The organism is Ruegeria sp. CDSB086 (assembly GCF_059611065.1).
Window position 1 is genome coordinate 1 of the sequence record NZ_JBXWOV010000005.1, and the last position, 57,443, is coordinate 57,443.

Annotated in this window: 51 protein-coding genes and 1 pseudogene (1 of these 52 running past the window's edge); 27 read left to right on the forward strand and 25 right to left on the reverse strand. The window is 55.9% G+C overall.

The genetic code is table 11. From position 1 onward, the window contains the following. Window positions 1–339, reverse strand: a 339-nt coding sequence (locus tag AC2FIO_RS11250; protein WP_496697662.1) for a sugar transferase, incomplete at its 3' end; no start/stop codon positions are given. 943 nt (window positions 340–1,282) lie between these two features. Here AC2FIO_RS11250 and AC2FIO_RS11255 point away from each other — a divergent pair. Continuing rightward, the gene (locus AC2FIO_RS11255; RefSeq protein ID WP_282169420.1) at window positions 1,283–2,449 is read left to right on the forward strand and encodes a nucleotide sugar dehydrogenase; all 1,167 of its coding nucleotides are present in this window, start codon (window positions 1,283–1,285) and stop codon (window positions 2,447–2,449) included. A gap of 234 nt (window positions 2,450–2,683) precedes the next feature. Here AC2FIO_RS11255 and AC2FIO_RS11260 read toward each other — a convergent pair whose 3' ends face one another. From AC2FIO_RS11260 to ugpB, 8 genes are all read right to left on the reverse strand, one after another. Continuing rightward, on the reverse strand, window positions 2,684–3,385 hold the full coding sequence (locus AC2FIO_RS11260) for an RNA polymerase sigma factor (RefSeq protein WP_496697664.1): 702 nt from the start codon (window positions 3,383–3,385) through the stop codon (window positions 2,684–2,686). Continuing rightward, on the reverse strand, window positions 3,382–3,912 hold the full coding sequence (locus AC2FIO_RS11265; protein ID WP_282169422.1) for a cupredoxin domain-containing protein: 531 nt from the start codon (window positions 3,910–3,912) through the stop codon (window positions 3,382–3,384). The genes AC2FIO_RS11260 and AC2FIO_RS11265 overlap by 4 nt, the downstream gene beginning before the upstream one ends. After that, complete coding sequence (locus AC2FIO_RS11270) at window positions 3,909–4,328, reverse strand: hypothetical protein (protein WP_282169423.1); 420 nt, start codon at window positions 4,326–4,328, stop codon at window positions 3,909–3,911. The genes AC2FIO_RS11265 and AC2FIO_RS11270 overlap by 4 nt, the downstream gene beginning before the upstream one ends. A gap of 190 nt (window positions 4,329–4,518) precedes the next feature. Then, window positions 4,519–5,463: a glycerophosphodiester phosphodiesterase family protein gene (locus tag AC2FIO_RS11275; protein WP_496697667.1), complete on the reverse strand. Its 945-nt coding sequence runs from the start codon at window positions 5,461–5,463 to the stop codon at window positions 4,519–4,521. Next, window positions 5,463–6,518: a sn-glycerol-3-phosphate ABC transporter ATP-binding protein UgpC gene (gene ugpC, locus AC2FIO_RS11280; protein WP_496697669.1), complete on the reverse strand. Its 1,056-nt coding sequence runs from the start codon at window positions 6,516–6,518 to the stop codon at window positions 5,463–5,465. The genes AC2FIO_RS11275 and ugpC overlap by 1 nt, the downstream gene beginning before the upstream one ends. Window positions 6,519–6,521: 3 nt before the next feature. Next, the gene (gene ugpE, locus AC2FIO_RS11285) at window positions 6,522–7,358 is read right to left on the reverse strand and encodes a sn-glycerol-3-phosphate ABC transporter permease UgpE (protein ID WP_282169689.1); all 837 of its coding nucleotides are present in this window, start codon (window positions 7,356–7,358) and stop codon (window positions 6,522–6,524) included. Window positions 7,359–7,378: 20 nt separating this feature from the next. Beyond that, entirely contained in the window at window positions 7,379–8,260 is an 882-nt protein-coding gene (gene ugpA, locus AC2FIO_RS11290; RefSeq protein WP_058274560.1) for a sn-glycerol-3-phosphate ABC transporter permease UgpA, read from the reverse strand. Window positions 8,261–8,321: 61 nt separating this feature from the next. Next, window positions 8,322–9,632 (reverse strand): sn-glycerol-3-phosphate ABC transporter substrate-binding protein UgpB, encoded by a 1,311-nt coding sequence (gene ugpB, locus AC2FIO_RS11295; RefSeq protein WP_058277255.1) that lies wholly within the window; start codon window positions 9,630–9,632, stop codon window positions 8,322–8,324. A gap of 173 nt (window positions 9,633–9,805) precedes the next feature. Here ugpB and AC2FIO_RS11300 point away from each other — a divergent pair, with 173 nt between their 5' ends. The 9 genes from AC2FIO_RS11300 (at window position 9,806) to iolB (ending at window position 19,782) form a co-directional block, all read left to right on the forward strand. Further along, a complete protein-coding gene (locus tag AC2FIO_RS11300; RefSeq protein ID WP_472725097.1) occupies window positions 9,806–10,708 on the forward strand; it encodes a LysR substrate-binding domain-containing protein in 903 nt (300 codons plus the stop codon). Between the two features lie 76 nt (window positions 10,709–10,784). Further along, on the forward strand, window positions 10,785–11,783 hold the full coding sequence (gene iolG / locus AC2FIO_RS11305; RefSeq protein WP_496697672.1) for an inositol 2-dehydrogenase: 999 nt from the start codon (window positions 10,785–10,787) through the stop codon (window positions 11,781–11,783). A gap of 136 nt (window positions 11,784–11,919) precedes the next feature. Further along, a complete protein-coding gene (locus AC2FIO_RS11310) occupies window positions 11,920–12,861 on the forward strand; it encodes a sugar ABC transporter substrate-binding protein (RefSeq protein WP_058274571.1) in 942 nt (313 codons plus the stop codon). Window positions 12,862–12,942: 81 nt separating this feature from the next. Beyond that, entirely contained in the window at window positions 12,943–14,067 is a 1,125-nt protein-coding gene (locus tag AC2FIO_RS11315; protein ID WP_058274556.1) for an ABC transporter permease, read from the forward strand. A 1-nt stretch (window position 14,068) separates the two neighbouring features. Then, window positions 14,069–14,887, forward strand: a complete 819-nt coding sequence (locus tag AC2FIO_RS11320; RefSeq protein ID WP_058274555.1) for an ATP-binding cassette domain-containing protein — start codon at window positions 14,069–14,071, stop codon at window positions 14,885–14,887. Between the two features lie 81 nt (window positions 14,888–14,968). Beyond that, window positions 14,969–16,801 carry a 3D-(3,5/4)-trihydroxycyclohexane-1,2-dione acylhydrolase (decyclizing) gene (gene iolD / locus AC2FIO_RS11325; RefSeq protein ID WP_496697675.1) on the forward strand — a complete coding sequence of 611 codons (1,833 nt, stop codon included), beginning with the start codon at window positions 14,969–14,971 and terminating at the stop codon, window positions 16,799–16,801. Next, entirely contained in the window at window positions 16,798–17,697 is a 900-nt protein-coding gene (gene iolE, locus AC2FIO_RS11330; protein ID WP_496697677.1) for a myo-inosose-2 dehydratase, read from the forward strand. The genes iolD and iolE overlap by 4 nt, the downstream gene beginning before the upstream one ends. Window positions 17,698–17,745: 48 nt before the next feature. Continuing rightward, on the forward strand, window positions 17,746–18,927 hold the full coding sequence (locus tag AC2FIO_RS11335) for a phytanoyl-CoA dioxygenase family protein (protein WP_496697678.1): 1,182 nt from the start codon (window positions 17,746–17,748) through the stop codon (window positions 18,925–18,927). 48 nt (window positions 18,928–18,975) lie between these two features. Next, window positions 18,976–19,782: a 5-deoxy-glucuronate isomerase gene (iolB, locus tag AC2FIO_RS11340; protein ID WP_472725092.1), complete on the forward strand. Its 807-nt coding sequence runs from the start codon at window positions 18,976–18,978 to the stop codon at window positions 19,780–19,782. Window positions 19,783–19,791: 9 nt separating this feature from the next. Here the strand turns inward: iolB and AC2FIO_RS11345 are convergent, their stop codons facing one another. The 3 genes from AC2FIO_RS11345 to iolC are packed head-to-tail and all read right to left on the reverse strand — an operon-like array spanning window position 19,792 to window position 22,454. Beyond that, window positions 19,792–20,631: a class II fructose-bisphosphate aldolase gene (locus AC2FIO_RS11345; protein WP_496697680.1), complete on the reverse strand. Its 840-nt coding sequence runs from the start codon at window positions 20,629–20,631 to the stop codon at window positions 19,792–19,794. Then, window positions 20,628–21,464, reverse strand: coding sequence for a 5-deoxy-glucuronate isomerase (locus AC2FIO_RS11350; protein WP_282119501.1), 837 nt, complete (start codon window positions 21,462–21,464; stop codon window positions 20,628–20,630). Before AC2FIO_RS11350 ends, AC2FIO_RS11345 begins: the two co-directional genes overlap by 4 nt. A 9-nt stretch (window positions 21,465–21,473) precedes the next feature. Next, window positions 21,474–22,454, reverse strand: a complete 981-nt coding sequence (iolC, locus tag AC2FIO_RS11355) for a 5-dehydro-2-deoxygluconokinase (RefSeq protein ID WP_282152137.1) — start codon at window positions 22,452–22,454, stop codon at window positions 21,474–21,476. Between the two features lie 115 nt (window positions 22,455–22,569). Here iolC and AC2FIO_RS11360 point away from each other — a divergent pair, with 115 nt between their 5' ends. Beyond that, on the forward strand, window positions 22,570–23,673 hold the full coding sequence (locus AC2FIO_RS11360; RefSeq protein WP_496697683.1) for a Gfo/Idh/MocA family protein: 1,104 nt from the start codon (window positions 22,570–22,572) through the stop codon (window positions 23,671–23,673). A gap of 39 nt (window positions 23,674–23,712) precedes the next feature. Continuing rightward, window positions 23,713–24,846, forward strand: a complete 1,134-nt coding sequence (locus AC2FIO_RS11365; RefSeq protein ID WP_496697685.1) for a Gfo/Idh/MocA family protein — start codon at window positions 23,713–23,715, stop codon at window positions 24,844–24,846. Here the strand turns inward: AC2FIO_RS11365 and AC2FIO_RS11370 are convergent, their stop codons facing one another. The 3 genes from AC2FIO_RS11370 to AC2FIO_RS11380 form a co-directional block, all read right to left on the reverse strand. Beyond that, window positions 24,847–25,845: a LacI family DNA-binding transcriptional regulator gene (locus AC2FIO_RS11370; RefSeq protein WP_282169436.1), complete on the reverse strand. Its 999-nt coding sequence runs from the start codon at window positions 25,843–25,845 to the stop codon at window positions 24,847–24,849. 268 nt (window positions 25,846–26,113) lie between these two features. Continuing rightward, entirely contained in the window at window positions 26,114–26,953 is an 840-nt protein-coding gene (locus AC2FIO_RS11375; protein WP_496697687.1) for a hypothetical protein, read from the reverse strand. Between the two features lie 74 nt (window positions 26,954–27,027). Beyond that, a complete protein-coding gene (locus AC2FIO_RS11380; RefSeq protein WP_282169438.1) occupies window positions 27,028–27,942 on the reverse strand; it encodes a LysR family transcriptional regulator in 915 nt (304 codons plus the stop codon). 100 nt (window positions 27,943–28,042) lie between these two features. On the opposite strand from AC2FIO_RS11380, the gene AC2FIO_RS11385 reads away from it, so the two are divergent. From AC2FIO_RS11385 to AC2FIO_RS11400, 4 genes are all read left to right on the forward strand, one after another. Next, window positions 28,043–29,002 (forward strand): tripartite tricarboxylate transporter substrate binding protein, encoded by a 960-nt coding sequence (locus AC2FIO_RS11385; protein WP_496697690.1) that lies wholly within the window; start codon window positions 28,043–28,045, stop codon window positions 29,000–29,002. A gap of 69 nt (window positions 29,003–29,071) precedes the next feature. Further along, window positions 29,072–29,539, forward strand: a complete 468-nt coding sequence (locus AC2FIO_RS11390) for a tripartite tricarboxylate transporter TctB family protein (protein ID WP_496697692.1) — start codon at window positions 29,072–29,074, stop codon at window positions 29,537–29,539. Between the two features lie 6 nt (window positions 29,540–29,545). After that, window positions 29,546–31,060, forward strand: a complete 1,515-nt coding sequence (locus tag AC2FIO_RS11395) for a tripartite tricarboxylate transporter permease (protein WP_282119493.1) — start codon at window positions 29,546–29,548, stop codon at window positions 31,058–31,060. Then, window positions 31,053–32,159: a lyase family protein gene (locus tag AC2FIO_RS11400; protein WP_282169441.1), complete on the forward strand. Its 1,107-nt coding sequence runs from the start codon at window positions 31,053–31,055 to the stop codon at window positions 32,157–32,159. The genes AC2FIO_RS11395 and AC2FIO_RS11400 overlap by 8 nt, the downstream gene beginning before the upstream one ends. Before the next feature lie 63 nt (window positions 32,160–32,222). Here AC2FIO_RS11400 and AC2FIO_RS11405 read toward each other — a convergent pair. From AC2FIO_RS11405 to AC2FIO_RS11415, 3 genes and pseudogenes are all read right to left on the reverse strand, one after another. Then, window positions 32,223–32,999: pseudogene (locus tag AC2FIO_RS11405) on the reverse strand (enoyl-CoA hydratase-related protein). Between the two features lie 2 nt (window positions 33,000–33,001). Continuing rightward, the gene (locus tag AC2FIO_RS11410; RefSeq protein ID WP_496697694.1) at window positions 33,002–34,315 is read right to left on the reverse strand and encodes a ferric reductase-like transmembrane domain-containing protein; all 1,314 of its coding nucleotides are present in this window, start codon (window positions 34,313–34,315) and stop codon (window positions 33,002–33,004) included. Beyond that, window positions 34,315–35,751, reverse strand: coding sequence for an amino acid adenylation domain-containing protein (locus tag AC2FIO_RS11415; protein ID WP_496697696.1), 1,437 nt, complete (start codon window positions 35,749–35,751; stop codon window positions 34,315–34,317). Before AC2FIO_RS11415 ends, AC2FIO_RS11410 begins: the two co-directional genes overlap by 1 nt. Window positions 35,752–36,092: 341 nt before the next feature. On the opposite strand from AC2FIO_RS11415, the gene AC2FIO_RS11420 reads away from it, so the two are divergent. The 5 genes from AC2FIO_RS11420 to fcl all read left to right on the forward strand — a co-directional run bounded on the left by AC2FIO_RS11420 (window position 36,093) and on the right by fcl (window position 41,177). Beyond that, on the forward strand, window positions 36,093–36,923 hold the full coding sequence (locus AC2FIO_RS11420; protein WP_496697698.1) for a DUF6502 family protein: 831 nt from the start codon (window positions 36,093–36,095) through the stop codon (window positions 36,921–36,923). A 2-nt stretch (window positions 36,924–36,925) separates the two neighbouring features. Further along, window positions 36,926–37,795 carry a DUF5666 domain-containing protein gene (locus AC2FIO_RS11425; protein ID WP_496697699.1) on the forward strand — a complete coding sequence of 290 codons (870 nt, stop codon included), beginning with the start codon at window positions 36,926–36,928 and terminating at the stop codon, window positions 37,793–37,795. Window positions 37,796–38,051: 256 nt separating this feature from the next. Then, window positions 38,052–38,936 (forward strand): phytanoyl-CoA dioxygenase family protein, encoded by an 885-nt coding sequence (locus AC2FIO_RS11430; protein WP_496697701.1) that lies wholly within the window; start codon window positions 38,052–38,054, stop codon window positions 38,934–38,936. 128 nt (window positions 38,937–39,064) lie between these two features. After that, window positions 39,065–40,189 (forward strand): GDP-mannose 4,6-dehydratase, encoded by a 1,125-nt coding sequence (gene gmd, locus AC2FIO_RS11435; RefSeq protein WP_113790783.1) that lies wholly within the window; start codon window positions 39,065–39,067, stop codon window positions 40,187–40,189. A 10-nt stretch (window positions 40,190–40,199) separates the two neighbouring features. Then, on the forward strand, window positions 40,200–41,177 hold the full coding sequence (gene fcl / locus AC2FIO_RS11440) for a GDP-L-fucose synthase (RefSeq protein WP_496697704.1): 978 nt from the start codon (window positions 40,200–40,202) through the stop codon (window positions 41,175–41,177). Between the two features lie 33 nt (window positions 41,178–41,210). Here fcl and AC2FIO_RS11445 read toward each other — a convergent pair whose 3' ends face one another. From AC2FIO_RS11445 to AC2FIO_RS11475, 7 genes are all read right to left on the reverse strand, one after another. Further along, window positions 41,211–42,287, reverse strand: coding sequence for a DUF2793 domain-containing protein (locus tag AC2FIO_RS11445; RefSeq protein ID WP_496697706.1), 1,077 nt, complete (start codon window positions 42,285–42,287; stop codon window positions 41,211–41,213). Window positions 42,288–42,534: 247 nt separating this feature from the next. After that, the gene (gene galU / locus AC2FIO_RS11450; RefSeq protein WP_282169450.1) at window positions 42,535–43,428 is read right to left on the reverse strand and encodes a UTP--glucose-1-phosphate uridylyltransferase GalU; all 894 of its coding nucleotides are present in this window, start codon (window positions 43,426–43,428) and stop codon (window positions 42,535–42,537) included. A 311-nt stretch (window positions 43,429–43,739) separates the two neighbouring features. After that, window positions 43,740–45,545 carry an ABC transporter ATP-binding protein gene (locus tag AC2FIO_RS11455; protein ID WP_282169451.1) on the reverse strand — a complete coding sequence of 602 codons (1,806 nt, stop codon included), beginning with the start codon at window positions 45,543–45,545 and terminating at the stop codon, window positions 43,740–43,742. Window position 45,546: 1 nt separating this feature from the next. After that, window positions 45,547–46,476, reverse strand: coding sequence for an ABC transporter permease subunit (locus tag AC2FIO_RS11460; RefSeq protein WP_058274595.1), 930 nt, complete (start codon window positions 46,474–46,476; stop codon window positions 45,547–45,549). A gap of 10 nt (window positions 46,477–46,486) precedes the next feature. Continuing rightward, window positions 46,487–47,410, reverse strand: a complete 924-nt coding sequence (gene oppB, locus AC2FIO_RS11465) for an oligopeptide ABC transporter permease OppB (RefSeq protein ID WP_058274596.1) — start codon at window positions 47,408–47,410, stop codon at window positions 46,487–46,489. A 65-nt stretch (window positions 47,411–47,475) separates the two neighbouring features. Next, window positions 47,476–49,104, reverse strand: a complete 1,629-nt coding sequence (locus AC2FIO_RS11470; RefSeq protein ID WP_496697709.1) for a peptide ABC transporter substrate-binding protein — start codon at window positions 49,102–49,104, stop codon at window positions 47,476–47,478. 404 nt (window positions 49,105–49,508) lie between these two features. Continuing rightward, a complete protein-coding gene (locus AC2FIO_RS11475; protein ID WP_496697710.1) occupies window positions 49,509–50,744 on the reverse strand; it encodes a lytic murein transglycosylase in 1,236 nt (411 codons plus the stop codon). Between the two features lie 187 nt (window positions 50,745–50,931). On the opposite strand from AC2FIO_RS11475, the gene AC2FIO_RS11480 reads away from it, so the two are divergent. The 6 genes in view from AC2FIO_RS11480 to AC2FIO_RS11505 are tightly spaced (at most 33 nt apart) and all read left to right on the forward strand, a layout consistent with a single transcriptional unit that may run on beyond the window. Further along, the gene (locus AC2FIO_RS11480; RefSeq protein WP_496697711.1) at window positions 50,932–51,894 is read left to right on the forward strand and encodes a cytochrome ubiquinol oxidase subunit II; all 963 of its coding nucleotides are present in this window, start codon (window positions 50,932–50,934) and stop codon (window positions 51,892–51,894) included. Beyond that, window positions 51,891–53,981, forward strand: a complete 2,091-nt coding sequence (locus AC2FIO_RS11485; protein WP_496697713.1) for a cbb3-type cytochrome c oxidase subunit I — start codon at window positions 51,891–51,893, stop codon at window positions 53,979–53,981. Before AC2FIO_RS11480 ends, AC2FIO_RS11485 begins: the two co-directional genes overlap by 4 nt. Then, the gene (locus AC2FIO_RS11490) at window positions 53,978–54,610 is read left to right on the forward strand and encodes a cytochrome c oxidase subunit 3 (protein WP_282119480.1); all 633 of its coding nucleotides are present in this window, start codon (window positions 53,978–53,980) and stop codon (window positions 54,608–54,610) included. The genes AC2FIO_RS11485 and AC2FIO_RS11490 overlap by 4 nt, the downstream gene beginning before the upstream one ends. Beyond that, window positions 54,603–54,929, forward strand: a complete 327-nt coding sequence (locus AC2FIO_RS11495; RefSeq protein ID WP_058277205.1) for a cytochrome o ubiquinol oxidase subunit IV — start codon at window positions 54,603–54,605, stop codon at window positions 54,927–54,929. Before AC2FIO_RS11490 ends, AC2FIO_RS11495 begins: the two co-directional genes overlap by 8 nt. Window positions 54,930–54,962: 33 nt before the next feature. Next, window positions 54,963–55,943 (forward strand): HlyD family secretion protein, encoded by a 981-nt coding sequence (locus AC2FIO_RS11500; RefSeq protein WP_496697716.1) that lies wholly within the window; start codon window positions 54,963–54,965, stop codon window positions 55,941–55,943. Beyond that, window positions 55,940–57,443, forward strand: partial view of a DHA2 family efflux MFS transporter permease subunit gene (locus AC2FIO_RS11505; protein ID WP_496697718.1) — the 5' portion only. The gene runs 20 nt beyond the window's last position; 1,504 of the gene's 1,524 nt are visible here — the first part of the coding sequence; its start codon is at window positions 55,940–55,942; its stop codon lies off the right edge, out of view. The genes AC2FIO_RS11500 and AC2FIO_RS11505 overlap by 4 nt, the downstream gene beginning before the upstream one ends.

Genomic DNA, 57,443 nt, shown 5'->3' on the forward strand with positions numbered 1-57,443 from the left:
AACGTCGTGACGTTCCTGGTATCCAGGCACCTGCAACAAGTACATACGCGCATGCTCAATGTAATCCGGACGAGGTCCGACCAGGCTCATATTACCTTTGAAAACATTGATGATTTGTGGTAACTCATCCAGACGGCTGCGACGCAGGAACCGGCCCAGCGGCGTGATCCTGTCTTCCTCAAGCGGGCAATCCGCGCTGCGCTCGATCTTCCGAGCCGGGCGCATCGAGCGAAACTTGTACGCCGTGAAAGGTTTGCAGTTTTGGCCCATGCGCTCTTGCGCAAAAAAAGCGGTCCCTTGTTCCAGAACGGGTTCAATATCAACAAAAGTACACCGCATAACGACATCAAAGGTAGCAGGAAAAGCGCACTGATCAAAAGATCAAACGCCCGCTTAACAATCTGAAACACAAAACTACGAAAAGGGCTGGAAAAACGACGCTTACCAATCGAACCAGAGCTATCATCCTCAGAAAAACTGGAATCAAACATCTCTACAATAGAACCTGATCATAATCTTTTATTACACACGCAAAGAGGGATGAGTTTTCGTTAATCGCTTAGTAAGCTCTTCGTGAGGTTGTCAATAGTTGTCAATCGGATTCGGCCCATATGTCGATGCATTTCACCTGCTATGTTGCATAAAAGGGTAGGTACGAATTCCCCACCTGAACCCATCCTGATAGCTGGAAGTGGTGAGTTATTATTCCACCGCAAAACGCATGACCGTAAATTGACCGTCGTACAGCTCAGCAAAAAAGGGGAGGATCCTCGCCGATCTGTTTTGATTGGATAATGGTTTGCGTCGATCGTATCCGCGTTAGGTCATCCAGCCGCGTAAGAATGCCACGCAGCTTAAGCCAACGACGGCCGGAACCGCGTCTAAATAAGATGCTCGGTGTGAGGTACATCAGTCAGAACTTCATGGCCAAGAGCTTTGACCGGTAAGCCTCGGAAATCCGGCCCAGAGGCGCTACCTTCGACAGATACCTCTCGGATAAAGCCCCCAATTTGTACAAGAAAGGTATGTGACAACATCAGTCGGCACTAAAATCTGACAAAGGCCATACCCGGAGGCTTTTTAGTATCGAAATTAGGTCCCGGGTTGTCTCGGTCAAAAGGCATCTATAAGCAGACTTCACTGTTAGTTCTTACTGTTCGAGATTGTGCGCGATGCTCATTGCTCCTGTTATCCTCTGTGGTTTTTTCGACAATCGCCCCCAAGACCCAGTCGACAAAAGATCAGCGTATTTTTACCTTCCTGTCTTCTTCGGATGAATGCCATGAAAATTGTAGTTGCTGGCCTCGGTTATGTGGGGCTGTCCAATGCGGTGCTTTTGGCGCAGCATAATGAGGTTACGGCGGTCGATATCTCTGAGGCGCGCGTGCAGATGGTAAACGACGGCCAGTGCCCGATTGTAGATCCCGACCTAGAAGAGCTTCTTGCCACCCGCGAGCTGGGCCTCAGCGCCACCACAAATGGCAGCACAGCTTATGAAGATGCGGATTACGTTATCGTCGCGACGCCCACGAACTATGATCCGAAGACCAATTCCTTTGATACGTCCAGTGTCGAAGCCGTTGTGGCCGAAGTTCTGCAGGTGAATCTCACCGCCACGATCGTTATCAAATCCACTATTCCCGTAGGTTTTGTGCGCGACTTGCGTGCCCGAATGGAGACCGAACAGGTGATCTTTTCGCCCGAGTTCCTTCGTGAGGGGCGCGCGCTTTACGACAATCTGTACCCGTCCCGTATCATCGTTGGCGAACGTTCTGAGCGGGCGCGTGTATTTGCGGATTTGCTCCTTGAAGGGGCAAGGAAGAATGATGTCGAAATCCTGTTTACCAATCTGGATGAGGCTGAGGCGATCAAGCTTTTTGCCAATACTTACCTCGCGATGCGCGTAGCGTTCTTTAATGAACTTGATAGTTATGCAATGGCGGGTGGTATGGATACTCGTCAGATCATCCAAGGCATCAGCCTCGATCCGCGCATTGGTGCGCATTACAACAACCCTTCCTTTGGCTATGGCGGTTATTGCTTGCCCAAAGACACCAAGCAGCTGCTGGCCAACTACAACCACGTCCCGCAAAACCTGATCCGCGCCATCGTGGACGCAAACCGCACCCGCAAGGATTTCTTGTCCGACCAGATTCTGATGAAAGGTCCCAAAGTGGTCGGCATCTATCGTCTTGTGATGAAGGCGGGGTCGGACAATTACCGACAGTCTTCGATCCAGGGGATCATGAAGCGGTTGAAAGCCAAGGGTATCAAGGTCATCGTCTATGAACCGGTTCTAGAGGACGATGACTTTTTCAGAAGTCCGGTAGTCTCTGACCTTGAAGCCTTTAAGGCCGAAGCGGACCTGATCGTGACCAACCGGCTGACAGATGAGATCGCAGATGTGTCTGCTAAGGTTTTCACCCGCGATCTTTTTGGGGCTGACTGAACGCCCGAGATCAAGTGTTTCACGATAGCTGACGAACAGGGCCGGTAGTGTGACATCGAAAACCACCGCAATTGGTGTGAGCTTGTCATGAAAGTGCAGGATATCACTGGCTAACAGCCGATGGATCACTTGACCGTCTGCTTTGGATCTTGTGTGGTCGTTCATCGTGCCCAGATTGATGATAGATCAGATCTTCCGCTTTGGTTGGTTCCGTGATCCCCAGTTAGTTGATACTCAGAGTTGGCCGTTAGCCCGCAGGTGCACGATCACGCGGCTTGTCATATTTGCGCATCGCTTGCCTCCGAATGGAAAGATCGCTTCGAATCCACCACGAACCTGTCGTTCAAGCGCTGAGCGCAGTCGGCGACGGGCGCGGAATAGGCGCGTTTTTACTGTGATCGGATTGATCTGAAGCTCACGGGCGATGGCCATAACGCTCATATCTTCGGATTCCCGCAGCAAAAACGGAAGGCGCATATCGGGTGGCAGTTCCGAAACCGCGGTTTCCAATAATCCGCGGAGTTGTGCCCGACCTATGGCGGCATCGGGAAGTTCCGAATTTTGACCGGGAAATGTCAGGACCCGAGACAGGTGGGTCTCCTCAACGGTGTCGTACTCTTCCTCTGGCCGAAAACGTCTGCGTTGCATGCGCGCGTTATTGATGACGATCCGGGTTATCCAAGTCGAAAAGCTTGCCCGTTCCTGAAAACTGTCCAGTTTGCTGAAAGCGGACATATAGGCCTCTTGCAGCGCGTCTTCGGCCTCGGCATCTGTATCAACAATGCCTCGGGCAACGCGGAACAGACGCGGGTTCAGACGCCGGACAAGTTCACGGACCGCCGTTTCGTTTCCGCTCCGGGCGCCGGCCACAAGCTCTGCTTCGGATTTAGCTGTTCCGTATCGGGCTTCCTTCGCGTGACTTGTCCCGACCGTCATGATCCGTCCTTTCGCTTGATGTTACCTTTCGCGATTATTTCCTGTGCCAATGGCAAGGCCTCCAAAACCTGATCGGATACATCGCTTTGATCTTCCGAGGCTCCTTCCCAACCCGCATCGGCGGGGGTCCCCACCACAATGCGGCCGACCATCGCCGCCATTTCGTGGGGCAGGCAATAGTAATCGTACACCCCGGGAGCTGTCAGAGTGACCTCGAAAAATGCATCGGGCAGCAGAAAGTCGCTGTCCCAGGGGTCCGCCGCCGCAGGAATGCGACGCATTCGGTCATAAACCTTGGGGTGATAGGCGGTCACCGTATGGCTGTTTCCCGGGTCTCGGTTGGTGAAACGGATGGTGGAGCCCGGTGCCACTGACAGGCCCAAGGGATCAAACCAGACCCTCTCGCCACGCGCGCTGCCGCGCATTTCAACATTGATAACTGTTTGTGCACCTGATGATCGTGTGACTGCGCAGGTAGCGATCGCGCCACCTGCGAGCCACAGCGCATGGCGTCGCGTGCAGATCATTCGGCCAGCCGTTCTTTTGCCCCCTCATCATGGAACAGCACGACATGTGCGTGGGGCTTTTCCACCCCGGGGTGACCGGCGTTGAAGTAAACATCTGTCGAACTGACAGTGTGCGACCCCAGACCCAGCCCGTCGAATGAAACTCCGTTCTGCAGATCGTCAAGCGGGGTCATATAGACCGTTGCCGACAACTGCCCATCGCGATCATAAGCCAGGAACGGACCAGCGGGCAGGGTGGCCGGGTCTACAAACAGCTTGCCAAGGCCCGGGATAAATTCCGGCAAAGGAAGCACGTCGCTCACTTGCACATAAGGATCACCGGCGGGCGCATTCATAAGAGCCTTTTCGTCATGCGCAGCGGCAAGCGTTGTGGTGGCGAACAACAGTCCGATTGCAGACACAGAGATTTTAGTCATGGGCTTGTCCTTTTCATAGTTCACATCCGGTGCGTCACAATTGGCACCTGTGTTATTGGATGCGCAGCGCGCGAAAAGGTTCCCAAGTTTCTTCGATGGTTTTTGATGGCCAACCGTATTGTGGGCAGCTGCGCGGGGTTTCCGAGTGATCAGGAATGTGTTTGCGACGTTCATGCCTAGACTAGCTTTGCTAGTGGATGGCACTCCACCTTATGCCCAAATCCGACAGATGCCTTTGAACCCGTCCGGGATAGTCAGACACGATTGCGTCCACGCCCAGATCAATCATCTTGTCGATGTCTTCGTGTTCATTGACAGTCCACACTGCGACGCACAGGCCCAGCTTCTTGGCAAGAACCACGTTTTCAACAGTCACATCCGCAAAATACGGACACCAAAGAGCACCGCCCGCTTCTTTGACCAACTTTGGAATTTCATCGCGACGGCCGCGAAAGTCCGGACAAACTGCTTTTGATGAATCCTCGCCCACATCGTCCGCGTTATCGGGAAGCTGCGTCAGGTACGAAGACGGCATATCGGGGGCCTGTCGCTGACATTCTTCCAAGAGATTCCAGTCAAAGCTGTGCAGAACCGCACGCGACGACAAACCCTTGGCGCGAACGTCTTGAAGAACCCGGCCGACGAAGCTCTGTCTGTAAACCGCATCATGTGCCAAATCAGGATCTGACTTTAGTTCGAGCATCAGACAGGCATCGCGGTATTTTGGGTCATCGACCAGTTCCAGCAGGTTCATCAGCGTTGGAACACGAACACCGTCCATTTGGGCCTGGTCTGGGAAACGACGACCATAGGCCGAATGCCCATCCAACCGTCCGATGTCGAATTGCTGCATCTGTTCGACGGTCAACGAGGAAACCTTTAGTTCTTCTCCCACCAAAAATCGACCATCGGCGTCTCGAAATGTCGGTGCGTGCAGTCGGTGGTTATGGGTTATGACCGGAACGCTATCTGCGGTCAGAACGACATCAAATTCCAGGAGCGGGACGCCGATGGACAGCGAAAAGTCAAAGCCAATCATGCTGTTTTCGGGTAAAACGCCGCGTGCGCCCCGATGCCCCACAACCCGGATCAGGTTTTCACCGCCACGAAAGGCTTCAACCTGTGGAAACGTCATCAGCTTTGCAGCCTTTCACCGGTTGAATGGTCAAACAGGTGCATATTCTCTGAGGTGATCGAAAACCGCATGTTCGGATGCTGGCCTTCGATTGGGTGGACACCTGGAAGGCTTATCGTAATCGCGCTGCCAGAGCCTTTGAGCTGACCGTGCAATAGTGTGTTTGCCCCCAACGGTTCCGCAATCTGAATCGTAGCTTCCAGCGGACCGTTTTCATCCAACAACAGATGTTCTGGTCGTATCCCCAACTTTACTGCGATATCAGGCCCCTGAGATGCGCCAACCTCGATTTCTCCGATCTTGACCGTCCCGTTTTCACGGCGGGCATCAAACACGTTCATCGCAGGGCTGCCAATAAACTGCGCCGCGAACAGAGTTCTGGGTGTTTCGTAAACTTCCAGTGGCGTTCCAATCTGCTCGGCGATACCGCCATTCATCACGATCATCCTGTCCGCCATCGTCATGGCCTCGACCTGGTCGTGCGTAACGTACAGGGAGGTGACTCCAAGCTTTTCCTGGAGCTCACGGATTTCCAGGCGCATCTGAACACGCAGTTTGGCATCGAGGTTCGAGAGCGGCTCATCAAACAGGAAGACTGCTGGTTCGCGGACAATGGCACGGCCCATGGCCACCCTTTGGCGTTGACCGCCAGACAGTTGTCTGGGCTTACGATCCAGCAAAGGTTCCAACTGCAATAGCTTGGCCGCGTCTGTCACCTTTTGATCGATCTGATCTTTGGGAAGTCCGGCAATCTTCAGGCCGTAACCCATGTTCTGACGCACGGACATGTGCGGGTAGAGCGCATAGTTCTGGAACACCATCGCGATGTCCCGATCCATAGGCTCTTTGTCGTTGGCCCGTTCCTCACCTATCCGGATGTCCCCGGACGTAACCGTTTCCAGCCCCGCCACCATTCGCAGCAGCGTGGATTTACCGCAGCCCGAGGGGCCGACGATCACGATGAACTCTCCGTCTGCGATATTGACATCAATACCGTGGATCACATCCGTCGGGCCAAAACTCTTTTTGACGTTCTCTAGGGTTACTGTTGCCATTTCTTATTTCTCGCTATCGACAAGGCCGCGGACAAAGAGCTTTTGCATCGACACCACCACGATGACCGGCGGGATCATTGCCAGAATTGAGGTCGCCATGATCGTCGGCCAATGCGCAAAATCATCACCCGACGGGAACATCTGCTTGATGCCCATCACGATGGTGTTCATTTCAGGGTCTGTCGTGATCAGCAGCGGCCACAGGTATTGGTTCCAGCCGTAGATGAACAAGATCACAAACAGCGCCGCGATATTGGTCCGGCTCATGGGCACCACGATGTCGATGAAGAACCGCATCGGTCGCGCGCCATCCACGCGGGCAGCTTCGGCCAGTTCATCAGGGATCGTCAGGAAGAACTGACGGAACAGGAAGGTCGCCGTTGCCGAAGCGATCAGGGGAAAGATCAGACCGTAATAACTGTTGAGCATGCCAAACCCGGCAACTACCTCGAAGGTTGGAACAATCCGCACCTCGACCGGCAGCATCAGGGTCAGGAAGATCAGCCAGAAAAACGTCGTACGGCCTGGAAACTTGAAGTAGACAATCGCAAACGCTGACAGCAGCGAGATGATGATTTTGCCCACCGCGATGCCAATTGCCATCACCAGGCTGTTGAACAGCATCGTCGCAACGGGCACGTTTACACCCGAGAACAGCGCCGCTTTGTAGTTCACCCAGAACTGATCACCCGGCACTACGGGCATAGGTGGCGAAACGATGTCTGCCTGGGTCACGGTCGAGGCTACAAAGGCCAGCCAGATCGGGAAAAAGACGATCAAAACGCCTAGGATCATGAATGCATGGGTAAACCATATGCCTACGCCGCGTTTTTCGACCATTCCGTGTTGTTGGGCTGCCATCAGTAATGCACCCTCTTTTCCACGTATTTGAACTGAATGACGGTCAGTAGGCCGACAACAATCAGCAAGATAACAGATTGCGCCGAAGATGACCCAAGATCTTGCCCGACAAACCCATCTGAGAAGACCTTGTAGACCAGGATTGTTGTCGCCTGTTGCGGGCCGCCGCCGGTGATCGTGTGGATCACCCCGAAGGTTTCAAAGAAGGCATAAACAACGTTTACCACCAGCAGGAAGAATGCAGTCGGGGACAGCAGCGGCAGCACAATCGTGAAGAACCGGCGCCAGAAATGCGCGCCGTCAATCGCCGCCGCTTCGATGACCGAGCGGGGAACGGATTGCAGCGCTGCAAAGAAGAACAGGAAGTTATAACTGATGCGGCCCCAGGCCGAGGCGACAACAACCAACCCCATAGCTTCGGTGTCGTTCAGGACATGGTTCCAGTCATAGCCAAGCTGGCTGAGGTACCACGCCACAACGCCAACGCGTGTATTGAACATGAACAGCCACAGCACACCTGCCACGGCGGGGGCCACGGCATAAGGCCAGATCAGCAATGTGCGATAAACACCCGAACCTTTAATGAGTCTGTCCGCGATAACTGCCAGAAATAGTGCTGGTATCATTGAGCAGAGCGTCACAAGCGTCGAAAACACGGCGGTTGTGACGAAAGATGCGCGATAATACTTGTCGCTCAGAAGGAACTCAAAGTTGCCGAGCCCCACAAACTGCGACGACAGACCGAACGGGTCGGGAATGAACAGGGACTGCCAAACCGCCTGGCCGGCGGGATAAAAGAAGAAGACGGCGGAAATGATGACCTGTGGGGCGATCAGCGCCAATGGCAATAGCCAGCCGCGAAAGGTGACGCGTTTTTCCATCCTGAATTTCCACCGAAGAAAGATAATGCGGGCCCGAAAAGGGCCCGCATGAAGTTATGACTTATTGATTGGCGGATTCGAAGCGGCGCAGCAGTGCGTCACCACGTTCCTTCGCGCTATCCATCGCTTCCTGAGCAGTTTTCTCACCGGCCCAGACGGCCTCAAGCTCTTCGTCGATGATACCGCGGATCTGGTCGAATGATCCTAGACGCAGACCTTTGGAATTTGCGGTCGGCTCTTTCGCGGTCATCTGGATCACAGCGATGTCGGTGCCGGGGTTTTCGTCATAAAAACCTGCCGCACGTGTCGCATCACCCGCTTCGGCCGTGATTGGAAGGTAGCCGGTGTTCTGGTGCCAGGCCGACTGCACGTCGGACGATGACAGGAAGCTCAGGAACTCTCCGACGCCCTTGTACTCCTCAGGGTCATGACCTTCCATTACCCAAAGGGATGCGCCACCGATTATGGTGTTCTGCGGCTCACTTGTGACGGCTTCCCAGTAGGGCAGCGGACGGACGTCGAAATCGAATTCGGCCTCTGCCTTGATGCCCGCGTAACCTGCCGAACTTTCAGTGAACAATGCGCATTCACCTGACCGGAAGTTCGCGCCACCTTCGTTTCTGCGGCCGGTATAGATGAACTTGCCATCCTTGGCCCAGTCACCCATCGCGGTCAGGTGTGCCACCTGCGCCGGACCGTTCAGCATCAGCTCTGTATCCAGACCGGCAAAACCGTTATCCTGCGATGCAAACGGAACGTCGTGATAGGCCGACATGTTTTCAAGATGGATCCAGCTCTGCCATGCGGTGACCAGCGGGCAGTCTTCGCCCCCGGCCTTGAGCTGTTCAAGTACGTCTCCAACCTTTTCCCAGGTGGACAGATCCGTGTCTGGATCAACGCCGGCCGCTTCGAACGCGTCTCGGTTGACCCAAAGAACTGGCGTGGATGAGTTGAAGGGCAGCGAAAGCATGTCCCCGTCAGTGGTTGTATAGTATCCTTTGACGGCACCAATATACGCGTCGGGATCAAAAGACGCGCCACTTTCAGCCATCACTTCGTAGACCGGCCTGATCGCACCTTCGGCTGACATCATCGTTGCCGTGCCGACCTCGAATACCATCAGGATTTGCGGCTGCTCACCGGCGCGGAAGGCAGCAATGCCTGCGTTCAGGGTTTCCGAGTAGTTGCCCTTGTGGCTTTCAACCACGACATACTCGTCCTGACTGGCGTTGAATTCTTCCACTTGGGCTTTGACAAGCTCACCAAGGCGGCCGGTAAAGGCGTGCCAGAACTGAACCTCGGTTTGTGCCATTGCCGCCACTGGGGACAATGCAGTTGTTACGGCGAGAGCGCCGAGAAAATTCTTTTTCATGATTCCTCCCATGCATCAGGTTCGATGCTTCGTTGAATACCGACCGCAACGGGTAAACGGCACACATGACGATTTCACGACGTTAACGTTACAGAAATATAATTCAAGCCCAATTTACTGGATAAAAAAATAACATAGTGTTATGAGGCGAGGGCGGCAGATTGGGATCGGTAATGAGTCAAATTCTTAGGGTCCGGCAGTTAGAAGCTCTTATGGCTGTAACAACCAACGGCTCTGTCACGGCGGCAGCGACCGACCTGGGGGTGAGCCAGCCAGCCGTCAGCAGGTTGCTTTCGGATCTTGAAAAGTCACTTGGGTTTCAGCTTTTCGATCGCCGCGAAGGCCGGTTGGTACCGACGCAGGAGGTTCGGTATCTTTTGCCCAGCGTCGAGCGTGTTCTGGAACTTATGAGGCAAATCTCTGACGTCAGCCAGGACATCACACAGCGCAAAGCAGGGCACATCCGTGTTGCATGCCTGCCCGGGTTCGCCACCAGCCATTTGCCTGATGTTGTCGCCAGATTCTTGAAGGATCGACCCGGCGTCACCCTGACGATCGAACCTGACAGACCTGAGCGCATTCTTGAATGGATGATCGGCGAGCAGTATGATTTCGGGATCACCGACAGCTTTAACGGTCACCCCGCTGTCGAAAGCTGGGATATCGAGGTCCGGACGGTTTGTGTGTTCCCCACCGGAAGTGAATTGGAAAACCTCTCTGAGGTTACACCGACGGACCTTGTAAACAGCAAAATTATCCACACACGACGCGACAGCGACTTTTTCGGGCGGCTCTCAAAAGCGTTTCAAAGTGCCAATGTGGAGTTAAATTCCCATATAGAAGTCAGGCAGTTCACTGCGGCATGTGAATTGGCCGTGAAGGGCGTTGGCGTCTCCGTCGTGAGCGAACTTGACGCCGTCCAATACGCAGCGCACGGATTAAGCTATCGACCGTTCAAGCCATTCTTGCCGCATACTCTCTCGCTTGTTCGCCCGATTTTGAAACAACCTTCACTGGTGACGCTGGAATTCATCGAGCAGTTCCGAGACAGCCTAGAGCCTTTCAAAGCAGAATAGGGCCGTCGAAATTAATTCTTGCAACCGGTTGCAAAAATATTGATTGTGTCACCTGAGAATTGATTCGGGGGACCGTATGTTGAAGATCGGATTGCTGGGGGCCGGACGTATTGGTCGCGTGCATGCGGAAGCGATTTCGGCACACCCCAAAACCGAATTGACAGCTATTTCAGATGCGGTGAATGATGCCGCTGTTGGATTGGCTGCTGAGTACGGGGCCAGGGTGCAAAGCTCTGACGAGATTATCGGTGATTCTACGATTGATGCGGTTCTGATCGCAACGCCGACAGATACGCATTCCGACTTGATCGAAGCGGCAACGCAGGCCGGCAAAGCGGTCCTGTGCGAAAAACCCGTCGATCTGGACCTTGAGCGAGCAAAAATTTGTCAAAAAGCCGCGGGCGCGACTGGTCAACCGGTCATGCTTGGCTTCAACCGTCGCTTCGACCCAAATTTCCAGGCGCTCAAAGCCGCCTATGATGCGGGCGAGGTCGGTAAAGCTGAACTCTTGTCCATTACGTCGTTTGATCCGGCGCCGCCTCCGGTAAGTTATGTCAAGGTATCGGGCGGGTTGTTCCGGGACATGATGATTCATGATTTTGATATGGCCAACTACCTGACGGGGCAAATTCCTGTCACCATTTCAGCCGTGGGAACCTCGGTCGTCGATCCGGAAATAGGGCAGGCCGGTGACGTGGATACGGCTGTGGTAACAATGGCTTACGCGGATGGTAGCCTCGCTGTTATCAAGAACTCGCGGCGGGCAGCATACGGATATGATCAACGGGTCGAACTGCTAGGCTCAAGAGGCCTTTTGCAGGCGCATAATGTCCTTGAGAATTCAATTGTTAAATCAACGGCCGACGGTGTGACCGGAGCGAAGCCAACATACTTCTTTCTTGAGCGCTACATGGCCGCTTACCGCGCCGAATGGGATGCGTTTACGCGTGCCATTCAGTCCGGCTCGGACGTGCCGGTAACACTTGAGGATGGTGTCGCGGCGTTGGCAATGGCCGAAGCCGCAACGCGCTCGGCGAAGTCCGGAAGGCCCGTGGCGATGGAGGAAGTTTTTTGAAACCGGTTGCAAAATGATCGGATTTCCGGAAACTGAAGGAAGCCCGGTCACCGATCGGAGCAGACGAGATTCGGTTTAGCCGAATGGCCGGGCAGACCCGGCACCAAGATTGAATTTTCTATTGGGAGGAATGGAAATGAAAAAAATCGTTAAAGGTGTGCTGATGGCCAGCGCAGTCGCATTTGCCGGCGCCACAGGCGTTGCGGCAGAAGGCGAGAAGTATATTCTGGTCAGCCATGCTCCGGACAGTGACAGCTGGTGGAACACCATCAAAAACGGTATTGCCCTGGCGGGCGATCAGATGGGTGTTGAGGTCGAATATCGCAACCCGCCTACCGGTGACCTTGCCGACATGGCGCGGATCATCGATCAAGCCGCAGCTTCGGGACCCAATGGTATCATCACTACGCTGGCCGACCCGGACATTTTGGAAGGTCCGATCAAAGCCGCCGTGGATTCCGGTATCGACGTCATCATCATGAACACTGGCACGCCGGAAAAGGCGCGCGAAGTTGGTGCGCTGATGTATGTCGGCCAGCCGGAATATGACGCTGGATTGGCCGCTGGCCAGCGCGCCAAAGACGATGGCATCGGCTCGTTCCTGTGCGTGAACCACTATATCGTGCAGCCATCCAGCCAAGAACGCTGCCAGGGCTTTGCAGACGGTCTGGGCATTGAACTGGGTGAGCAGATGATCGACGCGGGTCAAGACCCGGCCGAGATCAAGAACCGAGTTCTGGCCTACTTGTCGGCAAACCCCGAAACGGAAGCCGTTTTGACACTTGGCCCGACATCGGCTGACCCAACCATTCTGGCGCTGGAAGAAAATGGCATGGCCGGTGACATTTACTTCGGCACCTTCGATCTGGGTGGTGAAATCGTCAAAGGCATCAAAAGTGGTGTGATCCAGTGGGGCATCGACCAGCAGCCCTTCCTGCAGGCCTACCTGCCAGTCGTCGTGATGACGAACTACCACCGCTACGGCGTTCTGCCGGGCAACAACATCAACTCAGGCCCCGGTTTCGTGACCGCTGACGGGTTGGAAAAGATCGAAGAGTTCGCGGGCGAATACCGCTGATCTTCAAGACGGTGCGGACGCATGACGTGTGTCCGCACCACCTGATGCAAGCATTCAGACGAACGCGCCAAGGAGGCAACAATGGCTGAGTCAGCGCAATCCGCAGTCGGTGGTGACGAGCGGGTAAAAGAGATATCACCTCTACGCCAGGCCCTGATACGCCCCGAATTGGGCGGAATGGTTGGCACAGTCGCGGTATTCACGTTTTTCCTGCTGTTCGCTTTTGACAGCGGCATGTTCACCAGCCAGGGCGTGATGAACTGGTCCGTGGTTTCCGCGCAGTTCATGATTATCGCAGTTGGTGCCTGTTTGCTTATGATCGCGGGGGAGTTTGACCTTTCCGTCGGCTCCATGATCGGGTTCGCAGGCATGATGATCGCGATTTTCTCGGTTACTCTTAGCTGGCCGGTCTGGATTGCCATCATGGTGACCTTTGTACTTTGCGTCTCAATTGGGGCGCTGAACGGCTTTATCGTCGTGCGCACCGGATTGCCCAGCTTTATCGTGACACTGGCCTTCCTGTTTATTCTGCGTGGTTTTACCATTTTTCTGCCGCAAACAATCGAGCGGAAAACAATCATTGGCGGCATTCGGGATGTAGCCGAGGGCGATTGGCTGGCATCGGTGTTTGGCGGCAAGATAGGGCAGGGCTTTTTCGTCTGGTTGGGTGATAATGACCTAATCGGAACTTTTGAACGCGGCACGCGCGAGGGTCAGCCGGTGGTTGACGGTATCCCCATGCTGATTATTTGGGCCATCGCGCTTATCATCTTCGGCCATGTGCTTCTGACCAAAACAAAGTTTGGCAACTGGATCTTCGCCTCGGGGGGTGACGCTGAGGCTGCGCGAAACTCGGGTGTTCCGGTGAACAGAGTCAAAGTTCTGATGTTCATGTTCACCGCCTTCTGCGCGACGGTTTTTGCGACCTGTCAGGTTATGGAATTCGGTTCCGCCGGTGCAGATCGCGGGTTGCTGAAGGAATTCGAGGCAATCATCGCCGTGGTGATCGGCGGTGCGCTGCTGACCGGCGGTTATGGCTCGGTCCTTGGGGCGGCGCTTGGGGCATTGATCTTTGGCGTGGTGCAGCAGGGGCTGTTTTTTGCCGGGGTCGAAAGCTCTTTGTTCCGGGTGTTCCTGGGCGTGATCCTTTTGGGTGCCGTGATCCTGAACACTTACATCCGTCGCATCATCACAGGAGAACGCTGAGATGACCGAAGATACCAATTTCCATCACGGTGATGTGCAGGGTCAGGATCCGATTATCCGGATGATCGACATTGAAAAGCACTTTGGCTCTGTGATTGCTCTAGCCGGGGTCAGCTTTGATCTGAAGCCGGGTGAGTGTCACTGCCTTCTGGGTGACAATGGTGCAGGTAAATCGACCTTCATCAAGACGATGTCCGGGGTCCATAAGCCGACAGCTGGCGAGATCATCTTTGAAGACAAACCCATGCATTTTGAGGACCCGCGTGATGCCATCGAAGCCGGGATCGCAACAGTACACCAGCATCTGGCTATGATCCCGCTGATGAGCGTCAGCCGCAACTTCTTCATGGGCAATGAACCCACGCGCAAAGTCGCCGGGATCAGCTTTTTCGACAAGAAGTTGGCCGACGAAATCACCATGGAAGAAATGCGCAAAATGGGTATCAACTTGCGTGGTCCCGATCAGGCTGTGGGTACGTTGTCAGGTGGTGAGCGTCAGACGGTTGCGATTGCACGGGCCGTGCATTTTGGCGCTAAAATCTTGATTTTGGACGAACCGACATCGGCTCTTGGCGTGCGCCAGACTTCGAACGTTTTGGCGACCATCGACAAAGTGCGCAGTCAGGGTGTGGGTGTGGTGTTTATCAGCCACAATGTTCGGCACGCGCTGGCGGTCGGCGATCGGTTTACAGTGTTGAACCGGGGTAAAACTCTGGGCACTGCCAAACGGGGTGAGATTTCGCCCGAAGAACTACAGGACCTGATGGCAGGTGGGCAGGAACTGGCCCAGCTGGAAGGGTCTTTGGGCGGAACGGTCTGACGCGGTCCCGCGCAGACCCAGCTTTCGAAAAACTGGTATTCAACGGACTGGCCGGGTGGCCTTGAGTTGAAAGGGATCAATATGGGCAAAACTATCAGACTGACCGCAGCGCAAGCTCTGGTCCGCTACTTGGGCGCGCAGATGAACGAGGCCGGAGAGCCGTTTATCGCAGGTGTCTGGGCTATTTTCGGCCACGGCAACGTGGCTGGCCTGGGTGAGGCGCTGCATGCTGTAAAAGACAGCCTGCCGACCTATCGCGGCCACAACGAACAGACGATGGCGCATTGTGCTATCGCGTATGCGAAGCAGATGCGGCGCACGCGCGCGATGGCGGTGACGTCGTCCATCGGACCGGGCGCGACCAACATGGTGACAGCCGCCGCCTTGGCACATGTGAACCGGTTGCCGGTTCTGATCATCCCCGGGGACATCTTCGCAACGCGTGGTCCCGACCCTGTATTGCAGCAGATCGAGAGCTTTGGGGACGGAACGGTCAGCGCGAACGACTGTTTCAAACCTGTCAGCCGTTACTTCGACCGCATCTCAAGGCCGGAGCATCTGCTAACCGCACTGCCAAGGGCTTTCCGCACGATGACGGACCCGGCCGACTGCGGACCGGCAACACTGGCCTTCTGTCAGGATGTTCAGGCCGAGGCCTACGACTATCCTGCAAGCTTCTTTGAGCCCCGCGTCTGGTATCAGCGTCGCATTCGCCCCGACGAAGGCGAACTGGCCCGCGCCGTCGCTGCCATCAAAGCGGCAAAGCGCCCGGTCATCGTGGCCGGGGGCGGAGTTCACTATTCGGGCGCGACGGACGCGTTGCAGAGTTTCGTGGAAACGCACAATATCCCGATCACCGAGACACAGGCAGGCAAATCCGCCCTGGCATGGGATCATCCACTGAACCTTGGACCCGTGGGCGTGACCGGTGGCGAACCGGCAAACTCGGTCTGCGCTGAGGCTGATCTGGTATTGGCAGTTGGCTCTCGCCTGCAGGATTTCACGACCGGCTCATGGGGTTTGTTTTCGAACCCACAGCGCGAAATGATTTGCCTGAATACCGCTGCCTATGATGCTGAAAAGCACGGCGCGATGCCCCTGCAGTCAGATGCGCGCGTTGGGCTTGATGAGCTGGGTTCGGCTTTGCAAGGATACCGTGCCGATCCTGTGGCAGATACGCTTAAGGCGGATTGGTACGGCAAGGTCGACAAACTGACCGATGCCCCTGGCGACGGCAATGCGCTGCCGACCGATATGCAGGTGGTTGGTGCGGTTCAGCGAGCCTCGAACAACGATACTGTCGTCATGTGCGCGGCGGGCACCATGCCCGGAGAACTGCACAAGCTGTGGAAGGCCCCGCGTCCGGGTGCCTATCACATGGAATATGGCTTCAGTTGCATGGGGTATGAGATTGCTGGTGCGATGGGCATCAAGATGGCGCAACCGGATCGCGATGTGATCTGCTTTACCGGCGATGGCACCTATATGATGGCGAACTCGGAAATGGCTTCGGCTGCGATGATGGGCATCTCGTTCACCGTGGTCATTACCGATAATCGCGGCTTTGGCTGTATCAACCGTCTGCAGATGGGCACAGGTGGAGCCGAGTTTAACAATCTGCTGGATCATGCTGTGCACGAGAACCCCTCGGCCATCGATTTCGCGGCCCACGCCGCGGCAATGGGCGCGACCTCGGTCAAGGTCAGCTCGATTGCGGAACTGGAAAACGCGCTTGCCAAGCGTGGCGATATCAAAGGTCCTTATGTGGTGGTCATCGACACCGATCCGTACCCCTCGACCGAATACGGCGGGACGTGGTGGGAAGTGGCGGTTCCGGAAGTCAGCATCCGCCCCGAAGTGAACGAAAAACGCGCGGCCTATGAGCTGGCGATCAAGGAAAGAAACACGAAATGAGCGTGAAAATCGGGATTTCTCCGATCGCCTGGCAGAATGATGACCTGCCGGACCTGACCGCGGCGTATACGATGGAACAGGCGCTGAAAGAGGCGCGTGAAATCGGATACACCGGTGCGGAGCGTGGTCAGCGGATGCCCAGCGATACCGAAGGGTTGCGTGCTTATCTGGAAGGCAATGATATCGCGCTCTGCGGCGGGTGGTGCTCGGGTGCCTCGCTGGTCAATGATTTCGCTGCAGAACGTGAGGCTGTGCGGGAACAGGTTGAGCAGTTTGTCGCCCTGAACAGCCCGTGCATCGTCTATGCCGAATGCTCAAACACCGTTCAGGGCCAAGCGGGTACGCCGGTGAACAACCGGCCCAGGCTGACCAAAGACGAAGTATTGGCCTATGCAGCCAAGATCACCGAGCTGGCCAAATGGATGGCCGATCAGGGGATGCCGATGGCCTATCACCATCACATGGGTACCGTCATCGAGACCGAAGATGACGTGAACTGGTTGATGGAAGGTTCGGGCCAGGAGGTGAACCTGTGCTTTGACACTGGACACTTGTTGTTTGGCGGCGGCGATGTGATGGCGACCCTCAAACGCTGGGGCGATCGTGTGCATCACGTGCATTTCAAAGATATCCGCCCGGCTGTGGTGCAGGACGTAAAGGAGAATGATCGCAGCTTTCTCGATGCGGTCGTCGCCGGAGCATTCACCGTACCAGGTGACGGGTGTATCGACTTTCAGGCCGTGGCGAATGCGCTCAAATCCTTGGATTACAACGGATGGATCGTTGTGGAGGCCGAACAGGACCCGGCCAAGGCTCCGCCATACGAATATTCCAAGAAAGGCTATGAGCACATTCTCGACGTCTGTGGACAGGCAGGATTGGAGGTCCAGGCGTAACAAATCTCCCTACGGGGTTAACACCGAAGCCATGAAAAGGAGAAGATCATGGTAAATCAGCAGCTAGGTTTTGTCGGCTATTTCGACCGGGAATCCTGTGATCTGGATGAATTCAAGGTGTTGACCTCGCAGAACCTTACAGCCGATGTCGTCCCGAACGCCGCCACGATCGAAAAGAACGTTCCAGTCTATGACATGGACGAGCTGCGCCCTGCGCTGGAAAACGTAGGTAAGCGCAAGGCTCTGCTGGCCGAGTGGGGACATGTTTTGGACAAATCGTCGGGCGTGATCGTTCTGAAACGTGCGTTCGCCGATACTTCCGTAATTGACCGCGCAACCGATGTCTTTCGCCAGATCATAGTTGACGAAAGACAAAGCGGCGCGGGAGAGGGTGACCACTTTGCGGCGTCCGGGGCCAATGATCGGATCTGGAACGCCCTGCAAAAGCAATGTCTGCGCGACCCCGAGGGTTTTGCCCTCTATTTCGGGAACACGGCTGTTGCTGCAGCCTGCGAGGCGTGGTTGGGGCCAAACTATCAGGTCACGTCACAGATCAATCAAGTGCGTCCAGGCGGTAAAGCGCAGCAGGCTCACAGGGATTACCACCTTGGATTTCAGAGCGCAGAAAGTGCTGCGCGCTATCCAGTGCACGCACATCTTGTTACGGCATCACTGACATTGCAGGGGGCGATTGCCCATTGCGACATGCCAGTCGAAAGCGGGCCAACCAAGCTGCTGCCGTTCTCGCAGATTTATCCGCCGGGTTACCTGGCGTTTCATGACGAGGGCCACCGCGCGCATTTCGAAGACTGCTATATCCAGCTGGCGCTGGACAAGGGGGATGCTGTGTTCTTCAACCCGGCACTGTTCCATGCGGCTGGTGAAAATCGCAGTGCGGATATCGACCGAATGGCGAACCTGTTGCAAATCTCATCCGCATTTGGTCGCGCGATGGAAACTGTTGACCGGCGGTCCATGTCTGAGACGGTGTTTCCTTCGCTTATTGCGTTGAAACAACGTGGTGAGCTGTTCGGGGCCGAACTGGATGCAGTCATCGCCGCCACGGCAGAGGGATATCCGTTCCCTACCAATCTGGATACGGACCCTCCGGTCGGTGGCAACGCCCCGGAAAGTCAGGCCGACATTTTGCGTCGTGCTGTGTCTGAAGGATGGACCGAACAACAATTGGCCGAGACATTCTCGGCGCTGCAAACAAGGCAAGGTGCCTGAAGGAATACGGGCGGGCATTCCAAGCCCGCCCCACACGGAGAAAAACACATGGCCGACCTGCTCAAAAAGCCCTTTGGGACCAGAGGTAAAGTGCATGACATCACTCCGGCCAGTGCCGGGTGGCGCTATGTGGGGTTTGGTCTTTACCACCTTCGGGCAGGCGATACAGTGGCCGAGGCAACGGGTGATCGCGAGGTCATTCTGGTCATGGTCGAAGGCAAGGCCCGCATCGCCGGAGCTGAGCGGGACTGGGGTGTTCTGGGCGATCGGATGAACGTTTTTGAGAAGACGCCGCCGCACTGTCTTTATCTGCCGAACGGCACAGAATGGACGGCCACAGCCGAAACGGATTGCGTGATTGCGGTGTGTACAGCCCCGGGCAAGAGTGGCCACTCTGCGCGACGCATCGGCCCCGAAGGCATTACTTTGACCGAGCGCGGCAAGGGCGTAAATACGCGCTATATCAACAACATCGCGATGGAGAATGAGGACTATGCTGATAGCTTGCTGGTGACCGAAGTGTTTACGCCAAACGGGCATTGGTCATCGTATCCCAGCCATCGACACGATGAAGATGATTTTCCGCGGATCACCTATCTGGAAGAGACCTACTACCACCGTCTGAACCCGGCAAACGGGTTCGGGATTCAGCGTGTCTATACCGATGATGGGCAGTTGGATGAGACTATGGCTGTATCCGATGGCGATGTTGTTTGCGTGCCCCGCGGTCATCACCCATGCGGCGCACCTTATGGGTTCGAGATGTATTATCTGAACGTTATGGCCGGACCGCTGCGCAAATGGCGCTTTGTTCCGGCCCCCGAAGTTGAATGGATCATGGAGCGCGACGCGTAACGCCCACGCCTACCTTTGCGCAGGGGAACTAAAGGCCCGAATGACCATGCGGGCTGCCGCCTCGACCGGGTCTTGGGTCTCCTTCAGGATCGTCACGCGGTCAAATCTGTCAGGGTCTCGGTTGACTGCCTCGCGCAGCGCGTTACCAAATGCCATGCGCAGTTCGGTACCGATATTGAACTTGCAGATCGACGTTTCCCGCGCCAACCGGCTGCGTTGTTCCACAGGCACGCCAGAACCGCCATGAATGACCAACGGAACATTTGTCGCAGCGTCGATTTCGGCGATGCGAGCCTCGTCCAATCCGCCTTCTTTGTTTTGTTGCAGATGAACGTTTCCGACTGAGATGGCCATTGCGTCCACGCCGCTTTCACGAGCGAACTGCGCGGCCTCGTTTGGGTCTGTCCCGTTCGATCCTTCGCCGCCGGAATAGCCGACAAAGCCGATTTCACCTTCGCAGGAAATACCGGCCGCATGCGCCATTTCGGCAATGGCAGCAGTTTCGTCGATGTTTTGCTGCAGCGGCTTGCGTGACCCGTCAAACATGAGCGATGTGAACCCGCTGTCCAATGCGATCTTGCAGTCTTCGAATGTATAACCGTGATCCAGATGGGCCACGACCGGAACCGAGGCATTCTCGGCCAGGAAGCGAAACATCTTGCCCAGAACAGGCAGGGGCGTGTGTTCGCGGCAGCTTGGACCAGCCTGAAGGATCACCGGCGCATTTTCCGCCTCGGCTGCGGCTACATAGGCGCGCATATCCTCCCATCCCAGTGTAACAAGCCCGCCAACAGCGTAGCCGTTTTCGTATGCAGGGGTGAGGACGTCTTTGAGTGTGGCGAGTGTCATTTGAATTTGGCAATCATGTCTTTGATGCCCGGAATGGTCTCGACCTGATAGGCATGGGTTGGTTGGAAGTACTGGACCAGCGAACGCTGAGTCAGACCGCCAAGGATGGTGAAATAGTACATCTCGTATCCCGGCAGAACACAGCAGGGGTGATAGCCCTTGTCGATGCAGATCGTTGAGCCGTCGACGATGTGATAGGCGTCGCCCGGTTCGTTATCCTCACGCTGCAACATCTGAAGGCCCGACCCCCAGTTGGGTTTGAAACGGAAATTGTAGGTCTCGTCGTGCCGCGTCTCGTCGGGCAGACGGTTCGTGTCATGCTTGTGGCTGGGGAAGCCGGACCAGCCGCCCTGACCCACGGTGAACAGCTCACTGATCAGCAGACGACCCACTTTGTCGTGCTGTTTCTGGCCGAGGATGTGTTTGATTTTGCGATGCGTTTTAGTGTCGTCGCTGCCGTATTGCACAAGGTCGTGTTCACGCACATCGAACGGATCCAGTACCTTGTCGTACTTGGCGCCCGCTATGAAGATTTCGGTTTCATCCGACACGCAGACCAGTTGGACCTTAGCGCCGACCGGAACATAAACGCCTTCCGGATCCCCATCCCAGACGTCTTCGCCCCGCTTGCCCAGCTTGGCGAACTGCTCGCCTTCTACGTCGACATCGACACTGCCCGTGGCGGGCACGATACACGTCTCATAACCGGGCACCTGATATTCAAACGCTTCGCCCTTTTTCAGTTTGACGATGTTGAAGTAGTTCAGCGGAACCGTTGGATCATCGGCGTCGACGATCGGTTTGTTCTGATTGTCATAGGGAGCGATGTGCATGAGGGGTTCCTATGTCGTTGGGCCGGGATTGGCCGCAAGAAATGCGTCCAGTTCCGGAGTTGTTGGCATGGCCGGAGCGCAGCCGGGCTTGGACACGACGATCGAGGCACAGGCCGAGCCGCGCATAACCGCTTCTTTAGGCTCGCTTCCAGCGGCGATCGAGGCCAGCAGGCCGGCCATGAAACTGTCGCCAGCACCGTTGGGTTTGACTGCGGTGACGGGATAGATGCCGGTTTCGATTTCCTGCCCATCCACCAGAGTTACCGCGCCTTTTTCGCCCATCTTGTAGATCACGATCCGGCCCGGTTTCGCCGCCAACTCCTTGGCTTTGGCGAAGCCTTTGTCGATGCCGCCTGCCATGAAACCAAATTCTTCGTCATTGCCGACGATTAGATCGCTTGCTTCGCCCGCGCGCGACAGGACTTCGGCAGCAACCTCAGGTGATGGCCAACTGTACGGGCGGTAGTCTATGTCAAATATTACCGGCAAACCCGCCTTTCGGGCGTTTTCGAACGCCCGAAACGTGGCGCTGCGCGAGGGTTCAGCGGCAAACACCGTTCCGGCAGATATCACGGCTGAAAATTTGCCGTAGTCGACCTTGTTCATGTCATCCTCGGTCACCTGAAAGTCGACTGCTCCGTTGCGGTAGATGACATTCTGAAATTCTTCGATCCGGCTTTCGTAAACGGCCAGAGACATGCGGTATTCACCACCGACGACGCGGATATAGGATGTGTCTACACCGTAGTGAGCAAGTTTATTCAGGCAGAAGCGGCCAACCGCATCATCTGAGACCGAAGTGATCAAGGATGCCTGGCTGCCCAGTTTGACCAGCCCCGCGCAGATATTTGCCGATGAACCACCCAGATCGGCGTGAAACATGTCGGCGTCTTCGCTTTTAACACCAACGGGATCGGCATACAGGTCCATGCCCGCGCGTCCAAAGACCGCAAACCGGTTTCCTTTGATACCGTCTATCAAAGCGCTCACGTCATGTCCTCCGGCAAAAATGGGCTGGCGAGGATCGTTGGTCCTTGCGTTGAATCGATTCACACGATACTGATTTTGCAACCGGTTGCAAATACATTGTTCGGAGCCGTTGCAGATGCCTGAAATCGGAATTGGAATAATCGGCGGTGGCTATATGGGCAAAGCTCATTCAGTCGCGATGTCAGCCGTAGGCCCAGTTTTTAACACAGCCTTGCGGCCACGACTTGAGATGATCTGCGCCTCCACGCCCGAAAGCGCCGAGCGATACCGCGCGGCTTACGGCTTTCGTCGCGCGACCTCGGATTGGTCAGTGCTGGTCAATGACCCGGCAGTGGATGCTGTCGTGATTGCCTCGCCTCAAACAACGCACAGACAGATTGCAGAGGCCGCGTTAGCCTTGGGCAAGCCTGTGTTGTGCGAAAAACCCCTCGGATCTTCTTTGGATGATGGGCGCGCAATGGTTGCCGCGGCCGAGGCCACGGGCGTCACCAATATGGTCGGGTTCAACTACGTCAGAACGCCCGCAACACAGTTTGCCCGTCAGTTGATAGCCAACGGTGAATTGGGGGACATAACCTGGTTTCGCGGCGAGCATACTGAGGACTTCTATGCCGACCCTGACGCCCCGGCCACATGGCGGACGTCCGGAATGGCCAACGGCACGATCGGAGATCTTGCCCCACATATGGTCAACGGTGCTTTGGCCCTGATCGGTCCGATTGTCGAGGTTATGGCCGAAGTCGAAACGGTTCATACTGAGCGCCCAGGCGGCACCGTCACCAATGATGACCACGCGCAAATCATGTGCCGGTTTGCCAGTGGCGCGATGGGCAATATCTATGTCAGCCGCATCGCGACAGGTCGAAAGATGGGCTATGCCTATGAAATTACAGGCACCAAAGGCGCAATCCGGTTTGATCAGGAAGATCAGAACGCCCTGTGGCTTTATCGACGCGAAGGACCAGAGGAAGAAAGAGGTTTCACTAAGATCCTGACGGGTCCGGCGCACCCCGACTACGAGCCTTTCTGTCAAGGCCCCGGTCATGGAACAGGTTATCAGGACCAGATCATCATCGAGGCCAAAGATTTTCTTGAGGCCATTCACACGGGCAAATCAATCTGGCCCACATTCCGAGATGGGCATGAGGTCAACTGCGTCCTTGCTGCTGCGCTAAAGTCGTCAGAGCAGCGGCAGTGGCAGGACGTCAGCACCGTCTGAACACAAAAACTAAGAGATCATCTAAGAGAGACGAGAACCATGGCAAAGCTGAAATGGGGCATGATTGGTGGTGGTGAAGGCAGTCAGATCGGACCCGCACACCGGTTAGGAGCGTTGGCGGATGGGATGTTTGAATTCGCTGCGGGTGCTTTGGATCACCGACCCGATGTTGGGCGAGAATATGCGCAACGGCTTGGAGTGGCGTCTGATCGCGCCTATGGCGACTGGCAGGAAATGCTGGCCGGGGAAAAGGACCGTCCCGACCGGGTTGATCTGGTGACCATCGCCACTCCGAACTCCACCCATTTTGAGATTGCCAAAACGTTCCTTGAAGCCGGGTTTAATGTGCTTTGCGAAAAGCCAATGACAATGACCGTGGAAGAGGGCCAAGAGATCGTTCGCGTTGCAGAGGCCTCGGGCAAGATTTGTGCCGTGAATTATTGCTATTCCGCTTATCCGATGGTGCGCCAGGCGCGTGCGATGGTTCGCGCCGGGGATATTGGCAAAGTGCGTCTGGTCGTGACAAATTTCAGCCATGGCCACCATGGCGACGCGACTGACGCCGATAACCCGCGGGTGCGGTGGCGCTATGATCCAGCGATGGCGGGTGTGTCTGGCCAATTCGCCGATTGCGGTATCCATGCGCTTCACATGGCCAGTTTCATCAGTGACGATGAAGTCAAAACCTTGTCTGCAGATATGGCGTCTACGATTTCAAGCCGCGAACTTGAGGACGACGCCATGGTCAACTTCCGGACCGAAGGCGGTGCTGTCGGGCGGTTGTGGACCTCTTCGGTGGCAATTGGGCGTCAGCACGGGTTTGATATTCAAGTGTTTGGCGAAACCGGAGGTCTTCGCTGGACGTCGGAGCAACCCAATCAATTGATCTATACGCCTGTCGGTGGCCGTACACAGATCATCGAAAAAGGCGAGGGCGGTCTTCACGACGATGCGCAACGATTGTCCCGTGTGGCGATTGCCCATCCCGAAGGGTTCCCGCTGGCCGTGGCCAACATCTATTGCGATCTTGCCGACGCTATTCGCGGAGAGGCGCGTGATGGTCTGCCTACACCTGCCGACGGAGTGCGGTCGATCGCAGCCGTGCATGCCGCAGTGGCGTCTGCAAAAAATGACGGGGCATGGACGGACGCGCGCCCACCGATGTTTCGCTGATCAGGGTCGGGGCCGCAATGTGCCCCGCTCGATCACACGGCAGGGGAAAATACGGGCCTCGGGGTAACGCTCGGGGTCTTTCAGCATCTCTTCGACCAGGTCGACGGATGCGGTAATGATTTGTTTGATCGGCTGATGAATCGTCGTCAGGTTCACGCTTTCCCAGCGCGACATCTCCATGTCGTTCAGGCCGATGATGCCGATGTCTTTGCCCGGTTTCAGCCCGTGATCGGATAATGCGGACAGGGCACCTATGGACAGAATGTCGTCGCCGCAAAAGTACCCTTCTGCAGGGCCTTCCGCCAGTTGCTGAAGCATTTCTTCTCGCCCGGCTTCAAATGAATAGGCGCCTGCGAAGCAATGCGTCACTTCGAGTTCCGGGTGCTTTTCAACTTCTTCCATGAAGCCGCGATACCGATCCATCGCCGATGTCGCATCTTTCGGGCCGCCCAGATAGCCGATACGACGATACCCCCGCGACGACAGCTCGCGCGCGGCCATGCGTCCGCATTCAACGTTGTCTATGCCTACAACATGCACCTCAGGTGACGTCGCAGATCGACCGAAAGTGTGCACTACCGGAACACCTGCATCGTGGAACGCCTTGGCAAAGCTGGGGGGCAAGGTAGATGAGGCGACGATGGCAGCATCCACAGAATACTGCCGCAGCATTCGGACCGAATTTGTCGGCTCGGTTTCGTCGGTCAGGTTCACGATCAGCGGACGCAGGCCGCGTTCCTGCAAAGCGCGGGTGAACTGGTCAAAGACCTCAAGAAAAATGGGGTTGTGGAAGTTGTTAGAAATCAAACCGATCAACTTGGTGCGTCCGGTTGTCAGCGAAGAAGCCAACGCGTTTGGGCTGTACCCCAGTTCGGCTGCAGCCTTCTCCACCTTGCTACGTGTCTTTGGTGATACGGATGCGCCTTCGGTAAAGGTCCGCGATACGGCAGAGCGAGATACACCGGCCAGTGCGGCCACTTCTTTGAGGGTCACACTCATAGCTGGCACCGATGGGTTCGGGGATGGCTTTCAGTCAAATTCATGGGAAAATACTACGCCCTATTGCGTCGGGTTTGCAATCGGTTGCAAGGGTGTACTGAAAAGACGTTGGGTTCCTTGCAAAGAAGCATCGAAAATCTCAAGCCCTCCGACTTGGATGCAATCTATGGATTCAGACGCTGTATCGAAGGGGGTTTAGGCAGGCACATCGCTCCTAACGACCCTGACATTATGTGGCCTGCAACTTGAGAATGCCCCTTTTCCGACCTCATTGAAGCAATGACCATTCAAGACGGTTATCTCCGCACACTTCAGCCCGAACACGCATTGCCCCGCCTTTGGTGGGCGCAGCGACAATTGTGCCTTCTTTGACCGGCGTCAAGGGTGTTGTCGTCCATCGCAGTCTTTGTTCCATGGTAACATGCTTAAGTGGGCGCTGCAGACTGGGTTCTTCGTAAAAAACGGGGCAGTGGGGCGCATAAACGTTCAGGGACGTCATCTTGTAGGCGGTGAACACATCAAACGGCTTACTCCGTTTTATGGCCGCCCGCGTGGAATGCCGCCACGCATCCAGACCTGCTGGTGACACATAGAGAATAGCTATCGCACCGGCCATAGAATGCAGCCTCAGCCAATCGCTGTTCTCAGTCGAAGCGAGTGCAAGGTTGTAATGCGCGCGGTGGCCGAAACGTTGAACATAGCGACGTATCCAGGGAAAGCAGCCGAAGGGCGAAACGCCCAAATAAACGACGTCCGCATCTTTTGGAATTTCAGGAATGGTCAGGTCTTCGGTCAACGCGGAGACATCATCCTCCAGAACCAATGCCGGGAGCGTTTTGAGTGACTCAAGCGCTGCAAGGTGGGCGCGGGCGCAGTTTAAGGCACGGCTTTGTCCGGCGCTGCCTTCTGAAAATGAAATACTGATGCCGTGCTTGTTCATCAAGTTGGTCATATGAAGCCGTCTGCTATTGTTATCGGGTAAATTGATGACCCGGCAGTCTGCGACAATTGCGCTCAACTTTTTCATTTTGGTGTCCGTCAGCTGCGCCACGCAATTCGCGCAGCCGATGAATGATCGTGGATCGGGGGTTTCAAGATGCTTGAGCATCGGCTCTGTTGCAATCGTTGCTTTGGCCTACGCGGGGCATGGGACATGGACCTGAATCCGCCCGACAACAATTGTCAGGCAAGAGACAAAGTTGGGCTGTTCTTACATAGCTTGGACGCCTGCCAAAACAGAACGTCCTCAAAATCCTGAAGCGCCTGAGATTTCTCCTGCGTTGCGGGGTACAACAAACCAAAGGTCATCCAACGCTCTGGTGCGATCGGAACCAGGGCCAAACGTTCTTTTGTTTCCTGTGCTGCGACCAACTCGTCAGCAATGGTTATACCGGCGCCTTCCGCGACAAGCGAACAGGCAAGCTGGGACGCCGCGACTTCGCAGGTATGTCTGGGATTGACGCCCGCAGACCGGAAGATGTCATCGAGCTGTTCGCGCAATAGAAGCCCGTTCATCAGCCGAATGACCGGCTCGCGGGCAAGATCAGTGGCGGTTACCGACTTGCGATCAGACAATGCATGCGCAACCGGCAAAACGGCCTGCGCCCGCACCCGCAGCAGGGGTTTTGTCCTGACGCCCGGATGCTCGACCGGCAATGCCCCGATGCCGATGTCATATTCACGTCCGGCAAGCCATTTGCTGGCCTCTCGCCGCGCCCGGATGTCCAGGGTTACGTTTGTATCAGGGTGGGCTTGCAAAAACATCGCAAGTGCAGGCGCCGAAATTGCCCGTGCGATACGCGGCATCGTGACTACGCGCAGTGTTTCCGTACGTCCGGCTTTAATCTCTGCAGCGATGCGGGGCACTTCATCAAGGTTGTCCAGGATACGCCCGGCTTCGCGGTAGAATGCCAACCCTTCGCGTGTCGGAGTCAAGTTGCGGCCACTGCGGTCAAACAGGGTCAGGCCCAATTCCGCCTCAAGCCCGGAGATCAGTCGGCTGATTGCAGGCTGGCTCAGGTGCAGGATTTCAGATGCGGCCACGAGCGTTCCTTCGGAAAGGGTGGCACGAAAGGCGCGAAGGGCTTTGATATTCATCAGGCAGACTCTTTACTATTTTGCAAGATAAGATAACATCTTTGCATTTTTATTAACACTGAATTTAAGCTAATTTTGATCGCATCTTAGGGAGGATGCTATGAAGCGTAGAACAATTCTCACTGCTGTTCTGGCGGCAGTAACCGTGACTGCAACAGCAACAGCAAGTTTCGCAGCCGACTGGCCGAAACGTCCGATCAACCTGGTTGTTCCTTACAAAGCCGGCGGCGGTACTGACGCTTATGCCCGCGCTATTTCGGCAGCAGCCGAAGGCATTCTGGACGTTCCAGTTGTCGTCGTGAACAAACCCGGCTCGGGCGGTCTGAATGGTGCGAACTCGGTCGTGGGTGCACGCCCTGACGGCTATACATTGATGATGACTTCGGGCGGTTCGTTCCTGTTGTCGACCATGACACGTGACACCGATATCGATGCGCTGGACAGCTTTGAGTTTGTTGCTCAGGTCGGTCAGCTGCAAACGTCGCTGATGGTGCCGCTGAACAGCCCGTTCGAGTCCGTTCAGGACGTGATCGACGCGGCCAAAGCCAACCCCGGTCAATTGCGTTGGGCCCATTCGGGTCGCGGAGGCTTCCACCACGTTGGCGGCATGGGCTTCCTGGCCAGCAATGACATCGAAGCTCAGGATGTACCGTTCAAAGGTGGCGGTCCGACCCGCGCGGCACTGATCGGTGAACAGGCTGACTTTGGTTTCCTGGGTGTTCAGCAGCTGGCAGGGTTTGAAGAGCAGCTTCGCGCCCTAGCGGTCAACAGCCAGAAACGTGATGGCATCATGAAAGACGTGCCTGCGTTTGGCGAGTTGGGCATTCCGTTTGCCGCTGTATCTTCGCCAGTGATCGTGTTCGCCCCGAAGGGCACACCGGCCGAGGTCGTTGCCGCGATGGAAACTGCGCTGGAGCAAATCGCTGCGAAACCTGAATTTGCCGAACTGCTGGCCTCGCGCGGAACAGGCCCGGTCTATCAGAATGGTACGGACGCTAAAGCAACGCTGTCCGCCATGAAAGAGGACGCCGCTCCCCTGGTCGAAAGTCTGACCAACTAAAGTCCTCGGGGCCGGGTGGATATTCTTCCCCCGGCCTTTTTGTACCTAACGCAATCAGGGAGGAACGATATGCGCGCCTATGCAGAAGGCCTTGTGCTTGCCCTTATTTCCATCGTTGCCATTTGGGGCGCCTGGCAAGTGCCAGCAGCTTCACCGGGGGATACCTGGGCTGGCATCGTACCATTCTCAGCATCCATCGCACTGCTGTTTCTTTCCGGCCTGTTACTGTTAGGTGCGGTCCGTCAACCGGCTGGCGATACCGGTCAGGAACAGGATGACGGCGCAACCCTGCAGATCATCGGTCTGTTCATCATCGCCCTGATCTATCAGCAGTCATTCCGCTGGTTTGGCTATCTTTTGCCAACAGCGATTTCTGCGCCGGTCGTTTTGTACTTTTTCGTAGTTCGCAGCTGGATCGGTCTGGCGGTTTCCGTCGTTCTGTGCCCGTTGATCTTCCACCTCATCTTTTTTGTGCTGCTTGGTGTGTACCCGCCTTATGGCGAGGTCTTTGACCTGCTCAGCTGGATGCAGGGGTAAATCGTTATGGAAATTTTTCCCGCACTTCTTTCGGTCATAACCGACCCCAGTTTGCTGTTTGCCATCGTGCTGGCCGCAGCTGTGGGCATGGTCGTTGGGGCCACGCCCGGTCTGACCGCATCGGCAGCGATTGCCATGCTGCTGCCCATCACCTTTTACATGTCGCCACTATTCGCGCTCGCCTTCCTGTATGTGATCGGTAAGTCCGGTCGCTATGGCGGATCGATCGCGGCAATTCTGTTCAACACGCCGGGCACTGCAGCCAGTGCCGCGACACAGATTGACGGTTATCCCCTTGCACGCGCCGGGCAGGCCGGAAAGGCCATGAAGGTCGCGACCATATCATCAGTCATCGGTGACCTCATGGGGGATATCCTGCTGGTCGTCGGCGTTGGTTTCATTGCGGCTATTGCCCTAAAGCTTGGCCCGCCAGAAACCTTTGCGATCTATTTCGCGGCCTTCGTGGTCATCGGCTCGGTCATCGGCAACTCAATCGTCAAAGGGTTAGCCTCGGCGTTGATGGGCATTTTAATCGCTATGGTCGGATTGGACCCTATCTCAAGCGAAGAACGCTATACCTTTGGCTCGTTTGACTTGTCCAACGGGATTGGTCTTGTGCCCCTGATGATCGGTGTATTCGTTTTGGGCGAGGTCTTTGCCCAGTTGGAAACGCGCCGCAAGGCAACCGGTGAAACCAAAGAAAATGAAAGCACGGAAGACGGCAACAGCCTGACATGGGAAGAGTATAAACCTTGCTTGCCTCATGCGTTCCGTGGAGGCTTCATCGGTGCAGGTATCGGTGTGCTCCCAGGTTTGGGTTCGGCTATTGCGGCCTTCATTTCGTACGGTGAAGGCAAACGCCGCGCCAAAAACCCCGAGAAGTGGGGCAAGGGCGCGCTGGAAGGTGTCGCAGCACCCGAAGCCGCAAACAACGCGGTGTCGGGTCCGTCGATGGCCCCGCTGCTGACGCTGGGCATTCCGGGTTCGACGATTGGTGCAATCCTTTTGGGTGTTTTCCTGATCCACGGCATCCAGGTAGGACCAACCCTGTTCCTGACTGACAAAGAGCTGGTCTACAAACTGTTCGCCTGCGGGATGCTGGGTATCGTGGCCTATGGTCTGATCGGTTACTTCGGTGCCACTCAGGTTGCACGAATTATCCTGAAGATCCCGACCAATGTCCTGTACCCGCTGATCTTCCTGACCGCGTTTGTAGCAGCTTATTCTGCACGTGGATCAATGTTTGACGTCACGGTCATGACCTGTGCGGGCTTTGCTGGCTGGCTGATGCGGAAATACGACTTCAACGTAGCGGCATTTGTCATTTCGTTCGTGCTGGCCAAAGGTGCTGAAGAGACATTCCGTCAGTCGTTGCTGATGTCGGATGGTGGCGCCCTGATCTTCGTTGAACGCCCGATCGCTCTGGCCTTCCTGGTCATCGGCGCAGGGGCAATTGCCTTCCGCGTCCGTGGGATCATGAAAGAGCGCAAGATCGCGAAGGGAGCGTTGGAAGATGCTTGAGCACTCCCTCTATCGCGACTGCTTTTCCAGCGCCGATATGCGGTCCGTCTGGTCGGAACACGCCACGATCTCGGCCTGGTTGAAGGTTGAACAGACGCTGGCCCGTCACCAGGCGCTGGAAAACCTGATCCCGCAAGAGGCTGCAGATGCGTTGGATGCGGTGTCGGTCTGCAATCTGGATACCGAGCGGTTGCACGAAGACATGATGCTTGTCGGGCGCCCGATCGTTGGTCTGGTCGAACAATTGCGAAGGCAGGTCGGTGAGCACGCGACAAAAGTCCACTACAGGGCGACAACGCAGGACATTATGGACACTGCACTGGCCCTGCAAATGAAGATCGGTCTGGAGCACATCCAGACCGGACTGCAAAGACTGACCACCGCTATTGAGCAACATATCGATCAGCTTGGTGATACTGTCATGATCGGTCGCACGAATGGCCAGCATGCCTTGCCCATTCGGGCCGAAACTAAACTGACCGTCTGGAAAGTTGAACTACAGCGGCGGGCACAAGCGTTGGAAGAAGCAGGCGTTCGCGGCCTGAATGTCCAGATTGGTGGCCCCGTTGGCGATCTGCGCGGTTACGAAAACGGGACCGGACATCGCATCAAGGAAGGCGTTGCGGCCACTTTGGGTCTGAATGTAGTTGAACCCCATTGGCAAAACGCCCGTGACGGGCTTGCCGATGTTGTAACTGCGCTGGGAGGGCTGTGTGCGACGCTGTGCAAGATCTCGCATAACGTCAATCTGTTGTCTTCATCGGATATTTCCGAATGTTCCGAGGTGCATGAAGCCGGTAAAGGCGCGTCTTCGGCTATGGCGCACAAACAGAACCAGCGCGCGTCAGAATTCGGAGAGGCCGTCGCCCGGCTTGGACGACAGCGGGCTGAACAGATCGGCGAATTCACCACCCACCAACACGAACGTTCGGGTGGTATGTGGATTGGCGAATGGATCGTTATTCCCGAGACGTTCTTGCTGACTTCGGGCGCATTGTCATGGGTCGAAACGATCTTTGCGAACTTGGTTGTGGATTCTGAATCCATGGCCCGCAAGGTTAACGACTTTGAGTATAGCACGGCTGGGAAAACGCACTGAAGCGAAAAGACTGGTCATATCACCGCTCATTTCTCGAGCGGTGATTGACGATGCGGGATGTGATCACTGGGTCCTGCGCCTGAATTGGGGCTTTCGCTTTTCCAGAAAGGCATTCATGCCTTCTTGTTGGGCCGGCAATCCATAAAGCGCGTGATACATCTGCCGCTCGAACCGCACACCCGATTCAAGTGTGCTCTGGTCGGCCATGTTTACGCAAGTACGCGCCATACTGACGATATCATCAGCGTAATCTGCAATGGTTTCGGCCACCTCTTGCGCGGTGTCCAAAAGAGTGTCCTGCGGGACAACCCGACTGACCAAGCCCATCTGCAGGGCCTCTTACGCGTCGATCATGCGCCCGGTCAGGATCATGTCCATAGCTCTGGCACGGCCGATCAGCCGCGTAAGTCGCTGCGTGCCGCCAATGCCGGGAATGCAGCCGATTTTGATTTCGGGCTGACCGAATTTCGCAGTGTCCGAGGCCAGAATGACGTCACACATCAGCGCAACTTCACACCCGCCACCCAGGGCATAGCCACTGACCGCTGCCACCTTGGGCAGGCGAAGCGCCGCAAACCTGTCCCATTCGGCAAAGTAGTCACTTGCCTGCATGGTCGCGTAGGTTTGCACCGCAAGCTCGCCGATATCTGCCCCGGCGGCAAAAGCACGATCATTGCCCATAAGGATCAAGCAGCCGATGCCGGAGTATTTATCGAATTCGGTGGCGGCGGTCAGCACTTCGTGCATGAGTTGTGTGTTCAATGCGTTCAGATGATCGGGCCGATTGAGGCGGATCGTCGCGACCCGCCCCTGTGTATGGGTTTCGATTGTCTCAAACATGATCAGCTATCCCAAATTGCGCCATAGGCGGGAATGCCAAGGCTTTCCAAGTCATGCACAACCTTGCGGGTCAGCTTTTGGTTTGAGATCACGATAACTGCTTCGGCCCCGCTGTCGCGAACGGCTTGCAATGCCAAGGCCGAAAGGTTCGGTTTGCCGTCTTCGTCGGTGTCCCAGATCAAAGGCTGCTCGGTATTTGCTTCGATCTCGTCAACCAGCGCGTCACCATAGGTTTTGCGCGGGCTTCGGGTGGACCAGATCAGGCGGTTCGGCACTTCTTTGGCCAGCAGATGTGGCAGGATCGGCCCAATGCCCGAACCGGTGCCCACATACACCACCTTTTTGAACAGCACTTCGATCCGCGCGACACCGGATGTGGTGATGCCCTTGACCCAAACCTTCTTGGGCGGATTGTCGATAAAACGCCCGGTCCAGTCGCCCGCACGGCTGATGGCCAATCGGTAACCCGGCTGGTCCGGGGATGGGATATTGGCGAATGAGTGATACTCGCCAAACGGGGTGTGGCTGATCGCGTTCGAACTGCCGGGGAACGGAGTATCTCCATAGTCAAACTGCGCAATCACCGCATGGTTTGACGGCTTTTCGATCCGGACATTCACGCGTTTCAGGGTCAGCCACGGCGACAGGATCGACAAGGTGATCAGGCAGAGCATCCAGAAGGCCGGGCTGTGCAACAACATGCCCCCCAGGTCATTTGTGATCGAGATCGTCTGCGCCCAAAACAATCCTAAAACCGTCCAGCCGACAAAGCGGTGCGTTTTCTCGAACGCATTGTGAAACCGCGCGCGGACCGGGCCGAGGGCCGATATCACCATCAATGTCATCAAGACGACCATTGTCGCGCTTAGGCCCAGTGTCAGGTCTGAGGGCAAGGCGGCTCCGTTGGCGCGGTTCCAAATTATCGCAAAAAAAAGAAAGCCGAACCAGATGGTTCCAGTGACGGCGCCGCCGGAATGCAACCCGCCAAAGTGGAACACCTTGCCAGCCCCCCAACGGATCCATAGTGGCCATGATGTGGGAATGCGTGTGGCCAGCCAGAACAGGGCGTTGACCACCCGCTGTTGCCGGATCAGGATGCCGAGGCTGAGGTTGATCAGCGCCATATCCGCAATCGGGCCGAGCGTGAATGCATTCTCAGCGAACCAAGTCCCATCGCGCAATCCAACCACAAAGACGGCCAGATTCACCAATGCAACCAGCATCACCAGGCGGCGGTATTCCATCAGGGCCGGGTGGCGGGTCACCCGTCGCCAATTCAGGCCGCCTGTGTCTAGATTTGTCGTCTGCGTCGTCATCAGTTCAACTCCGCACCAGTTTTCGCGATATGGTTGCGCGCCAAATCCAGCAAAAGACGCTTGTCCAACTTGCCGCGCGGAGTGCGGGGCAGCGCGTCCATCGGGACCACAACGGCGGGGCTGCAGTAGTATGGCAGGCGATCCGAGACGGATTGCGCCGCCTGCTTGGGGCAGGCCGACGACGGTGAGATGAAGCTGACCAGATTGCGGCTGTCATATTGCAAGGTCACCGCCTGCTGACAGCAGGGCGAGGCCTCAAGCGCAGATGTAACGCCGTCCAGCTCAACCCGAAAGCCCCGTACTTTGACTAGGTCGTCAATGCGCCCGAAATGTTCTAACTCACCGGTCTTCGTCCAGCGTCCCAGATCACGGGTGCGGAACATCATATTTCCCGGTCGAAATGGGTCGGGTCGGTAACGCTCGGCCGTCAGTTTGGGGTTGACGAGGTAACCGGCTGTGACGCAATCGCCGCCGGCCCACATCTCGCCCTTTTCGCCGATGGGCAAAGGGCGCAGGTTGTCGTCCAGAACATAGACCGTGTTGTTCGGTGTCGGGCGCCCGATCGACAGAACCGGTTTGTCGGGGTGATGCGGTTCCGCTGTATTGATGATGGTGGTCTCGGTCGGACCACAGGAATTGTAGAAGGTGCAAAAGGAAGACCAGCGATCGGCCAGCGGGCGCGGACAGGGCTCACCTGCCACGGCAGCTGTTTTGACCTGCGCGCAACGGGTGTCGTCCAGTGCGTTCAGGATCGACGGCGTGGCGATCAGAACATCCACCTTCTCGGCCGTTTCCTGAATCGATTTGCCACGGATCACCAAAGTTGCGCCATTGGACAAAGCGCCAAGGATCTCCCACGCTGCCATGTCGAATGAGATCGACAGGATCTGTCCGACCCGCAAGCCCGGTCGCATCCCCAGATCCCCGGGGGCGGTCAGCAAGATATTGGCCAGGTTCCGATGGCTAACTTGTACGCCGTTTGGAACGCCGGTTGTGCCGGACGTGAACAATATCATCGCCAAATCGTCGGGGCTGGCCCGATAGGCAGGGCCAGGGGCCGGTGCGTCCAGCATCGGGTCAAACATCGTCGTATCAATGGTGATCAGGGTCTGATCCAATCCAACGGGGATTTGGTCTGCCAGTTCGCTCAGGCCGAGTATGATTTTTGCACCAGTTACATTCGCAACGTGGCGTAAGGTTTCCGTTGGCGCGACACCAACATGCTGCGGAATATAGGCGGCCCCAAGCTTTATGGCGGCGACGATACCTACGACCATCTCGACCGAACGATGAAGGAACAGGCACACCGCGTCGCCGCGTTTCACGCCATGGGCGCGCATGACATTTGCCAATCGGTTCGAGGCTACGTCCAGCGCCCGGTAGCTAAGGCTATGGTCCGCGCATTCCACCGCGTTGGCATCGGGTTGGTCTCGCAACGACTGGCGCAGCGCGTCGGCGATAGTGGCATGGCGTGGCGGAACCTGCGGCCCCCAGCCAAAGGATAGAAACAGTTCTTGATCTTCGGGGCTGAGCGCGTCCAGCGCACCTGGTTTTTTTGTGCGAGTTAGATCTGTCTGAGATAGGGGGGGTAGTTTGTCTGGGGATCGGTTGCGATAAGGTGCATGGCATTCTCCAGTTCAAGAAGGGGTCACACCTTAGTGATAATGGGAAAAATTCCCATTAAAGGTCACATTCGATCACATTTTGAACACGAAAGCGTTGAATTCGTTAATTCTAGGAAAATGTTATCAACTACCAATCCGTGACGAGTTCCCAAATGTCGAATGATCCCAAACCTCCTCTTGAAACCGCGCTGTCTGCGTTGCTGGTCCCACTGGCGCGGGCAATGGTTGCGCATGGGGTCACGCTTGGCTCCGCGACCGAAGCTCTAAAACTGGCCTTGCTGACTGCAGCTGAGCAAAGCACAGACGGAAAGCTAAGCGACAGTCGCGCCAGTCTGTTGACGGGTCTGCATCGCAAGGATGTTAAAAGGCTACGCCACATCGACGATGATGCCCCGTTGAAGCGCAGTTGTAATGCGGCGGCACTGGTCATCAGCTATTGGTCGACGACGCCCGAATTTCTGGACGACTTGCGCGCGCCTCGGATTCTAAGCCGTAAAGGCGACGAAACTGGGCCGGGATTTGATGATCTGGTGCGGCGCGCGCGTGTGGACATGGCCCCAGGTACCGTTCTGGAAACCTTGGTCGTTCAAAAGAATGTGGAACAGGTCGGAAAAGGCGAGCTTCGCCTGTTGTCCCAAGCCTTTCTTCCTTCTGCTGGAAGCACTGAACAAGTGGCGGCCTACGAGGCGACGCTGTCTGCGCATTTGGCAGTGGCAACACAGAACCTGCTGGCAGAACCGGATGCCCTACGCAATTTTGACCGTGCGGTGCGGTATTCTCATCTGTCGTCAGAATCGATTGAAGAGTTGCGTCTATTCTCGTCAGACAGAGCGCAAAGGCTGCTGCAAGAGATCAATTCCTTGGCCCGCGAGCTGCAGGATAAAGACAGTAATGGCGATCACAGTGGTCGATTTGCAGCGGGCGCTTTTGTCCTGCCCTCGCCGCAAAATGCGCAAAGTAAAAACCCGATAGAGGATGAGTAAGTATGGGTGTGTTTCTTCGTGTGCTCGCGGCGTTTTTCATGGTGTCTTGGCTGCCTGCTCCGATTCAGGCCGAAGACAAAGGTGAAACTGATCGTGAAGGTGGCATTATCGGCACCGGTATCGTGGGCACAATCACCGATCTGGGCAGCATCCATGTAAATGGGCAGCATATTCTGTTCGATGACCAGAAGCCGGTGGCCGACTCGGTTCCACTGATCTCTGCGGGTGATTTGAAACCGGGTCATACTGTTGCGGTTATTGTAGCGCAGGAAAATGGCGGGTGGCACGCAAAACATATCCGTCAGGTCCTGCCTCTGGTCGGACCAGTGTCCAGCGTGCAGGACGGCCAGATATCGGTTCTTGGAACCGAAGTTGCGATTGAACGGCAGGCAGACATTCAAGTCGGCGATTGGGTCGCTATAAGCGGATTGTGGCAAGGTCAGTCAGTGCGCGCTTCACACATCGAAAAACTGACAAGCGTTGGGCATCGGGCGCGGTTGTCCGGCACATATCTTGGGTCTGACCCTCAGGCCCAAACAGTGATCGGGGCAAGCGTCGTCAGTGGGCTTGAGCCGCAACATCTGTCGCCGGGTGATCTTGTTCGAGTTGTCGGGCAGCCAACACGCGACGGGATTATGGCCGAGCGTCTAGAAGCCGGGCTGTTCGCCGGTGCGGTCGGCGTTGTTCAGGTTCAGGGCTATTACTCGGAACCCCAGCCCAGTGGGTTGTATACGGTGCTGGGAAGTGGCTTGATCGCCTATAGCGATCAGCCCGAGATGATAGACCCGAACACCCTTGTTATCCGCTGCGGCGACGGCAGCGGGTTGGTGAATGCAGGCAGCATAGGTGCTTTCGCTCAGCTGGGATGCTGAAACGTGAACTCTGGTTTTGGCTTTCCGGCGACACGTTTGATCCGGGAGGGTTTAGTCGTGCCCTAAATCTAATCATAAGGTCTGATCCGTGTGGATCCGGCCGGAGTTTTGAAAGCACGAAAGCGTTTCAGAAATGAAACGCGAGGTGACTTGCCCCAAAGGCAAAGCTGAACTTATCGTCGCAGGTAGGATAAGCGCCCTGCGGGCAGCGCAGGGTAAAATTCTGGGAAAGCAAGTTTTCGAGAAGGTATGCCAGATGTCTGAAAGCACCCCAACGCGTGATGTCGTACTTAGCCAGGCGCAATCCGACAAATATTGGGAGGATGGGTTTCTTTTTCCGCTGACCATCTTTTCCGAAAAGGAGGCTGCCGAAACCCGCGCTGAGCTTGAGCGGATTGAGCGGGAGTGGCTTGACGCGGATCTGCCGTTGCCGTTGAACACCTATAAACGGGTCAACGCACATCTGGTGATGCCGCTTGCGGCGCGTGTCGCGACGGATCCCCGCGTATTGGATGTGGTTGAGGGTGTATTGGGGCCGGATATCATGGTCTGGTCAGCTGAATTCTTCATTAAAGAGCCGCACACAGCCCATACCGTCGGGATGCACCAGGATTTGACCTACTGGGGTATGGGTGAAACCCCGGATCAGGTCACCGCCTGGATTGCGCTGTCGCCTGCAACGGTTGAAAGTGGGTGTATGGATTTTGTGCGCGCCAGCCACAAGAACCCGATCCTTCCCCATAAGGACACGTATTCAGACACCAATCTTCTGTCGCGCGGACAAGAGGTTGCTGTGGATGTCGCCGAGAAAGACAAGACCCACATCGAATTGGCACCAGGGCAGATGTCTCTGCATCATGGGCTGACAATCCACGGTTCGGGGCCCAATCAATCGGGTGACCGGCGTATTGGTCTTGCGATCCGCTATCTTAACCCGAATGCCAAGCAACTGGTTGCCGAGCGAGACTATGCCATGCTGGCGCGCGGTCAGGACGGCCAAAGCAATTTTGTTCATGTCGAGCCACCAACCGAGTTGTTTTCTGCTGATGCGCTTGCGCTGTACGACAGGGTTCGCAGCGATCAAAGCGCAGCGCTGGCAGAAGGTGCAAAAGGCTCAGTACCGTTATATGCGTCTTTCTGAAGCGCTTGCGCAAACGATGGTCAACTGCAGTTGATTCAAAGCCCGATCGTGGCGCAGGGTTGCATTCAGGGGTATATTGCTGTTTCTGAGGCGGCGAAAAGCAAATCAGATATTCTCGGATCGCGGCTATGACAAAAACAGCATTGGTGACTGGTATTACAGGGCAGGACGGATCTTATCTTGCTGAGCTATTGCTGGAAAAAGGGTATGAAGTCCATGGGATCAAGCGCCGTGCATCTTCGTTCAACACACAGCGCATTGACCACATTTATCAGGACCCGCATGTGCCCAATCCGCGCCTGCACCTGCATTACGGTGACCTAAGCGATACATCGAACCTGACGCGCATCATTCAAGAGGTTCAGCCGGACGAGGTGTATAACCTTGGCGCTCAGTCCCACGTGGCGGTCAGTTTTGAATCGCCGGAGTATACCGCTGATGTCGACGCGATCGGTACGTTGCGCCTTCTCGAGGCGATCCGCTTTCTGGGTCTTGAGAAAAAGACACGCTTTTATCAGGCGTCCACGTCCGAACTGTACGGATTGGTCCAAGAAACACCGCAACGCGAAACAACGCCGTTTTATCCGCGTTCCCCTTATGCGGTGGCCAAGCTGTATTCCTATTGGATTACAGTGAACTACCGCGAAGCGTATGGCATGTATGCCTGCAACGGCATCCTGTTCAATCATGAAAGCCCACGCCGGGGCGAAACCTTTGTGACGCGCAAGATCACCCGTGGTCTCTCCAACATTGCACAAGGTCTGGAAAGCTGCCTTTACATGGGCAATATCGACAGCCTGCGCGACTGGGGGCACGCCAAGGATTACGTCCGGATGCAATGGTTGATGCTGCAACAGGACGCCCCCGAGGATTTTGTTATCGCAACGGGTGTGCAGTATTCAGTGCGGCAATTCATCGAATGGTCTGCCGCTGAACTGGGCGTGACGCTTGAATTCTCAGGTACAGGCGTCGATGAAATCGCTACGGTCAAATCCGTCGAGGGCGATAGTGCACCTGCGTTGAAGCCCGGCGATGTCATCATGCGCATCGATCCGCAATATTTCCGACCGGCCGAAGTGGAAACATTGCTTGGGGATCCTTCGAACGCCAAAAACAAACTGGGATGGGAGCCGGAACTGACCGTTCAGCAAATGTGCGTTGAAATGATCACCGAGGACCTGAAGACAGCCAAACGGCATGCCTTGCTAAAACAGCATGGTTACGAATTACCGGTCACGCTTGAAAATGGCTGACGCAGGGGGCATGCGCAAGATCTACGTCGCCGGGCATCGCGGCATGGTCGGCGGTGCAATCCTGCGTCGCTTGCAAGACCGTCAGGCATCAGGTGAGGCGCTGGAACTTGTGACACGGACCCATGCGGAACTTGATCTGACCAATCAAGCCGCTGTCGCTGATTTCATGCAGGCCGAGCGCCCAGACGTTGTCATTCTGGCGGCGGCTAAAGTCGGCGGTATCCATGCCAACAACACCTACCCGGCTGATTTCATTTACAAAAACCTGATGATCGAATGCAACGTGATCCATCAGGCGTTTGCCGCGGGGGTCAAAAACCTGCTGCAGTTGGGCAGTTCCTGCATCTATCCGCGCGCTGTGCCGCAGCCAATGCGCGAAGATGCCCTGCTGACAGGTGTGCTAGAGCCGACAAACGAACCCTATGCCGTGGCAAAGATTGCCGGAATCAAGCTGTGTGAAAGCTACAATCGGCAGTACGGCCTGGACTATCGTTCCGTGATGCCGACAAACCTGTACGGACCAGGCGATAATTTTCACCCTGAAAACAGTCACGTCCTACCCGCCCTGATCCGCCGATTTCACGAGGCACAGCGGAATGGGCTGGAAGAAGTTATCATCTGGGGCACAGGTAAGCCCCGGCGCGAGTTTCTGCATGTTGACGACATGGCTGAGGCGTCTTTGTTCGTAATGGACCTACCGAGTGCTGCATATGAGGCAAATACCCAACCCATGCTGAGCCATATCAATGTGGGATGTGGTGAAGATATCTCAATCGCGGAACTGGCAGCGATGATTGCAAAGATCACCGGGTTCACCGGGCGGATTACGCAAGACGTCAGCAAGCCGGACGGTACCATGCGAAAGCTGATGGACGTTTCCCGGCTGGCCGACATGGGATGGCGCGCGACTATCAGGATCGAAGACGGTATTCGCGAAACCTATGCCTGGTTTCTAGAGCAACCCGAGGCAGAACTTCGCGCGAAGTGACCGCCCGGACACAGATCCGGGCAGTCTGGCGGATCAGAACCAGCGGCCAATTGCTATGGCCGTTGGAGGTAAAGCCGTCGCGTCAGAAACAGACGAAAGAACTTTGTACACGACCTGAGTTTCGGACGGTTCATCAAAGCCCATGAACCTGTTGATCGTGCCCCCACTGCCGCTGATTGCCGTGTTGGTGCCAGTAGCAAAGGCAGCCGGGAAAACCCATGTTGCAGACGAGCTCGCATACAGTGCACCTTCGGTGTTTGTGCAGGTCGTTGCATCCTGTGAAGCGGTGCAAATCTGGGTACCATCAGCAAACCGGACGAAATCACCACTCGGTGTGGCTCCTCTTTCAATCACAGCGCCGGTTGGGGTTCCGCCGCTTTGCGTGACCGCCCCCAAAAGATTTCCGGGCCCATAGCCATAGTCAGCCCGCATCAAGCGGCCCGCAGTTGTGTCTTCCGCGCTGTTTTGCACGGCCGTGCCAGAGGCCACCCCGGACGTTGGATCAAAGCTCAGCGCTTCGGACCAATTATTCCCATCCGGCGAGACCTTGATGGAAAAGCCTGTGCTACCGGACAGACCCATTTCCGCATGTCCGGTCCAGTTGGATTGAAACAAAAGGGATGCGGTTTCACCCGCATTTGCCTTGTTGATCTTCAGTTGATGCCCGGCACCCTCGTGGCTTAGCAAGGTTGCCGGCGCGCGCACTGACAGACGATTGGTCGTGTCGTGCCCGGTGGCAATTCCGACGCCTGGCAGGTTCTGCGTCGTGGTCGTGGGTTCGACCCATGCCGACCCGTCCCAAATTGTCAGACGATTATTCTCCCGGTCCCACGCGCGCCAGCCCGATTTGGGCGTTATGAAATGCCAGCCATTGTCTAACCAAGCTGCAAGTTCTCCCGCATGATCCGACCAATCGCCGGACGGCGTCGACCCAAGGGCATAAAGATCACCCTGCGCCGGAACTGTGGGCGGCGTCGAGGCATTAGTAGACTCAATGCAAAGCTGGACGACCAGATCAAGGCGTCTCAGGGCTTCATTAAGTGTGACGTGCTTTTGCGCTTGCGACGGTTGCAGCAATGGCAGGTTCAATCTGGGCGAATTTTGGGACAAAGGGCATTCTCCGTTGGTTGTCGGATCGTCAATTGCGTTGCGCGCCAGACTGCCGCGCCTCACATGAATCCCGCCTGACCGATACGAACGCTCGGTTAATGCCGTGCCAATATTTTGCCTGAGCGATGGGCTGTCCAATCACCCCAGGGCTTTTGATCTACACCGAAAGAAAAAGGCAAACTGCAATGCCTGCAGTTTGCCCTTAATTCGATACCGTTTACCTCGTTTTCGAGGCCACAATCCCTGGTTACTGGGCTGCCTGACCCGTGGCGACAACGTCGTGCAGGTATTTTTGCAAATCCTCTCGAAGGTCATCGCGCGCCAGCGCAAACGCGACTGTTGCCTGCAGGAAACCCGCTTTGGACCCGCAGTCAAACCGCTGGCCGTCGAATTTGTATCCGAAAACCGGGACACCGTTTCTGATGTCTTCGGCGATTGCGTCCGTCAGTTGAATCTCGCCGCCACTGCCCAGCTTGTTCTGATTAAGGTTGTACAGAACCGATGGGCGCAGAATGTAACGACCGATTACTGCCAGATTGGACGGTGCTTCCTCGGGTTTCGGTTTCTCGACCATGCCGCGCGCGCGCACCGCTGTTCCGATGTTATCGCCCACATCCAAAACGCCGTAAGAGCTTGTCTTTTCCGGGGGAACTTCCATGGTGGCAACCATATTGCCGCCAGTTTCCTCATAGGCTTCTATCATCTGCTGCAAGCAGGGCTTTTCCCCTGCGATGACGTCGTCGGGCAGCATGACCGCAAATGGTTCGTCTCCAATCAGGCGGCGTGCGCACCACACGGCGTGACCCAAACCCAGAGCTTTGTGTTGCCGGATATAGGCGATAGCCCCGCTTTCCATGTTGGTCGCATTTAGCGTTTCCAACAGGTCGTCTTTGCCTTTTTCCTTAAGCGTTTGTTCAAGGATTTGGTTGTGGTCAAAATAGTCCTCAAGCGCTGACTTTCCGCGGGACGTTACAAAAATGAATTCGGTAATCCCGGCCGCCCGAGCTTCGTCGATTGCGTATTGAACCAGCGGGCGATCGACCAGGGTCATAATTTCCTTAGGTACCGATTTTGTCGCGGGCAGAAAGCGAGTACCAAGACCCGCAACCGGAAAAACCGCCTTTGTGACCTTACGTGCCATGCTACCTCTCAGCAAAAAGTCTTGTCCGTATGAAAGTGTTTTGTCGACGCCACCTCATATTGCGCGCGATTAGAACAATCAACGCAATTAGGCAAAGTCGGTCAACTTGGAGAGATCGTGCCACCGTTGAAATCGGAAGTCAAAATGCTCTGCACATGCTGGCTATGACATAGCCTTAGAGGTTGCCAGTTTAGGGTTAAAATGGATGAAAATGTGCATATTGGATGCAATGTGGAGACAAACTGAGTCGCTGAAACACCCAAAAAACGAACCTGCCCCGAAGGCTGTGAATTGCTTCGGAGCAGGCGGGTTTATGCCTTTGCCATGATCGCCTCGAGCGGGTCGTGCTCGGCCACAAAATGATTAGGCTTCACTTCACTCAACAGAGGAACATAGTCATTCTCACCAGCCGCCAAACGACTTGGGAGGAAACGCAACGCGGCTTTCGGATCCATCGGTGAGGGCAGTTCGCCCGGCAGTTTCAGGCGCGTGCGGCTGCGCTCCACGTCCGGGTCCGGAATTGGCACGGCCGAGATCAGCGATTTGGTGTAGGGGTGGATCGGATCAGAACAGATCACTTCTCCGTCGCCCAGTTCCACGATCCGGCCCAGATACAGCACCATGATCCGGTTAGATACCGCTCGTACAACCGACAGGTCGTGACTGATGAAGATCATCGACAGACCGAACTCCTGCTGCAACTCGCGCAGCAATTCCACGATCTGCGCCTGAATTGACACGTCCAGCGCGGACACTGCTTCGTCGCAGATGATCAGCTTGGGTTTGTTGATCATCGCCCGTGCAATGCCGACGCGCTGGTTCTGACCGCCCGAAAGCTCGTGCGGATAGCGGTTGATCATGTTGGCCTTCAGGCCGACCCGTTCCATCATTTCAGCGACCAGCTTCTTGCGCTCCCGCTCAGTCAGGTCAGGGCGATAGGTCTTCAGCGGTTCCGCAATTGAGGCCGAGATGGTCATCCGCGGATCGAGGCTGGCCAGCGGGTCCTGGAACACGATTTGCAAGTCCTTGCGGTACTTGTTCAACTCGGACCTCCTAAGTCCAACAATGGGATGACCCAGCCAACTGACATTTCCCGCACTGGGTTCGATCAACTGCAGGACGGCCCGTGCCAGAGTGGACTTTCCGCAACCAGACTCGCCCACGACTCCCAATGTTTCGCCCTTGCGGATGTCAAAACTGACACCATCGACGGCTTTCAAAGGTACTTTGTGCCCGAACAAACCGCCCGAGACGTGGATTGGGAAGTGCACTTTGACGTCGTCGACTTTCAGCAGCGGCTCATCGACTTTTTCCAGCGCCTTGGGTGCGTCACCGGCGTCGATGCGGGGCATCGCGGCCAGCAAAGTCTTGGTGTAGTCGTGTTTGGGCGCCCGGAAGATTTCACGCGTCTCGCCGGCCTCAACGAATTGACCCAGCCGCATGACCTGAACGCGATCGCACATTCGGGCCACGACACCCATGTCATGGGTAATCAGCGCAATCGCGGTGCCTTCGTCCTTTTGCAGGCGTACCATCAGGTCCAGAATGTCTGCCTGAACCGTCACATCCAGCGCCGTTGTCGGTTCATCCGCGATCAACAGCTTTGGATTACACAACATGGACATTGCAATCATGACCCGCTGGCGCATACCGCCAGAAAGCTCATGTGGATACTGATCCAGACGCCGTTTAGCCTCAGGGATGCGGACACGTTCGAGCCATTCAAGACAGCGCGCCCGAGCAGCCGAACCTTGCAGCCCTTCGTGAACCTGCAAGACTTCGCGCATTTGTTGGCCAATACGCAGGTGCGGGGTCAGGGCGGTCAGGGGATCCTGGAAGATCATGCCGACATCGTCGCCACGGATCTGGTTCAGCTTGTTCACCGGCAGGTTCAGAATTTCCTGACCGTTCAGCAAGGCGGAACCGGTTGCCTGCCCGGCAGGGGGCAGCAGGCCCATCGCGGCCATGAATGTCTGGCTTTTGCCGGACCCGCTTTCACCCACGATACCCAGGCATTCACCGGGATTGATGTCAAAACTGATGCCTTTGACGGCCTCAACAACGCCGTCGGCGGTGTTGAACTGGACGCTCAGGTCTTTTACGGAAAACAGGCTCATATCAGCGATCCTTCGGGTCCAGAGCGTCGCGCAAGCCATCACCTATGAAGAACATGGTGATGATGATTGCGACGTAGAATGTCAGTGGGAACAACAACTGCCACAGCGTGCCATAGCCCATCGTCCCGGCCCCTTCGGCGATCAATCGACCCAGTGAGGTATAGGGTTCGGAAATCCCAAGGCCGAGGAACGAGATGAAACTTTCGGTCAGGATCATTTCTGGCACCAGAAGCGAAGCATACACAATCACCACGCCAAGAAGGTTGGGCAGGATATGGCGATACATGATGGTGAATTCGCTGACCCCAGCCGCACGTGCGGCCTCGATAAACTCTCGGTTCTTCAGGGTCAGGGTTTGCCCCCGGACAATTCGTGCCATCGTCAGCCAACCAACCGCACCAAGTGCGATGAACAGCATGACGAATGATCGACCCGCGACAACCAGCAACAGGATGATGACCAGAGTTGCCGGAATGGCCAGCAGGATATCGACGAAGCGCATCATCACACCATCGGTGCGGCCACCGATATACCCTGCGGCAATACCGTAACATGTACCGACGATCAGGGCGGTCGCGGCACCGATCAGACCCACCAGCAGCGATGTCGTCGTCGCCTGAATGATGCGGCTGTATAGATCGCGCCCCAGATCGTCGACGCCGAAGAAATGTCCAGTCTCTGCGGACGGCATTCCCATGCCGCGTACGTCGCCCATGACGTTCCAGTCGATTTCCTCGTTGCTCCAAACGGCAAAGTAGGGGCCAATGATCGTGAACAACACGATCATCGCCAGAATGAACAGGCTCGCCATGGCGGCTTTGTTGCGAACAAAACGCATCCGTGCGTCCTGCCAGAGTGAACGCCCCTGAATGACCGTGTAGTCGGTGATGTCTTCGGCCAGGTGGGCGGCTTTTTGTGATTTACCAAGCATTGCCAGCCCCTCAGTAACGGATTTTCGGATCGAACCAGGCATAGGCCAGGTCGGTCAGCAGGTTTACGAGAACGGTCAGGACGCCATACAGGATCGTGACCCCTAACAGCACGGCATAGTCGCGCGACAGCGCGGACCCCACATAGGCCTGCCCCAGTCCACCGGTCGAAAAATAGATGTCCACAAAGACCGAACCGGTCAGTACGTAGACGAAAACCGGACCCAGATAAGACACGACGGGCAGCAAGGTCGGTTTCAGTGCATGGCGCCAGATCACAGTTCTTGTCGGCAGACCCTTGGCGCGAGCCGTGCGGATGAAGTTCGAGTTCAGAACTTCAAGCATCGATGACCGCGTGATCCGCGCAATGGATCCCATGTATGAAGTCGCAAGCGCGATAACGGGCATGATCAGGTACGGCCACTGGCCGCCATTCCAGCCACCGCCCGGCAGCCATCCCAGCCACAAGGTGAAGGTCAGGATCAGGATCGGACCCATGATGAAGTTCGGCAGCGCCTGCGCTGCGATACCCAAGCCAACAGCGAGATAGTCGATCCAGCTGTTGTGCTTGATCGCCGCGGCAATCCCCAGCGCGACTCCGACGGTTGTTGCCACCAGGAAGGACAGCGAACCGTAGGTCAGCGAGATCGGGAAACCCTGCGCGATGATGTCATTCACATCCCGGTCCTTGAACTTAAAGGACGGGCCGAAATCAAAATGCACGACGATGTTGTACAGATAGTCCCACAGCTGTTTCCACAGCGGTTGGTCCAAACCGTACCGCGCCTCGATATTGGCCAGCACAGCGGGCGGCAGTGGCCGTTCCGAGGTGAATGGTCCACCTGGCGCGAAGTGCATCAGAAAGAAACTTGCAACGATCAGCAAAAGGATCGTTGGGACGGCGATCAGCAATCGCCGGACAATATAGGCAAGCATTTCATGCCCCCATTATTGGCTTTGCCCCGGAAAGAACTCCGGGGCAAAGCTTGGTCTAAGGAAGATTATTCGGCGGTTTTGTAGAGGTTCTTGGAATACCAGTTCTGCTCTACGTTTTTGACCGGCCAGTTACCGACATCGCTGTCCATCATGTAGACGCCAGCATAGTGATAGATAGGGATAACGGGCGTCTCTTGCGCGATGATACGCTCGACCTCGGTGTAGAGAGGAGCGGCATCGTCAGAGGTTTTGGCTTCGGACAGCAGTTCATCAACGCGGGCGTTGTTGTACTTGCCGTCGTTATAGCCGGAATCCGACTGTAGCAGATCGAGGAAGGTCGAGGCTTCGTTATAGTCGCCACACCATGCGCCGCGTGCCATATCGAAGTTCTGGTTGCCACGCTCCTCCAGGAAGATCTTCCATTCCATGTTGGCCAGTTCGGCATTGACGCCCAGCTTTTGCTTCCACATCTGGCTCAGGGCCACGGCAACTTTCTTGTGCGCTTCCGAGGTGTTGTAAACCATCTCAAAGCTCAGCGGGTTGTCGGGACCATAACCAGCTGCGGCTAGCAGTTCCTTGGCCAGTTCGTCGCGCTCGGCCTGCGACATGGACGCCATTTCTACGTCTGGAACGTCAAAGCCAGCGGTTGCTGCCGGGGCAAAGGTATAAGCCTGCGGCTGCCCACCTGCCATGATGTTCTCGGTGATGATCTTACGATCAACTGCCAGGGACAGCGCCTGACGTACGTTCGGATCCTTGAAGGCTTCGGGGCCACCATCGGACAGGTTGAACGTGTAATAATAGTTACACAGGCGCGGGAAGCTGATTGCTTCTTCCGGATGCTCTTTTTGCAAGCGCGGGAACTGACCTGCGGGAACTTCTGTGCGGTCCAGCTCACCCGCCAGGTAACGGGTCAGCGCGACGTTTTCGTCGTTGATGACCAGTGCCACGACTTTTTCGATGATCGTGTTGTCGTTGTCCCAGTAGTTTTCGTTCCGCTCACGAACCGAACGTTCCTGCGGCAGGTGCTCGGTCAGGACGTATGCACCGTTCGATACGATGTTTTCAGGCTTGGTCCAGGCGTCGCCAAACTCTTCGACAACTTTCTGCGGGGCAGGGAAAGTGGTCGAGTGTGTGGTCATTTGCGGGAAGTACGGCAGCGGTGCGCTGAGCGTCACTTCAAGCGTGTGGTCGTCGATGGCTTTAACGCCCAAGTCGTCAACCGATTTGTCACCTGCGATGATTTCAGATGCGTTCTCGATCGACATCAGTTCCATGAACCATGCATAGGGCGAGGAAAGGGCGGGATCGACGGCACGTTTCCAGGCGAAAACAAAATCGCCGGCGGTTACCGGATCACCATTCGACCATTTCGCATCGTCGCGCAGGGTAAAGGTGTAAACGTCTTTAGAGTCGTTGGTGGTGTAACCGGTGGCAACACCGGGGACCAGATTGCCGTCTTCGTCCTGGTTCATCAGGCCTTCGAACAGGTCACGCACGATCTCGGCGCCGGAAACATCCTCAACAACTTGAGGGTCAACCGAGCTGTGTTCGTCCAGAATACGATAGGTAAAGGTCTGGTCATCCGCCAACGCTTCGCCGGTAGTCGGATGGGTTCCGGCGGCAAATGCAGCACCGGTTATCATGGTAGAGGTCAACAGCCCCGCAAGAGATGTACAAATATACTTGTTCATGTTTTTCAACTCCCGTTTTTTATTAAGCAACCCACGCGCATCCCTTCAGGATGGCTGAGGGCCACCATGTTTGTCCGACCCAGAAAGAGACCGGGACTGGTTCGAATTTTGCTTTTTCAGATCGCAATGAACACCGCGTCGCAGTCTTTCGGTTTGCAGTCGGGAACGTGTTTGCAAAAGTCGCCTTTCACTGATGTCGAACGTGGCATTATTTCAAAAAAGGTTAAAGCCTTTGCCTTAAAATTGGGCAACCAGAGGTGGAATGTGAATGGAAACGGGGGTGCAGTGGAAATTTTATGTTGAAACTCGGAGGCTTCGTGACATTTTCGTGAAGGGTGCCGATTTTCGTTTGGTTGTTTCCGTCGGGTCAAACAGCTGAGGGGTATCTGGATCAGGGCGAATCGCTACTGTTTCAGGCTGGCCTTCATTCCCGCATCAGGAAAGCAGGTAGGAGCTTGGCCGATCGATTCTTGCCAGCGTCCGATCGAACGACGGGTTTTGAACCCGGGTAGGCCATCCGCCCCTCCGACGTCGTGCCCTTGTTGTTCCAGTGTGCGCTGCATGGCAGCGATATCGGATCGGTACATGGCGTCGATCTTGCCCCAGCGACCAGAAAAATTGCCAACGCCATATTGAATGCGGTCTCCGACGTGTCCAACGAACAAGGCATACAGATCGCTTTTGTTGTATTCCTTGAGGACATAGAAGTTCGGCGTGACGACAAAGGCAGGGCCGTTCCGCCCGGCGGGCATCATCAAATACCCATCTCCGGCCAGTTCATGTTTTGGAAACGGCTTGCCTGACACGCGCGCAATTCCCATTGCGGCCCAGTCCCGAATGGGTCTGCCTTGGTCAGGACCTTCCAGCGCGCAGGATATGGTGTCAGGAACAACGACTTCGAACCCCCAATCGCGCCCGGCCCTCCAGCTATGCTGCGCCAGATAGTTCCCGATAGAGGCAATTGTATCTTCGGCTGAGGTCCAAATGTCAGCTTTCCCGTCCGCGTTCCCGTCGGCCGCATAGGTCAGGAAATTGGAGGGCATGAATTGCGGTTGGCCCAAAGCGCCCGCCCAGCTGCTTTTCATTGTGCCCGGCGGTGCATCGCCCGCTTCGGCGATTTGCAGCGCCGCGATCAGCTCTTTGGTAAAATAGTCAGCGCGGGTACTCATGAACCCTTTGGTGCCCAGCACCTGGAAGGTGTCGTGTCGAATGGGAACTTGCCCATAGCCGCTCTCACGACCCCAGATGGCCAGAATGATGCGGGCGGGCACGCCTGTTTCGGCCTCGACGCGCGCCAAGGTTGCGGCGTGTCGCCGGGCCATCTGCCGCCCGACGGATGTCGCGCCCTGAACGGAGCCCGCGTTGAAGTATCGACCCGGGGAGCCAAATTCAGCCTGTTTTTGCCATTTCGGGGTTTTGATCGGTTGCCCCGGAGGCACCAGATCCGGCAATTCCCAGTTCAGCGTCACACCGTCAAAGGCCTGTTGCATCGTGCGCCTGGAAACACCCTTGGCTCTGGCCTTTGGCCAGATGGTGTCTTGCAGCCAAGACTGGAATTGTCTTTCAACCGCAGCACGATCTTGCGCGGTTGCACTTGTGGACAGGCACCAAAGACCCAGGACGAACATGATCCATCGCATCGCTTAAGGTCTGGCTTGGTCAAAGCCGCAAGTCAACAGCGGTTTTCCCGTGGTTTTGTCTGCGCCTATTTCCACCGTTGATCAGGGTCGGCGGCCGAGCACCGACCTATTTGGGAAAAAGCCTTGAGAAATTTCATTTGTCTGCCGATAGTTGGCGCGAGAGATTGCTTTAGGAGGACAATCAGGCGTGGCCCTATTCCGAATGTCACCAAAGGCGATGCAGGTTGTGATTGTCGCTGCGGCTCTCTCTGCTACGGCGCAAGCTGCCGGTGCAAGTGACAGTTTCATGGACCCACAAGGTCCGATTGCCGCTGTCCAAAAAGTGCATCTTTTCCGCGCAACTGTCCTGATCCTGTTGGCGGTTGTTCCGGTTCTTGTTCTGGTGCCGCTGATTGCCTTTCGGTATCGGCGGCGCAAAGAAGGCGGAGCCATGTACCGGCCCAAGTGGGATTTCTCCGGTCCGTTGGAGTTCGTTATGTGGGGCGTGCCGGTTCTGATTGTCGTGCTGCTATCTTTCTATCTGTGGAAGGCGACCCACCGATTGGACCCATATTCGGATCGCTTTGGCGAAATGCCCGCGCTGAACGTTCAGGTCGTCGGATTGGATTGGAAATGGTTGTTCATCTACCCCGATCTTGGCATCGCCAGCGTCGGAGAGCTTGGCATCCCCGTCAAACAGCAGGTCGCAATGACACTGACGACCGATACTGTGATGCAGTCCTTCATGATCCCTGCTTTGGCAGGCCAGATTTATGCAATGCCCGGTATGACTACGGAATTGCATGTTGTGTCGGATGTGGCTGCAACAATGCAGGGCGAAAACACCCAGTATAACGGGCGCGGGTTCACCAAACAGAAGTTCCAAACCGTTGCCATGTCCGTCGAGGAATTCAACGAATGGGTCGACAAGGTGCGCAGTAACGGCATTGCGCTGAATGACGAGACCTATCGCATTTTGGCCATGCGGACGGACCGGGACGAGGTGCAAGCCGCGTTGGGAACCGCGCAAATGCCAGATAACGCGTTGTATTTCACGCTGGAGGACAGCAACCTGTTTCATTCAATTGTGCATCGGTATCACGGCAACAATGCTCTGACCGCCGACCAGCAGCCAGGGACGGTAGAATTCGGGCAGGAGGCGCAGCAATGACCACCAATGGTTCTGGCTTCTTCGGCCGCCTGAATTGGGACGCGTTTCCGATTACAGGGCTTATTCAGAATCCCAACACGAACGAGATTGTCGCCAACACTGCCGCTGCGATAGTGATCGTCGGTGTCATCGTCGTCGTTGGATCATTAACGTGGTTTCGCCTTTGGGGACTATTGTGGCGCGATTGGTTAACCAGTGCGGATCACAAGAAGATCGGCATCATGTACATCGTCTTTGCAATCGTCATGCTTGCGCGCGGCGTTTTGGAAGGCGTGGTAATGCGGGCGCAGCAGGCGGCCGGTCCGGGCGATGGATTTCTTGAGGCCGAGCATTTCGCCGAGCTTTTTAGTACCCATGGCACGATCATGATCTTCTTTGTCGCCGTTCCGTTTGTGTTTGGTCTGGCGAATTTCCTGATCCCGCTGATGATCGGTGCGCGCGATGTGGCCTTTCCCGTGATGAATCAGATCAGCCTTGGTCTGACCGTCTCAGCCGGAATGATGCTGATGGTATCGTTGGTGGTGGGCGAGTTTTCGACCGGCGGCTGGACGGCATATCCGCCATATACCGGTGCGGCGTTCAACCCCGGTGTCGGTCCGGACTACTGGATCTGGGCGATCGTCGTCTCTGGTGTCGGAACAACACTGACGGGCATCAATTTTGCTGTCACGATCTATAAGTTGCGCGCACCTGGCATGAAATTCATGCGGCTACCGATGTATTGCTGGACAATTATCTGTAGCTCGATCCTGATTGTCTTTGCCATGCCGCCTCTGGGCGTTGCCGCCCTGATGCTGGCAGCGGACCGGTATCTGGACTTTCATTTTTTCACCAACGACCTTGGCGGCAACATGATGAACTATGCCAATATGTTCTGGCTGTTTGGTCATCCCGAAGTCTATTTGCTGGTTCTGCCGGCCTACGGTATCTACTCTGAGGTCTTCGCAACATTCTCGGCCAAGCGCCTGTATGGCTACAACTCGCTGGTTATCGCCACCATGTCGATTGCGGTGTTGTCATTCACTGTCTGGCTGCACCACTTCTTCACCATGGGTCAAAGCGCGCTGATCAATGCCGTGTTTGGCATCGCGACAATGCTGATCGCTATCCCGACCGGCGTGAAGGTCTATGACTGGATGGCTACCCTGTTCCGCGGGCGCATCCGGTTTTCGGTGCCGATGCTCTACGGGTTATCTTTCTTGATGCTATTTGTCATCGGCGGGCTTTCCGGTGTGATCCTTGCCAACCCAACAGTGGACTATCAGGTCCACAACACGCTATTTCTTGTCGCCCACTTCCACAATGTCCTGTTGCCGGGTGTGCTGTTCGGATTGCTTGCCGGATACAACTATTGGTTCCCCAAAGCTTTCGGGTTCCGCCTGAACGAATTCTGGGGCCGCGTCTCGGTTGCGTTGTGGACCGTCGGGTTCATGCTGACATTCCTGCCGCTGTATTTCGTCGGTCTGATGGGAATGCCACGCAGGTCATTCAGTTGGCAGGACCCGAGCTTCCACCCGTACATGATCGTCGCCGTCGTCGGCGCGCTGATCATATTGGCGGCTTTGCTGTCGGTGATCGTACAACTGTGGGTTAGTATCCGTGATCGGGAAAAGGCACGCGTTCCGGTCGGTGATCCGTGGGATGCGCATACGTTGGAATGGTCGATCCCGGCCCCGCCGCCTTCCTACAATTTTGCCATCATCCCCCACGTGACCGATCGTGACGATTTTGCTGCCGCGAAAGAGCGTGGAAACGCGTATCCGTCGCCTGATGCCTATGAGGATATCTCGGTTCCGCTGAACACTGGAATTGGGTTCAGTCTCTGCGTACTCAGCGGGGTTTGGATGTTTGCGCTGGTCTGGTGGATCTGGTGGCTGGCGGCGCTGATGACAATCTTTATGCTCGCGACCTTTATCGCATGGACGTTCAAGGCCGAAACAGAGCGGGTCATTCCGGCAGACGACGTGCGTAAGCAGCACGAAGCCTGGTTGGATCTGGTTCACAATTCTACGCCCGTTGACCGTGATCACGAAACTGCCCCGGAAAATCGCGGATTGGCCCGCCCTGATCTGGAGGCCGTGACATGAAACGCGCGCCCACCCACAGCTATCCCGGCCTGAACCTTGGACGGCGGCACGCAAGTGCCGACAAGGCAAGCGAAGTCGTTACCTTCGGGTTCTGGGTCTTTTTGATGAGCGACCTAGTCTATTTCGGGCTGATGTTCGCGATCTACATCACAATGATCGACGCACAGGCAGGCGGACCCGGGCCGCACGAATTGTTCGACCTGAAAAGCATCTTTGCCCAGACGCTGATCCTTTTGACCAGCAGTCTTACAGTGGGTCTGGCGATGCTTGCGCTCAAATACAACCTTCCGCGGTGGCGGATCGTATTCTGGTTCTTCGTGACACTGGTTCTTGGTCTCAGTTTCTTGGTTCTGGAAATGCGCGACTTCATGTCGATGGCCGAAAAGGGGGGTATCCCACAGCGCAGTGGGTTTTTGTCAGCATACTATGGGTTGGTGCCTTTGCACGGTCTGCACGTCACGGCCGGGTGCATTTGGTTGATCGTGCTGGGTATTCAGCTACGAATTTTTGGCCTTACCGATTTGCTGATGTCTCGCGTGGTACGGCTGGCGCTGTTCTGGCACTTTCTGGACCTGATCTGGATTGGCATCATCACTATCGTTTATTTCGGAGGGCTGACCTATGGATAAGCGCAGCGAAATGCATCGCCGCGAGCGTCGTCGCTATGTAATCGGTTATGGTGGGTCGTTATTGTTGACCTTTGCAGTATTTGGAATCGCTTACCGTTTCGGCATTGAGACAAAGGGCGTTTACCTTGCAATCAGCCTGCTCGGATTGGCTCAGCTGATCGTACAGCTGGTTTATTTCCTGCACATCGATCGACGTCGCAGCAGCCGCGAAGATCTGGACCTTATCCTGTTTTCCACGATGGTGCTGCTGATCATCATTCTTGGAACTGTTTGGATCATGGGTAATCTGGCGGTTCGGATGCACACGTTTCCAATGTGACGTTCGGCCAAGCCAAATGAAGGGGGCTGGTTCATGAAATCTGTTAAGGTCGTTGGCGCGGTGGTCATCTTGGGCGCAATTGCCATCGGGCTGCTGTTGTACTGGCGCCATCAGGAACGATACCCTTCGACCGATGACGCCTATGTGGGGGCGAACATCATCTACGTGGCGCCACAGGTCACCGGTCAGGTTGCCGAAGTGCTTGTGATTGAGAACCAGCCGGTCAAAACCGGGGACTTGCTGTTCACGATCGACGATACGCAATTCAAAGCTTCGGTTGATCAAGCCAAGGCCAACCTCGACAGCGCGGTGCAGCAGGCGCAGTCTTACAGTACACAAATCGCGGCCGCACAAGCGGTGGTCGACAGCACGCAGTCGGCCTACAATACGGCTCAGAGTAATCTGGAACGTGCTAAGGCGCTGTTTTCAGACGGTGATCTGGCGCAGGCGTCCCTGGATCAGACCAGTTCGGAATTTGCGCGCGCCGCGGCGCAACTTACCACAAGCCAATCCGCCCTGTTGGCCTTGCAAAGTGGTTTGGCGGCCAAACAGGACGATATACTGTCATCGCGCGCCCAAGTGGAAATTGCGCAGGCCAATCAAAATTGGACCAAGATCTTTGCGTCGGCAGATGGGTGGATCGCCAACCTGACCCTCAGGCCTGGATCGTCGGTTTCAGCTAACGCGCCGCAGTTTTCGATCGTTGAGTCGTCTGATTGGTGGGTGGACGCCAATTTCAAAGAGACATCACTGCCGCGCATTCGTCCGGGTCAGCAGGTCACGGTAAAGATCGACATGATGCCGGGCGTCACCCTGACGGGCAAAGTTGCGTCAATCGGACGGGGGTCGGGGGATACGTTCTCGCTGTTGCCATCCGAGAACGCCAGCGGGAATTGGGTCAAGGTCACGCGGCGCTTTCCGGTACGGGTTGAACTTGATCCTACGGATGCCCCATTGCGGGTGGGTGGCAGTAGCAAGGTGACCGTGGATACCACACCGCAGGCCCAAAAATGACATCCCCGGCAGCAGGCCACATCAATCCGGTGATTGTGGTTGCTGTTGTCCTCAGCGCTATTCTTGAGGTGCTCGACAGTACAATCGTCAATGTCGCGCTGCCCCATATTCAGGCGGCATTCGGGGCAACAACCGATCAGGCCACGTGGATACTGACCAGTTATATTGTGTCGGCCGTTGTGGTCATGCCACTGACGGGCTTTGTCGCCCGCCGTGTCGGCCGTCGACGTCTGATCCTGACCGCTGTGACCGGGTTCGCGACGATGTCGGTCATGTGTGGCCTGTCCTGGAGCCTTGAAACCATTGTAGCCTTTCGCCTGGCCCAAGGCATGTTCGGGGCGTTTCTGATCCCGTTGTCCCAATCCATTCTCTTCGACGCCTATCCCCGTGAAAAACGTGGGCAGGCGATGGCGGTCTTCGGTTTGGGAGTCGTCGTAGCACCGGTGTTGGGGCCCACAGTTGGGGCGATCCTGACCGAGTATTTCTCTTGGCGAATGGTGTTTTTCGTGAACCTGCCGGTAGCCGCGATGGCGTTGCTTTTGTTGGCCGGAGAGTTGCCGGATGACGAAACCGAAGAGGTTCGCATCGATTGGAAAGGCCTTGCTCTTCTGGCCATTGGCATAGGCTGCCTGCAATTTGTTCTGGATCAGGGAGAGACCAAGGACTGGTTGTCATCACGGGTCATTCAGGTTGCCCTCATCGCTTCGGTTTTGGGCGCGGTTGGGTTTATCATCCATGTGCTGACCACGGAAAAGCCGGTTGTCGATTTGCGGTTTTTCGCGGATCGCAATTTCGCGCTGTGCAATCTGGTTATCGCCGGATTTGCCATTTCCCTGTTCGGAGGTATCGCGATCCTGCCGACTTTCGTTCAGAACTTGCTGGACTATCCAGTCATCACATCGGGCCATCTTTTTATCCCGCGAGGGGTCGCCGCCGGGCTGTCGATGGTCCTGACCGGCGCTGTTCTGGTTACGCGTTTCGATCCGCGTGTTCTGGCCGGGCTGGGTATGCTTTTGACGGCTGTCAGCAATTTCATGATGGGGGCGCTCAACATGGATGCTGGATTTTGGGAGCTTGCCTGGCCAGGGGCGGTAAGCGGTCTGGGGATGGGCCTCGTGTTTGTACCAATGTCGATATTGGCGTTTGAAAGCATCTCCAAGTTGCGGCAGGACGAGGCATCCGGCCTGTTCAATGTGACCCGTCAGCTTGGATCATCAGTCGGAATTTCCTTGGTCGGAACTTGGGTCGTTCGGGGTCTTCAAACAAACACGGCAGTTCTCAGCCAAAACGTGACGCCCTATAACCCCGCCGCCCAAGCCTATCTTGCGCCACTGAACCTGACGCCAGACAGTGCGCAGGGGGCAGCTATTCTGGGACAGGAAATTGCTCAGCAGGCTGAACTGATTTCATATCTGGCCGTCTTCAACAATCTAGGGCTTTTGGCCTTGGCGACCATTCCGCTGCTGTTCTTTTGCAAAGCACCTAAACCTGGAACGCAGG

Bases quoted from the DNA above. Each gene is read 5' to 3' on its own strand.
- AC2FIO_RS11255 (WP_282169420.1), top strand. From the start codon at position 1,283: ATGAAAATTGTAGTTGCTGGCCTCGGTTATGTGGGGCTGTCCAATGCG.
- AC2FIO_RS11260 (WP_496697664.1), bottom strand. From the start codon at position 3,385: ATGACGGTCGGGACAAGTCACGCGAAGGAAGCCCGATACGGAACAGCT.
- AC2FIO_RS11265 (WP_282169422.1), bottom strand. From the start codon at position 3,912: ATGATCTGCACGCGACGCCATGCGCTGTGGCTCGCAGGTGGCGCGATC.
- AC2FIO_RS11270 (WP_282169423.1), bottom strand. From the start codon at position 4,328: ATGACTAAAATCTCTGTGTCTGCAATCGGACTGTTGTTCGCCACCACA.
- AC2FIO_RS11275 (WP_496697667.1), bottom strand. From the start codon at position 5,463: ATGACGTTTCCACAGGTTGAAGCCTTTCGTGGCGGTGAAAACCTGATC.
- ugpC (WP_496697669.1), bottom strand. From the start codon at position 6,518: ATGGCAACAGTAACCCTAGAGAACGTCAAAAAGAGTTTTGGCCCGACG.
- ugpE (WP_282169689.1), bottom strand. From the start codon at position 7,358: ATGGTCGAAAAACGCGGCGTAGGCATATGGTTTACCCATGCATTCATG.
- ugpA (WP_058274560.1), bottom strand. From the start codon at position 8,260: ATGGAAAAACGCGTCACCTTTCGCGGCTGGCTATTGCCATTGGCGCTG.
- ugpB (WP_058277255.1), bottom strand. From the start codon at position 9,632: ATGAAAAAGAATTTTCTCGGCGCTCTCGCCGTAACAACTGCATTGTCC.
- AC2FIO_RS11300 (WP_472725097.1), top strand. From the start codon at position 9,806: ATGAGTCAAATTCTTAGGGTCCGGCAGTTAGAAGCTCTTATGGCTGTA.
- iolG (WP_496697672.1), top strand. From the start codon at position 10,785: ATGTTGAAGATCGGATTGCTGGGGGCCGGACGTATTGGTCGCGTGCAT.
- AC2FIO_RS11310 (WP_058274571.1), top strand. From the start codon at position 11,920: ATGAAAAAAATCGTTAAAGGTGTGCTGATGGCCAGCGCAGTCGCATTT.
- AC2FIO_RS11315 (WP_058274556.1), top strand. From the start codon at position 12,943: ATGGCTGAGTCAGCGCAATCCGCAGTCGGTGGTGACGAGCGGGTAAAA.
- AC2FIO_RS11320 (WP_058274555.1), top strand. From the start codon at position 14,069: ATGACCGAAGATACCAATTTCCATCACGGTGATGTGCAGGGTCAGGAT.
- iolD (WP_496697675.1), top strand. From the start codon at position 14,969: ATGGGCAAAACTATCAGACTGACCGCAGCGCAAGCTCTGGTCCGCTAC.
- iolE (WP_496697677.1), top strand. From the start codon at position 16,798: ATGAGCGTGAAAATCGGGATTTCTCCGATCGCCTGGCAGAATGATGAC.
- AC2FIO_RS11335 (WP_496697678.1), top strand. From the start codon at position 17,746: ATGGTAAATCAGCAGCTAGGTTTTGTCGGCTATTTCGACCGGGAATCC.
- iolB (WP_472725092.1), top strand. From the start codon at position 18,976: ATGGCCGACCTGCTCAAAAAGCCCTTTGGGACCAGAGGTAAAGTGCAT.
- AC2FIO_RS11345 (WP_496697680.1), bottom strand. From the start codon at position 20,631: ATGACACTCGCCACACTCAAAGACGTCCTCACCCCTGCATACGAAAAC.
- AC2FIO_RS11350 (WP_282119501.1), bottom strand. From the start codon at position 21,464: ATGCACATCGCTCCCTATGACAATCAGAACAAACCGATCGTCGACGCC.
- AC2FIO_RS11360 (WP_496697683.1), top strand. From the start codon at position 22,570: ATGCCTGAAATCGGAATTGGAATAATCGGCGGTGGCTATATGGGCAAA.
- AC2FIO_RS11365 (WP_496697685.1), top strand. From the start codon at position 23,713: ATGGCAAAGCTGAAATGGGGCATGATTGGTGGTGGTGAAGGCAGTCAG.
- AC2FIO_RS11370 (WP_282169436.1), bottom strand. From the start codon at position 25,845: ATGAGTGTGACCCTCAAAGAAGTGGCCGCACTGGCCGGTGTATCTCGC.
- AC2FIO_RS11375 (WP_496697687.1), bottom strand. From the start codon at position 26,953: ATGCTCAAGCATCTTGAAACCCCCGATCCACGATCATTCATCGGCTGC.
- AC2FIO_RS11380 (WP_282169438.1), bottom strand. From the start codon at position 27,942: ATGAATATCAAAGCCCTTCGCGCCTTTCGTGCCACCCTTTCCGAAGGA.
- AC2FIO_RS11385 (WP_496697690.1), top strand. From the start codon at position 28,043: ATGAAGCGTAGAACAATTCTCACTGCTGTTCTGGCGGCAGTAACCGTG.
- AC2FIO_RS11390 (WP_496697692.1), top strand. From the start codon at position 29,072: ATGCGCGCCTATGCAGAAGGCCTTGTGCTTGCCCTTATTTCCATCGTT.
- AC2FIO_RS11395 (WP_282119493.1), top strand. From the start codon at position 29,546: ATGGAAATTTTTCCCGCACTTCTTTCGGTCATAACCGACCCCAGTTTG.
- AC2FIO_RS11400 (WP_282169441.1), top strand. From the start codon at position 31,053: ATGCTTGAGCACTCCCTCTATCGCGACTGCTTTTCCAGCGCCGATATG.
- AC2FIO_RS11410 (WP_496697694.1), bottom strand. From the start codon at position 34,315: ATGACGACGCAGACGACAAATCTAGACACAGGCGGCCTGAATTGGCGA.
- AC2FIO_RS11420 (WP_496697698.1), top strand. From the start codon at position 36,093: ATGTCGAATGATCCCAAACCTCCTCTTGAAACCGCGCTGTCTGCGTTG.
- AC2FIO_RS11425 (WP_496697699.1), top strand. From the start codon at position 36,926: ATGGGTGTGTTTCTTCGTGTGCTCGCGGCGTTTTTCATGGTGTCTTGG.
- AC2FIO_RS11430 (WP_496697701.1), top strand. From the start codon at position 38,052: ATGTCTGAAAGCACCCCAACGCGTGATGTCGTACTTAGCCAGGCGCAA.
- gmd (WP_113790783.1), top strand. From the start codon at position 39,065: ATGACAAAAACAGCATTGGTGACTGGTATTACAGGGCAGGACGGATCT.
- fcl (WP_496697704.1), top strand. From the start codon at position 40,200: ATGCGCAAGATCTACGTCGCCGGGCATCGCGGCATGGTCGGCGGTGCA.
- galU (WP_282169450.1), bottom strand. From the start codon at position 43,428: ATGGCACGTAAGGTCACAAAGGCGGTTTTTCCGGTTGCGGGTCTTGGT.
- AC2FIO_RS11455 (WP_282169451.1), bottom strand. From the start codon at position 45,545: ATGAGCCTGTTTTCCGTAAAAGACCTGAGCGTCCAGTTCAACACCGCC.
- AC2FIO_RS11460 (WP_058274595.1), bottom strand. From the start codon at position 46,476: ATGCTTGGTAAATCACAAAAAGCCGCCCACCTGGCCGAAGACATCACC.
- oppB (WP_058274596.1), bottom strand. From the start codon at position 47,410: ATGCTTGCCTATATTGTCCGGCGATTGCTGATCGCCGTCCCAACGATC.
- AC2FIO_RS11470 (WP_496697709.1), bottom strand. From the start codon at position 49,104: ATGAACAAGTATATTTGTACATCTCTTGCGGGGCTGTTGACCTCTACC.
- AC2FIO_RS11475 (WP_496697710.1), bottom strand. From the start codon at position 50,744: ATGCGATGGATCATGTTCGTCCTGGGTCTTTGGTGCCTGTCCACAAGT.
- AC2FIO_RS11485 (WP_496697713.1), top strand. From the start codon at position 51,891: ATGACCACCAATGGTTCTGGCTTCTTCGGCCGCCTGAATTGGGACGCG.
- AC2FIO_RS11490 (WP_282119480.1), top strand. From the start codon at position 53,978: ATGAAACGCGCGCCCACCCACAGCTATCCCGGCCTGAACCTTGGACGG.
- AC2FIO_RS11495 (WP_058277205.1), top strand. From the start codon at position 54,603: ATGGATAAGCGCAGCGAAATGCATCGCCGCGAGCGTCGTCGCTATGTA.
- AC2FIO_RS11500 (WP_496697716.1), top strand. From the start codon at position 54,963: ATGAAATCTGTTAAGGTCGTTGGCGCGGTGGTCATCTTGGGCGCAATT.